Here is a 56,805-nt window from a genome sequence, read left to right on the forward strand (position 1 = left end):
GGAGATCGCCAAGGAGCTCGGCACCGAGCTGCTGCCGATCAGTGCCTACGACTTCGCCAACGGAGAGATCTACGTCCGTTCCTCGGAGTCAGTCCGCGGCAAGGACATCTTCTTGCTGCAGTCCCACCCGGCACCGATGAACAACTGGCTCATGGAGCAGCTGATCATGGTGGACTCCATGAAACGAGCCTCCGCCAAGCGGATCACCGTGGTCTCACCCTTCTACCCCTACGCCCGTCAGGACAAGAAGGGACGCGGCCGTGAGCCGATCTCGGCGCGCCTGGTCGCGGACCTCTATAAGGCCGCAGGCGCGGACCGGATCATGAGCGTGGACCTGCACACCGCGCAGATCCAGGGCTTCTTCAACGGCCCGGTGGACCACCTCTTCGCGGTCCCGCTGCTGGCCGATCACATCCGCGCCCGCGTCGCCGACGACGAGGTCACCGTGGTCTCCCCAGACACCGGTCGTGTCCGGGTGGCCGAACAGTGGGCCGAGCGTCTGGGCGGAGCGCCGCTGGCCTTCGTGCACAAGACCCGCGACGTCACCCAGCCCAATAAGGCGGTCTCCAAGCAGGTCGTGGGTCACATCGAGGGACGCACCTGCGTGCTCATCGACGACATGATCGACACCGGGGGGACCATCTCCGGCGCCGTGCAGGTGCTCAAGGACGCCGGCGCCAAGGACGTCATCATCGCGGCCACCCACGCGGTGTTCTCGGATCCCGCCGCCGAGCGGCTGGCCAACTGTGGTGCACGCGAGATCGTGGTCACCAACACGCTGCCGATCCCTGAGGACAAGCGCTTCGAGACCCTCACGGTGCTCTCCATCGCGCCGATCCTGGCCCGCGCGATCAAGGAGGTCTTCACCGACGGCTCGGTGACCTCACTGTTCGACGGTCACGCATAAGCTCCAGCCGCACCCCACCGTGACGTTGGGTGGGGTGCGGGCGGGGTCGGGGGTGGGGCTCAGCTCCGCTGCTGGGTCGCCCAGGCGACGACGACGTCTCCGATGAACTGCCGCATGTGTTCCTGGCGGGACTCGGTGGTGAAGTCCGGGTCGAAGAGGTGTCCGAAGGTGTAGCGGTTCGCCACCTGGAACACGCAGTAGGAGCTGATCAGCAGGTGCAGGTCCAGTGCGTTGACCGCCTCGCTGAAGGCTCCCTGCTTCTTGCCCTCGGCGATGATCGCGTCGAGGATGGTCACCGCCGGCTTGCCGAGGTCGCCCAGGGACTCAAGCTTCCGGATGTACTTGCCGCGGTGGATGTTCTCGATGGACACCAGCCGGATGAAGGCAGTGTTGCGCAGGTGGTGCTCGTAGGTGAGCTCCGCGAGCTCGCGCAGAGCATCGACCGGCTGCATCTCGTCGACGTGCAGGGACTGCTCGGCCTGACGGATCCCGCGGTAGGCGTTCTCCAGCACGGCGAGATAGAGCTTCTCCTTGCCGCCGAAGTAGTAGTAGATCATCCGCTTGGTGGTGCGGGTGCGGCGGGCGATCTCGTCGATGCGGGCCCCGGAGTATCCGTCGTCGGCGAAGGCCTCGGTGGCCACCGCGAGGACCTCGGCGCGGGTGCGCACGGCGTCTCGCTGTCGGGCGGGCGTCTGCGTCACAGTGTTCTCCTCTGGCTCAGCCGCGACAGTATCAGATGCCCGATGGTCACAGACTCGGCCGCTCATGCTCCTGTCAGCATCCGGCGCGGGTTCTCCACCATCACTCGGTGCTCCAGCGCGGGGTCCAGGCCCTGCGTGCGCAGCCGTGGCAGGATTCGTCGGTGCAGGTGATCCATCCGCCAGTGCGGGGCGTGCACCGCTCGCCAGGAGGGCGGAGTGATCCGGCTGAAGACCGCGGCATCATGAGAGAGCAGCAGCTGGTCCTCGAGCCCGAACTCCAGGAGCTTCAGCAGCATCGTGATCCGGTCCTCATCGGAGCCGGTGTGAGCCATCCCGAACCGGTCGAAGCCCAGGAAGGACCCGGCCTGCGCGAGTTCCTGCAGGTAGCCCAGCTCGGTGGAGTCACCGCTGTGCCCGATGACCACTCTGCCCAGATCCACGCCCAGGCTCCCGAGCAGCCGCTGCTGCTCCAGGCCCCCACGTGAGCTCGGGTCCGAGTGGGTGGTGATCGGCACCCCGGTGATCCGGTGTGCCTCAGCCGCCGCCGTGAAGACCTGGGCCACGTCCTCGGTGATTCCGGCATTGTCGGAGCAGACCTTGATCAGCGCAGCGCGCACCTTGGTGCCGGCGATGCCCTCCTGGATGTCACCCAGAAACAGCCGCAGCAATGGGTCCGGGCCCTGAACCAGCCGTCCCGGACCGTTGAGGTGGAAGAAGTGCGGCAGCACGGTGCTGGTGTACCAGCCGGTGGCGGCCAGGATCCGGACCGAGGTGCGGCGGGCCAGTTCAGCGACCCGCCGCACGTCTCGTCCGAGGCCGGGGACCGTGAGGTCCACGATGGTCTCTACGCCCAGCTCAGCCAGCCCCTGCAGCTGCCTCTCAGCCTCTGCCATGACTGCCTCGGAGTCCCACTCGGGGTGGGGCAGGTCCAGGTCCAGCTGGGGGTCGCCCACAAACAGGTGCTCGTGCACCAGCGTGGTGCCCAGCTGTGCCCCGGTCACCTCTCCGGTGAGCGTGGGGACCATGCTGGGGACCGGACTCGGGACCCTGCCAGGGTTCAGGCTGGACATAGAGGTGGGGTCACTCGCTCGCGGAACGGATGGACTCGAAGACCTCCAGGGACTCGCCCTCGAGAGCATCCTCGAGGTTGCTCACGGTCTGCTCCTGGAATGAGTCCACGTCGACATCCTCGATGACCTCCCATTCATCACCTGAGCGCCATTCCTCGAGCGTGGCCTCCTCATCCTCGACCACGCACTCGGTCACCTGGGTGACGGCGGAGTCCACGGCGGCGCTGAGCGCCTCCTGCTGCTCCTCGTCGAGGTTGTTCCACTCGTCGGACATGATCACCAGGTTGGTGTTGAGCTGGTGCGCGGAGAGGTTCAGGTAGTCCTGGACCTCGGCGAGGTTCTCCGACTCGATGTTGGTGATCGGGTTCTCCTGGCCGTCCACCGCGCCCTGCTGCAGCGAGAGGTAGAGCTCCTCATAGGCGACCTCCACCGCATCCGCGCCGAGTGCCCGGGCGTTCATCAGGAACTGCGGTGATCCGGGGAAGCGGATCTGCATGCCGGCGAGGTCCTCGGGGGTGCGGATCGGCTCGTTCGAGGTGAAGTGTCGGGCACCGGCGGACCATGCGCCCAGGGTCTGGATCCCGGCCTCCTCGGCGAAGGCCTCGGTCAGTGCTGCGCCGTCCTCGCTCTCCATGAACCGGGCCAGGTGATCGGCGTCGTCGAAGGCGTAGGCGGCGTCGAGCACGCTGACCGGCTCGTAGACCGCACCCAGGGCGGAGGCGCCCTGGATGTCGATGTCCACATCCCCGGAGGCCACCGAGGCGATCCGGTCGGCGTCGCCGCCGAGCTGGCTGGCGCCGTAGATCTCGATGCTCAGTCCGACGTCGGCGGCCTCCACCTCTTCCTTGATCACGTCGGCGCCGCAGCGGGCCTGGGGCTGGTCGTCGTTGTAGCTGTGCGCCAGGGTCAGCTCGGTGGTCTCTCCGTCGCCGCCGGCGTCTCCGCCGCCGCCGTTGCCGCCGCAGGCCGTCAGGGCCAGGATCGGAACGGCGGCGAGCACGGCTGCCTTGCTGAGGGTCTTCTTGGACGTGAACATTGTGGGTGTTCCTTTCATCGGTGCAGCGCTGCACCAGGGTGGGGTGATTCGGCGTCGATCAGGGCATTGAGGTCTTGGAGCATGGCGGAGCGGTCGGCGGTGTCTCCGGTGAAGATCTCAAAGGCGTCGGCGGCCTGGTGCATGGCCATGCCGAGGCCTGAGATGGTGAGGCAGCCGCGCTTCTGCGCCGCCTGGAGCAGGGCGGTGTCCACCGGACGGTAGACGACGTCGGCCACCCAGTGCCGGGGTTGCAGCAGCGCAGGGTCGAAGGGGGTGCCGGGGTGGTGCGCCATGCCGAAGGGGGTCGCGTTGACCACGCCCTCGGCGCGAGCAAGGAGCTCAGGCAGCTGGTCCGGGGTGGCCTGACCGATGCTGAACCCGTGGGCCGCCTGCACGCTGGCCGCCAGCGCGGAGCACTTCTGGGCGTCCACGTCGACCACCTGCAGGCTCTTGACCCCGCGCATCACCAGGGCGTGGGCGACGGCGGACCCGGCGCCTCCGGCTCCGACGAGCACCACGTGCCCGCACGGGGTCTGCGCGAGCGCGTCGTCGATGGAGGATTTGAAGCCGGTGACGTCGGTGTTGTGCCCGACGGCGGCGCCGTCCTCGTCGAAGAGCACGGTGTTCACCGCGCCGATCATCGCGGCCGAGGGTCCCAGTCGATCCAGCAGCGGCATGATGTCCTGCTTCGCCGGGAAGGTGATGTTGAGCCCGTTGAAGCCCAGCCGGCGGGCCATCTCCAGCAGCTGGCCCAGCTCGTCCAGCGAGTGCTCCCCGCCGGCGAACTCGATGCTGCGGTAGATATAGCGCATGCCGTGCCGGGAGCCTTCGAGTTCGTGCATCGGCGGGGTCAGCGAAGGCCCGACGCCGTGGCCGATCAGTCCGGCCAGGATGCTGCGTCCGGTGTCTGGTGCGCTCACAGTCCAAGCACCTCCGGGAAGAACATCAGCGCGTTGGGGAAGATGATCACCAGCAGCAGCACGATCACCGCAGGCATCGCGAAGGGCAGCGCGCCCTTGAAGACCTCGCCGACCCGGGTGTCCGAGACCGAGGCGGTCACGAACAGCGCGGTGCCCACCGGTGGGGTGAGCAGGCCGATCATCAGCGAGAGGATCAGCACCACGCCCAGCACGATCGGGTCGATCTGGTACTGCACAGCGATGGGCAGCAGGATCGGGACCACCAGCACCAGGATCGCGGTGGCGTCGATGACCGTGCCCAGGATCAGCATCAGCAGCGCGACCAGCAGCAGGAACACCAGCGGGCTCTCGGTGATGCCCAGCAGGGTCTCGGTGAGCAGCTGCGGCAGCCGCTCCACCGCCATGATGTGGCCCAGCAGCGCCGCGGAGGCCACGATCAGCATGATCGCTCCGGTGGTGATCACGGTCTCGCGGACGGCGGCCAGGAATCCGGTCCAGGACAGCGAGCGCTGGACCAGGGAGATCAGCAGCACCCAGAAGACGGCGACGGCGGCGGCCTCGGTGGGGGTGAACAGGCCGCCCAGGATGCCGCCCAGGATGATCACTGGAGTCACGGCCGGCAGCAGCACGCCCTTGGTGGAGGCCACCAGCTCCTGCCGGTCGAAACGCCCGGCGGTGAGGTTGGGGTTGCGCCGGACCAGGATCCAGACCACCACGCAGAGGCCCACCGCCATCAGCAGCGCGGGGACCACGGAGGCGGCGAAGAGCGCGCCGGTGGAGGCGGCGGCCAGGCCGGCGTAGATGACTGCCGGGATGCTGGGCGGCATCACCGGGGCGATGAGTGAGGAGGAGGCGGAGAGCCCGGTGGCGAAGCGGCGGGTGTAGCCGTTGCGCAGCATCGCCGGGATCTGCACCTTGCCCAGCGCGGCCGCGTCGGCCACCGCAGAGCCGCTCATCCAGGAGAATCCGACGCTGGCGCCCACGGTCACGTAGCCGAGGTTGCCGCGGATCTTGGCCAGTGCGGCCATCGCGAAGCGGAAGAGCCGGTCAGCGAGTCCCGCGTGGTTGGCCAGGGTGCCCAGGAAGACGAAGAGCGGCACGGCCAGCAGCGGGAAGCTCTGCACCGCGTTGGTGACCTGGCGCAGGCTGGTGCCGGAGGACTGGCCGTCGAGCAGCATGTAGACCAGGGAAGGTCCGAGGAAGGCGAAGGCGACCGGTACGCGGATAATCAGCAGTACGGCGATGGCCACGCCCAGCAGGAGGAGAGTCACGAGGGGTCCTTCAGGGTGGCGGGCGTCTGGTCGACGGTAGGCAGGATCGGGCCGTGCTTGGCGATCATGAACGCGGCGACCAGGGATCGGATGACGGTGCTGATCATCCCGGCGAGCACCGGGAGGTAGACCAGCGCCATGGACATGCCCAACACGGGGGAGCGCAGCGCCCCCTGGGTCTGGACCAGGCCCCAGGCCTCCAGGGTCAGACCGATGGCGATGACGGCGACGATGACCAGTGAGAACACCTGGACGGCGCGGATCAGCCGGGGAGCGGGCAGGGTGTCCACCACCTCCAGGGCGATGTGCCCGCGCAAGGTGATCAGCACCCCTGCCACGGAGAAGGTCATCCAGGCGAGCCCGAACCGGGAGATCTCACCGGTCCAGGCGATGCCTTCGAAGGGGGTGTAGCGCTGGGCGGCCTGGGTGAAGACGAGGACAAGGATCACGAGAAGCATCACGCCCGCGAAGCCGAGCTCGATGCGCGTGAGCGTGTCCACCACTCGGCGGCTCAGCGGTTTCCTGGTGTCGGTCACGGGGTTCCTTTGGTGAAGAAAAGTGGCGTGGGCCACATCGACTGGAATAAACGTACCGGTTCGTACATTAGGTGTCAAAGGTCACAGCAGCCGCTGGGCCGGGTCGCGATGAATAGAGCGCGAGGGTGCCGTGTTGACCCCTAAGACGAGGTGCAACGGCATCTGGCGAGGCCGAGCCCAGCAGCGCCCGGAGGGCGCTTCAGTCCACCCCAAGGAGCAGTCATGGAACCCCAGACAGAAACACCCGATCAGCACTCTCCAGCGGACGCGGTCTATGACCTGATCGTCATCGGGGGAGGGGCCGTGGGTGAGAACGCGGCTGATCGCGCCGTTCAGGGGGGCCTGAGGGTGGTGATCGTGGAGGCTGAACTGGTCGGCGGGGAGTGCTCCTACTGGGCCTGCATGCCCTCGAAGGCGCTGCTGCGCTCGGCCCAGGCGCTGCGGGCCGCCCGCGGAGTCTCCGGAGCCGCCCAGGCGGTGACCGGCGAGCTCGACGTCGAGGCGGTGCTCTCCCGCCGCGACTCCTTCACCAGTGGCTGGAAGGACGAAGGGCAGGTCAGCTGGCTCCAGGGTGCCGGCATCGAGCTGCTCCGCGGACATGCCCGGATCACGGGACCCCGGCAGGTCAGTGTCACTGAGGCCGACGGCGGCGTCACCTCGATCACTGCCCGGCACGCGGTGGTCCTGGCCACCGGCTCCGCCGCTGCGATCCCCGAGGTGCTTGGGCTGCATGAATCTCATCCCTGGACGAGCCGTGAGGGCACCAGCGCGCGGAGTGTGCCGAAGAGCCTCGCGATCATCGGCGGCGGTGTGGTGGCCGCGGAGCTGGCCACCGCTTATGCCGGCTTCGGCAGCAGAGTGACGGTCCTGGCGCGCAGCGGTCTGCTGAGAGGCATGGAGCCCTTCGCCGGTGAGCTGGTCGGGGAAGCGCTCGAGTCCCAAGGGGTGGAGCTGCGGCTGCACACCACCCCGGAACGGGTGACCCGCGTGGGGGAGGAGGTCCGCCTGGAGACCTCCGACGGTGAGACCCTGATGGTCCAGGAGGTGCTCGTCGCCACGGGGCGCACCCCGCGCACCGGGGACCTGGGTCTTGAGACCGTCGGCCTGGAGCCGGGCTCCTGGATCGAGACAGATGACACCATGCAGGTCCCGGGCTTCGACTGGCTCTACGCCGTCGGCGACGTGACCCATCGTGCCCTGCTCACCCACCAGGGCAAGTATCAGGCGCGGGCCGCCGGGGACGTGATCGTTGCTCGCGCCCGGGGTGCTCGAGTCGACGATGCCCCCTGGGGCGCCCATGTGGCCACAGCAGATCAGCGCGCGGTTCCGCAGGTCACCTTCACCGACCCCGAGGTGGCCTCTGTCGGGCTCACCGCTGCGGCGGCCCGCGAAGCAGGGTATGAGATCCGCGTGCTGGACTACGAGCTGGGCAACGTGGCAGGTGCGGCGCTGCACGCCGACGGATACGCAGGCAAGGCGCGCATGGTCGTCGATGAGCAGCGCCAGGTGATCCTGGGGGTGACCTTCGTCGGCCCCGATGTCAGCGAGCTGCTGCATGCCGCCACGATCGCGGTGACCGCCGAGGTGCCGCTGGCCCGGCTGTGGCACGCAGTGCCTGCCTACCCCACGATCAGCGAGATCTGGCTGCGGCTCCTGGAGAGCTACGGCCGCCCGCGCAGCTGAGTCCAGCTGCCGAGGGCCGGCGGCGCGGGAGCGCGGCTCGGCTCACTCCTGCTTGACCTTGGCCGCCTCCACCGACGGGTCCTTCCATCGGCCCGAGCGCACTCCCCGGAAGTAGATCCGGCCGACCACCAGGGAGCCGACGAACAACACGGCCATCGGGATCAGCACGATGTAGACATTGCCCGTGGCGACCATGATCGGGATCGCCAGGGCGGTGACCAGCCCACCACCGAAGAAGGGCTCGAAGAACAGCTGCTTATACCCGAAGGCCTCCAGCGCTGGGGACTCGTCATAGGGGTCGGCCACGCGCAGCAGGACCAGGCCGGTGGCGGTGACGCCCATGGACTGACCGAAGTCCGCGATGCCGCGCTCCAGCCAGAACTCCGGGATGATGCGCGGGGTGCACAGCAGCAAGATGGTGGTGCAGAACAGAATCCCGGCCACCGAGAGGATCAGGAAGGTCTCCCAGAAGTTCGCGATGACCTCCAGGGAGATGGTCGCCAGTGCGGCGACGATAAGGATGTCCAGGGCCAGGCCCTGGATCCGCTTCATCGTCTCGTGGTCGACGAGGTTGGTGTTGCCGGTGCGATCCAGGATCAGCTGGATGATCACTCCGCCGATCATCGCCAGAGGGAACAGCGGAACGTAGCCCAACAGGGTCAGGCCCTCCTCGGAGAAGACCGATCCCGGCTGGCCCCACAGCTGGTCCTCGACCCAGACCAGGCCTTCCAGGATGATCCACCCGATGATGATGGCCAGCCCCACGATGGCCACGTGCAGCGTCAGCGGTTCGATCGAGCTGGGACGAGCGGTCATCCGACCGGTGGAGACGTTCTCCTTCTTGCCGTAGAGCCCGCGCAGCTCCGCCTTGGACTGCTTGGACACGTTCTTGATCACTCGGGTTCGTCCGGTGCGCACGCCCCAGTTGATGACAGCGATGCCGATCAGGATGCCGAAGACGAGCCCGACCGTGGCGATGGCCAGAGCGAGGTCTGTCGCTTCGGGGATGCCCATGTCATCGAAGGCCGGCTGCATGCCGGCGGCGGTGCCATGACCGCCCTCAAAGGCGATCTCAAGCAAGGCACCGAAGATCGGATCCACTCCGAGCAGCGGAGAGAGCACCAGCAGTCCCAGCACGATTCCCACGACGTACTGACCGGAGCCGTAGGCCACACCGATCGAGAGCTGCGGACCCACCAGCTTGGCGGCCCGAACGGGGGAGGGAATCCTTGAGCCCAGGAACAAGGTGGCAAAGACCACCGAGATCAGCAGCCCCGGCAGTTCGGCCCAGACGTCGAAGATTCCAGTGGTCAGCAGTCCACCGTCCTCCAGCCATTCCCAGCCGAGGGGTTCCCCGAGGCGGCCCAGGACCTGGGGGCCGATGATGAGTCCGATGAAGCCGGCAATGATGGCGCTGGGCAGCAGCAACTTCTGGATGAAGGGCACCTTGACCCTGACGTACTTTCCCAACAGCATCACCGCTGCCAGCATGACGATCGCGAACCCGACGACCTCTGGACTCATCCGATACCCCTCTCCGAGATGGACCGCCCAGGACGGCCGCACGTGTGAAGAGAAGCACACCATAATTCAGGCCCGGTTGCGAGGACCTGAACGGGCCTGAATATCACGAGAAAAGTTCAGTCCTCGCTTCCTTCGGTGTTCCTCGGGTGTGGGGATCTCGAACAGGGGAAGGGTCAGGTGCACCAGTGGACCGATCAGCAGGACCACGGCGACCGTTCCCACTCCCACAGGACCGCCCAGGAGCCAGCCGAGGAGGAGGACCGTGCCCTCGATGCCGGTGCGAACGAACCAGATGGGCAGCCCGAAGCGACGATGCACCCCAGTCATGAGCCCGTCCCTGGGCCCGGGTCCGTACCGCGCTCCGATGTAGAGTCCGCTCGCCACCGCCAGCAGGACCAGCCCGCCTGCGAACAACAGGATGCGTGCCCATAGGGCATCAGGTTCCCCGAGAACCGCCAGGCCGACCTCCGCGCTGGGGCCCACCAGGAGGACGTTGAGGACGGTGCCGACGCCGGGCTTCTGCCGCAGCGGGATCCACAGCAGCAGCACGACGAGACCGATGATGTTGGTCATCACCCCGAAAGGGAGGCCCGTCTGCAGCGCCGAGCCTTGACCCAGAACATCCCACGGCGAGACGCCGAGGGTGGCTCTGATCATCATCGCGAGCGAGAACCCGTAGAGGAACAGTCCGATCAACAGTTGGGCGCCGCGCCACGCGTTCAGAAGACTCATAGGAGAAGTTCACCAGCAGATTGGCATTACAACAAGATGCCAATTGTGGCATGGTGGACTGATGATGGTTCTCACAGCGCGCCGGCTGACTGCTGAGCTCGGTGCCTGGCGCGCAGCCGGGCCCGCCTACGGCGCGCTCGCGGATCGCATCCGGCTCCTCGCCCTCGACGGACGGATCCCGCTGGACACGCGCCTGCCGGCCGAACGCGAGCTTGCCGCCGAGCTGGGAATCAGCCGCACGACCGTCACTGCGGCCTATGCGCGTCTCCGAGAGGCCGGATACCTGCACAGCACCCGAGGATCAGGCAGCGTGGTCGCGATTCCAGGGCGCGGCAGACCGGTCGAAGGCATCGAGGCGCGCACCACCACCACGTTGGACTTCAGCAAGGCGGCGCTCCCTGCGGCGCCCCAGGTGGCGCAGGCCGCACTGCGAGCCGCGCAGGCACTGCCCGCCTACCTCAGCGGCACTGGCTACGATCCCCTCGGACTTCCTCGCCTCCGTCAGGCGCTCGCCGATCGGTACACGGCCAAGGGTGTGCCGACCGACCCGAAGAACATCATGGTGACGCTCGGTGCCCAGCATGCGATCTCACTGATCACCAAGACGTTCCTGTCCCGCACAGACACCGCCCTTGTAGAGGCTCCGAGCTATCCCCACGCCTATGACGCCTTGAGGTTGAAGGCTCGCAGGCTCGTGACCGTCACGGTCGACCCCCGCCGGGGCTGGGACCACGACGGACTCCTCCAGGCGTTTCGTGGGGCGAGACCGGCTCTTGTCTATGTCATGCCTGACTTCCACAACCCCACCGGTGCTGTCATGTCGGTGAGTCAGCGCGAGCTGCTCATGGATCTCGCCACACGCCACGATTCATTGGTGATCGCCGATGAGACGACGGCGGACCTGCGTATCGATGGCGCGGCTGGGGCTCCGCTGGCGGCGTATGGTCCGGCGATCCTGGTGGGATCCATGGGGAAGACGGTGTGGGGAGGGCTGAGGATCGGGTGGATCCGCGCGCAGTCTGAGGAGATCAGTCGATTGGAGCAGGCCCGCTACGCCCAGGACCTGGGCACCCCGATCCTTGAACAGCTCATCGCTCTTGAGCTGCTCGCCGAGTACGACGAGATCCTGCGCTTCCGGAGAGTTCAGCTCACCGAGGGACGGTCTCATGTCGAGGCCCTGCTCCGAGCGAACTTCCCCACCTGGGACGTGCCCCACGTGGCGGGAGGACTGTGCACCTGGGTCAACATCGGGGAACCCGTGAGTTCCCGGCTCGCCCTGGCAGCGCGCGACGGCGGCCTCCCCATCGGCGCCGGCCCTCGGTTCGGACTCGGAGGAGCCTTCGAGCGCTTCCTGCGCTTGCCCTTGTGCTACCCCGCAGAGGAGACCAGCCTCGCCGTAGAGATCCTCGCCGACGCCTGGCGCCGCGTAGAGCCGAGTCGTGCGGTGGGAACAGAGTTCAAGCCGGCCCTGGTCTGAGGTGGGACCCCATCTGCGTACTATTGGATGGACATTCGCCACGGCGAGTGCTCGATCCTCGGCAGTGCTGAATGCCGAGTTCCGGACCTTCGCGAAACCCGCACAGTCGCCTCCGCGTCCGGAAGCACCCCTGCTGATTCGAGCTCTGAGAGGCAGCTATGAGCCAGGCCATCCCTTGGAACCAAGGCACCTGGACGAACGACCCGGTAGACGCAGCGTGTGGTGTCGAAGGTCTTCGAGTCACTGCGCGTGAAGGTAGTGACGCATGGCGCATCACCTCCTATGGGTTCGTCCACGCTTCAGAACACGCATTGCTGACTCGCTTCGAACCCGAATCCGGGATGGAGGTGCAGTTTCGTCTCAATTTCTCGCACCAGTTCGATCAGGCGGGCATTTTCGTCAAGAGTGACGAAGAGACCTGGGTCAAGGCTGGGGTTGAACTCAGTGATGGCGAAGAGAGCGTCGGGGCTGTCGTGACCCGGGGTTCCTCTGACTGGTCGCTGTCACCTGTTCCGGACTGGGCAGGACGACTCGTGACGATTCGTGCCAGTCGTTCCGGCAACGCACTCACTATCCGCGCGCGTGTCGACGCTGAACCCTGGAGGCTCGTTCGCGTTGCACCGTTGGACAGTGACGCCGAGGTCGAGGCTGGACCGTTCTGCTGTGCGCCCTCACGTGCCGACCTCACCGTCGAGTTCACATCCTGGCAAGCGACTCCGGCTGATGTCAGTCTGCACCCGGACACATGAACGGCAAGCTCGTGGGAATGCCTGGAATCCAGCGGTACTGACCTACGAATCCCGTAACGTGTGCCAGTTGACGATCCATTTCGAGCGTTGAGAGATCCTCAAGGTAAGGGAACCCTCAGCTGGTCTCATCCGCATGTTCGGGGGGCCACACCACGGAGAATCGCTCAAAGACGATCTCGTCCTTCTCCGACCAGTCCCGCCCCTGCGCGGCTGAGACGCGCATCCTGTATCGGCGGTGTTCTCGCCGCCAACTGCTCAGGCCCAGATCATCCTCGCCCTCAGCTGCCTCCACATCCGTGCACCTGCCCGGAAATCCGGGGGATCGACAGGATGAGACTCCATGGAGAGGACTCCTTCACAATGAGACGGGTCCGACGGTGCAGAATTCAGGACGCCTGGTTCGCGCAGGGCTTCGATCGACCTGAGCCTTGGTCACCGCTCCCGCTCCAAGGTCCTATCGCTCGCACGGCCGACGAGCATCGCAGTGGGGAAGGCGACCACCACGAAGAGAACGACCCCGACGATCGCCACGGTCTCATTCCGCTCGATGACGCCGGTGCTTTCTAGAATCCAGAAGCAGCCTAGAAAGACCAGCGCCACAAGGAGTACAGCTATTCTTGCCGCTCGGTTTCCGATAACACCTTTAGCCCAGTTCCCGGGCGTTCCTTGGCGACTCATGGGAAAAACCTACAAGAATCAATGAGTCGTCGCATGTCAGTGCCATATCAATGCCGGGACTCAGGCGGAAGTGAACGGCCCGTCGGCGGGCGGTGTTGTTGTCGATCTCCGGCTCAGAGCGAGGGCTGAGGCTGACGACGCTGGGCTGCCAGGCGGACCGGGGCGTTGGCCGCGCCGTAGCCGTCGTAGGTCCCTACGCGCTGGACCATCTCGAGGAAGAGCCCGCCGATCGTGGGGGTGTAGAAGTGGATGAACTCGCCGTCGGCGTCGCGGTCATAGAGCAGGTTCAGCGTCTTGAGCTGGGCCAGGTACTCCGGGTCCAGCCCGAAGCGAGCGTGGAGATCGGCGTAGTAGTTGTCCGGGACGCAGAGGAAGCGCAGACCACGTTCCTGCGCCCGGCTCGCCAGTCCGATGATGTCCGTGCAGGTCACCGCGATGTGGCGCGGGGGCAGCGGGGCAGTGGGCGGAGCGAGGTTCAGCGGCAGCCGCACGGTGGCATCGGCGGTGCGCATCACCTGGCTGCGCACCAGCCCCTGTGGGCTGGGCACGTTCTCCGGGGTCTGCGCTTGCAGCCCGAGCACGCTGTGGAAGAAGAGCACCGTCTCCTCAAACTCGTGCCAGCGGTAGGACAGGTTGATGTGATCCACCGCGTGGCTGGACTGCGCGGCAGCCTCGCCACCCTCGAACTCGGTGACCCAGGTGTCCTCGGCTGGTGCATCGTTGAAGTAGATGACCGTTCCGTCCGGGGCGCCCAGGGCTCGGAGCTCGTGGTCCCCGGCGTAGGTGCGACGGAAGACCACCGGGGCGCCCAGCGCGGCTCCGCGGGCGAGGGCCTGGCCGGCGTCGTCGACCAGCAGTCCGATCGCAGAGAGGTGCGGTGCCGGCTGCTGGCTCTGCTCATTGAGGATGATCCGGGTGGAGCCCAGGGTCCACAGGCGCACCTGCTTGGTGCGGTGTTTGCCGCGGAAGGTGAAGCCGAGCTGGTTCAGGGTCTCATCTGCGGCTTCGAGATCGGAGCCGGTGATCTCCACGAAGTCCACGCTGCGTGGGCTCTGCGCGGAGGCGAGCCGGTCGGTGCTCCACCCATTGGCCGCCGAGGCGCGGTCCGCCAACCAGGTCAGCGAGCGTCGTGCATGCGCCGCGGTGCTGGTGACATCGGTCTGCCGGAAGGTGTCGTTGAAGACCTCCAGCGAGAGCGGACCGGTGTACCCCGCCTTGAGCACGTGCGTCAGGAAGCCGCTCAGATCGAAGGAGCCCTCGCCGGGGAAGAGCCGGTGATGCCTGCTCCAGGAGAGCACGTCCATGTCGAGCTGCGGTGCGTCGGCGAGCTGGAGGAAGAAGATCTTCGCCCCGTCGATGCCCTCGATCCCCGACGGGTCGTGGCCGCGGGCGAGGATGTGGAAGCTGTCCAGGCAGGTGCCCAGATTCGGGCGGTCTGCGAGCTTCACCAGCCGCCAGGCGTGGCGGTAGTCGTTGACGTATCGGCCCCAGGCCAGCGCCTCGTAGGCGATCCTGATGCCGTAGCCGGCGGCAAGGTCGGCCAGCGCGGCCAGCTGCTCGGCGATCACTGCGTCGTCGTCGACGGTGGCCGTGCCGGCGTTGCTGCACACCAGGATGGTCTCGGCCCCGAGGCGGTTCATCAGCTGGAACTTCGCCTCGGCGCGGCGCAGGTTCTCCTTCAGCAGCTCCTCGCTGACGCCTTCGAAGTCCCGGAAGGGCTGAAACAGGTCGATGCGCAGCCCGAGGCGTTGGCACAGCGCGCGGATCTCCTCGGGGGACTCATAGGAGACTGTGAGGTCGGTGTCCATGATCTCGACGCCGTCGAATCCAGCGTCGGCACAGGCCTGGAGCTTGTCGGTGAGGCTTCCGGAGAGGCAGACAGAGGCGATGGAAGTGCGCATAGCGGCAATGTACCAAACATTACATTGTGCGGTCAGTGTTGAGGGGCGGATTCCGCGGGCATTCGGACCTCAGAGTCGCGTTAACTAGTCGCGGAATCCGCCCCTCAGCGAAGGAGGGGGAGGGGGTGGGCCACCGGTGGTGGATAGGATCACAGCATGGATCAGCAGAGCCCCGCCGAGCCCGGCGTCAATCGCAATGAGTTCGTGCGATCCCTCGCCACCGGCCTGCGCGTCCTGGAGGCCTTCTCGGCCACCGAACCGAAACTGACCCTCTCCGACGTCGCCCGTCGGGCTGGGGTCAGCCGAGCCACCGCCCGGCGGATGCTGCTCACCCTGGTCCATGAGGGGTACGCCCATACAGACGGCCGGTACTTCGAGCTGACTCCGAAGGTGCTGGGCCTGGGGCAGGGCTATTGGTCCGGACGCGGCTGGCACGAGCTGCTCCAGCCGTCGCTGGGGGAGCTCTCCAGAGCACTGGGTGAATCCTGCTCGGCCGCGCTGCTCTTCGGCGATGAGGTGATGTACGTCTGCCGAGTGCACACCCGGCGAATCATGCGGATCGACCTCGGACTGGGCACCAAGCTGCCCGCGTTTGCCACCTCGATGGGCCGGGTGCTGCTCTCCGGGCTCGAGGACGCGGTGCTCGAGGAACGCCTGCACAGCACCGAGCGGCGCGCCTTCACCTCCCGCACGGTCACCGACCCTGAGCGACTGCGCGAGATCATCGCGCAGGTGCGCGCCGAGGGCTGGGCGGTGGTGGATGAGGAGCTGGAACTGGGATTGCGCTCCGTGTCGGTCCCGGTCCGGGATCGCAGCGGGCGTGTGGTGCTCGCGCTGAACACCTCGCTCCCGGCCGGTCGAGAGTCCGTCCAGGAGTCGCTGGGTCGCACGCTGCCTCAGCTGCTGGACTGCGCCACGGCTGTGGAAGACCTGATCGGGTCCCTGGGTGAGGACGTCGACAGGCTCACCGTGCCCCAGGGCCTCTGACTCGCACACCTGAACGGCACCTCTGGCACGACCCGCCGTCGCCCACTATGCTGAGCTCTACATAGCGCACAGATGTTTGCATAGCGAACATCACGTGTTGATTCGCTCAGGACAGGGGAGCTCATATGCAGGATGTCTTCATCTACCAGGGTCTGCGCACCCCCTTCGGCAAGGTCGGCGGTGCCCTGTCCGGCCAACGTCCGGATGACCTCGCCGCGCTGGTGATATCCAAGCTCGTGGAACAGGCCCCGGGGCTGACCCCGGAGAATGCCGGGGAGATCGTGGGGGAGGTGATCTTCGGCAACGCCAACGGCGCCGGCGAGGAGAACCGCAACGTGGCGCGCATGGCCTGGCTGCTCGCACAGCTGCCGGTGACCGTGCCGGGTTCCACGATCAACCGACTCTGCGGCTCCTCCATGGACGCCGCGATCTCCGGAGCCCGGCAGATCGCGCTGGGGGAGACCGACGTCGTCCTCGCTGGCGGCGTGGAGTCCATGTCGCGCGCCCCCTGGGTGCTGCCCAAGACCGAACGCCCCTTCCCGATGGCCAACCTCGAGCTGGCCAACACCACGCTGGGCTGGCGGCTGATCAATGAGCGCATGCCCAGCCAGTGGATCGTCTCGCTCGGCGAGGCCATCGAACAGCTGCGTGAGCGTCACTGCATCGAGCGCGAACGCCAAGACGCCTTCGCCGCCCGTTCCCACGAACTCGCCGCCCGCGCCTGGTCAGAGGGGCACCTCAGCGATCTCACCGTGGCTGTGCCCGGCGTGGACCTGGACACCGATGAGACCATCCGGGCCGGGGTCACCGAAGAGAAGCTCGCCGGGCTGCGCACCGTCTTCCGCCGCGAGAACGGCACCGTCACCGCCGGCAACGCCTCCCCGATGAACGACGGCGCCTCCGCCGTCTGGCTCGGATCCGCGGCCGGCGGAGAGCAGCTGGGCCTGACCCCACAGGTCCGGATCGCCGGCTGGGCCGCGGCGGCGAACGAGCCGCAGTACTTCGGCTACGCCCCGGTCGAAGCCAGCAACAAGGCGCTGTCCCGTGCCGGGATCAGCTGGGCCGAGGTCGGCGCGGTGGAGCTCAACGAGGCGTTCGCCGCACAGTCCCTGGCCTGCCTCGACGCGTGGGAGGTCGACCCGGAGATCGTCAACGCCTGGGGCGGGGCGATCGCGATCGGTCACCCGCTCGGCGCCTCGGGCACCCGGGTGCTGGCTACCCTGGCGAAGCGGATGCAGCTGGGCGGCGAACGCTGGGGCGTGGCCACACTGTGCATCGGCGTGGGCCAGGGCCTCGCCGTCGTCCTCGAGAACGCCAGCAGCTGAGCCTTTCCAGGCCACCCACAGGGAGAGAGAAGAAACGATGACTGAATTCGTAGACACGGCCGCAGAGGCGGTGAGCAGCGTGCGCGACGGCGCCACCGTGCTGCTCGGCGGCTTCGGCAACGCCGGACAGCCCATGGAGCTCATCGACGCGCTCCTGGACTCAGGCACCACCGAGCTCACCGTGGTGAGCAACAACGCCGGGCAGGGCGACCGTGGGCTGGCGCTGCTGATCAAGGAGCGCCGGGTGCGCAAGGTGATCTGCTCCTTCCCGCGACAGTCAGACTCCTGGCACTTCGACGCGGCCTACCGCGCCGGGGAGATCGAGCTGGAGCTCGTCCCGCAGGGCAACCTCGCCGAGCGGCTGCGCGCCGCCGGTGCCGGGATCGGCGCCTTCTTCACCCCCACCGGATACGGCACCAGCCTCGCCGAGGGCAAGGAGACCCGCGAGATCGAGGGCCGGAACTACGTGTTGGAGCACCCGATCCGCGGCGACGTCGCGCTGATCAAGGCGCTGCAGGCCGACGACGCCGGCAACCTGGTCTACCGCAAGACCGCCCGGAACTTCGGCCCGGTCATGGCCGCCGCCGCCTCGCACACCGTGGTCCAGGTAGCGGAACTGGTCCCCAGCGGATCCCTCGATCCGGAGAACATCGTCACCCCCGGCATCTATGTGGACACGGTGACCGCCCTGACCCTGGGCTCCATCCAGAACCAGGAAGCGAAGGAAGCATGAGCACCCAGAACAGCACCGCCAGCCAGGCGGGTCAGCAGCCGCTCTCCCGAGAAGACCTCGCGAAGCTCGTCGCCGCGGACATCGCGCCGGGCTCCTATGTGAACTTGGGCATCGGACAGCCCACCAAGGTCTCGGACTACCTGTCGCCCGAGCAGCAGGTCACCCTGCACACCGAAAACGGGATGCTGGGCATGGGACCTGAGGCGCACGGAGAAGACATCGACGAAGAGCTGATCAACGCGGGCAAGATCCCGGTCACCGAACTCCCCGGAGCCAGCTACTTCCACCACGCCGACTCCTTCGCGATGATGCGCGGCGGCCACCTCGATGTCTGCGTCCTCGGCGCCTTCCAGGTCTCCGCCGGCGGGGACCTGGCAAACTGGTCCACCGGCGCACCCGATGCCATCCCCGCGGTGGGCGGCGCGATGGATCTGGCCATCGGCGCCAAGGAGGTCTTCGTGATGATGTCGCTCTTCGCGAAGGACGGCACGCCGAAGATCGTGCAAGAGTGCACCTACCCGGTCACCGGGCTGGGCTGCGTGAGCCGGGTCTACACCGACCACGGGGTCTTCCTGATCGAACAGGCAGCGGACGGGCCCCAGCTGGTGCTGCGCGAGGCCTACGGGATCGAAGCCGAGGAGCTGGTGCAGCGGTTCGATTTTCCGGTGGTGATCGCCGGCTAGCCAGCTGGTATAGTCATCAGCTGTGCCCAGGCGAGGGGGCGAGCGTCGCGGATCGGTTCCGCAGACCTCAGCCCCGTGATCGACGAGGCGAACTGACAGGAAACATCACCGCCGCTCATCGCGCGGAGAGCCTGAAATTCACTTGTCGTTGGTGCCTGGATCAATACGAATCCAACCAACGAAGGACAACACCATGGCTGACAAGATCGTCATTCCCGCCACCAAGCGCACCGAGTTCGGCAAGGGCGCTGCCCGCAAGGCCCGCCGCGAGGACCTGATCCCGGCAGTGGTCTACGGCCACGGCGAAGACCCCATCCACGTGGTGCTCCCCGGTCACCAGACCCACCTGGCAGTGCGTAACCCCAACGCGCTGATCACCCTGGACATCGAGGGCACCGAGCAGATGGTGATCCCCAAGGCCATCCAGCGCGACATCATCAAGCGCAGCATCGACCACATGGACCTGCTCACCGTGCGCCGCGGCGAGAAGGTCGTCGTCGACGTCTACGTCGAGGTCACCGGCGAGCCGGCCGTCGGCTTCGAGTGGATCCTGGAGCAGGCCACCGTCTCCGTCGAGGCCGAGGCCACCCACCTGCCCGAGCACGTCACCGTGGACATCACCGACCGTGACGAGAACGCCCTGCCGGAGCACATCGAGCTGCCCAAGGGTGTCACGCTGGCGATGACCGACCTGGAGTCCCCGGTCGTCTCCATCCACGAGCCCGTCGAGCAGGACCTGGGCGACGAGGAAGAGACCACCGAGGAAGAGGCCGCCGAGGGCGAGACCGCCGAAGGCGAGTCCGAGGAGAACGCCGAAGGCGAAGAGAGCTGAACCAGCTGAGGCTGGAACTCCACTAGGCTCGAAGCATGGCTTCAGAGACGTGGTTGATAGCGGGACTCGGGAACCCCGGGTCCCGCTATCGTCATACCCGGCACAATATCGGGCACATGGTGCTCGACGAACTCCTCGAGCGCATGGACGCGAAGTACACGCGGACCAAGTTCGGGGCCAAGGCCGTCACCGCCCGGCTGGGCGCCGGCGGGCCGAAGGTGGTCTTCGCGGTCTCTGAGGGCTATATGAACCTCTCCGGCAAGCCGGTGCGAGGGCTGATGGACTACTTCTCCGTGCCCACACAGAACCTGATCGTGGTCCACGACGAGCTCGATCTGGACTTCGGACGTGTGAAGCTCAAGCGCGGCGGATCCGAGGGCGGGCACAACGGGCTGAAGTCCATCACGTCCCACCTCGGCGGTGACCGGGACTACCTGCGGGTGCGCGCCGGGGTCGGCAGGCCCCCCGGCCGCATGGACAGCGCCGACTACGTGCTGCAGAAGTTCAGCGCCGCCGAACAGAAGGAGCTGGGCATCTTCATCTCCCGGCTCGCGGACGCCGTGGAGCTGCTGGTCTCCGAGGGGCTGCCCGCCGCTCAGAACGCGGTGCACTGAACTCTCTGGTGGATAGATCTCACCGCCGCCACAGAATCTCCTGCCGCACTGCACCTCCTCGGGGGTACCGACTCTTCGGGGCGCGCCTTCCGTGCGCCGCAGTCTGCTCCCGACGTGCCGTGCTGAACCGGCACTCAAAGGGGTTCCCTTTCCTGGACGAATGCCTAAAATGGGGTCAGTTCTTGCCGCGAGGATGGTTATGGATTCCGAGGAACTGCGTGTTGCTGACCTGCCGCCGTACGAGTTCAGATTCACCGGCGAGGTGGGGGAGTCCCTCGCGAGGACCCTCCGGGTGCTCAGCTCTCAGCGACGGCTCCAGACCCTGCTGGATGCCAGCAACGTGGTGGTCAGCGATCTGGACCTGGAGCGCGTGCTCCGAAGCATCGCCGAGGAGGCCCGGAGGGTGGCGGACGCGGAGTTCGCCGCATTGGGTGTCCTCTCCGCGGACGGGCGTCTTGAACGATTCATCCACGTGGGGGTGCCGACCCAGCAGGCCGCGAAGATCGGAGACCTGCCGCGCGGTCTCGGCGTCCTGGGCGCAGTCATCGAGGAACAGCAGCCGATCCGGCTGGATGACCTCACTGCCGACCCGCGGTCCGTAGGCTTCCCCGCTCACCATCCGCCGATGAGCAGCTTCTTGGGGGTCCCGGTCACGATCAGGGACGAGGCCTACGGCAACCTCTACCTCACCAACCGAGCCGATGGGCCGTTCACCGCGGAGGACGAGGAACTGGTCACCGCTCTGGCGGCAGCGGCCGCGACGGCCATCAGCAACGCCCGGCTCTACGAGGAGACCCGGCGCGCCCAGCAGCTCAGCGTGGTCCTGGGGGATCTCACCTCGGCGCTGCTGGCCTCCGAGACCATCGACGTCTTCGGGGTCCTGGCCCAAGGGGTCATGACACTGACCGAGGCAGATTTCGCGGGCATCGTGACCTCCCATGAGGCAGGGCAGGAGCTGCGCATCGACACAGCTCGTGGTTCCGGGGCCTCACGCATCGAAGGCGACGTCCTGCCCTGGGTGGACTGTGCGCTCTCCCGCGCCATGGAGGGTGAGGCGAGCATCTCACCTCCCGATGGCACCGGTGCCCCACCCTTCGGGGACCTCGTTCCGAGTTCCTCGGTGATCGCTGTCCCGCTGGTGGTCTCCGGCGACCGGATCGGGGCTCTCTGCGCCACCCGGGACGAGGCCCGCCCGGCATTCAGGGCTGCCGACCTTGCGCTGCTTGCCGACTTCGCGACCCAGGCAGGCCTCGCCGTCGCGCTCTCCTGGGCCCGGGTTGATCGGCAGCGGCTCAGCATGATCGAAGATCGCGCTCGCACAGCGCGCGACCTCCACGACCATGTGATCCAGCGGCTCTTCGCCACCGGACTCGGACTTCAGGCCTTCGCCTCAGCCCACCCGCATCATGCAGCGACCATCGACCGACACGTGGCGGAGATCGACGCCGCGATCGAGGACATCCGCAGCGCGATCTTCACGCTTCGCACCCGAGGGACCACCAGGACAGTTCAGCACCGGTTGCTCGACGTCGTCACGGAGCTCTCCACCGGGCTCGCTCAGGCTCCTCGGGTGAGCTTGGTCGGCCCGGTGGATGCCGCCATCACCGCAGACCTGGCTGATGACGTGATGGCGGTGCTGCGCGAATCCCTCGCCAACGTGACCCGCCACGCCAAGGCGACGAACATCGCGATCGAGATTCTCGCCGCAGCCCGGGAGGTCTCGGTCACGGTGGAGGACGACGGCGTGGGCCCCGGCCGCTGCGACGAGGCGGCCAGCGGAACCGCGAATCTCAGTGCCAGGGCGCGGGCTCGCGGCGGCGACTTCGAGCTCACACCGAGGCGGGGCGGCGGAACCCGGGCCCGGTGGCACGTCCCGATCCCATCCCAGGAGGATCGGTGAATCGGCGACCAGGACCGCTGGATCGGCTGCAGGACTCAGAAGGCACCCATATGGGGAGGCTCCGTCCCGGGCGGCTTCTCCACAATAGGGCCAGGTCTCTGGCGAGCCTGGGGCGTGTCTGATAGGACCTCTGGCCCTACACGGATGGTGGAGGTTCATGGAGGCTGAGTCCAGCCCGCGAGCCGCGAGAAGGGAATTCTGCTGTGATCATTGCTACACGCACCCGATCCGACACCAAGATCCATTCCTTGGTTCTTGCCGAACTCGAATGGACGCCGCAGGTTGATGCCTCGGAGATCCGAGTCGAGGTGGAGGCTGGAATCGTCACCCTTACCGGAGAGGTCCGGGATCACTTCGAGTACCTGGCCGCCGAGCGTGCCATGCGGCGGGTCCACGGCGTCGTGGCGGTGTTCAACCGCCTGGAGGTCACACCACGCTCAGCCAGGTGGGTCACCGACCCCGACATCGCTGGCGTCGCTGAGCGGATCCTGACCTGGTCTGCCAACATTCCAGGCTCGGTCCGTTGCCGGGTGGAGGCGGGATGCATCACGCTCACCGGTCAGGTGGACTGGCATTTCCAGCGTGAGGCGGCGGAACGGGCCGTGGAGAACATCCGCGGCGTGCACACCGTCCGCAACGAGATCACGCTGATTCCCCGTCCGGTGGCCGATGACGCGGCGGAGACGATCCGCAGCGCCTTGTTCCGCAATCCGCAGATCGATGCGAGCCGGATCAGCGTCTCGGTGCGGGGGAACACGGTCATCCTCACCGGGTATGTGAAGTCTCTGACGCAGCGGGCCCAGGCAGACGCGGTCACCTGGTCCTCTCCTGACGTCGTCGCGATCGAGAATCGACTCAACGTGCGCCCCTACTGAGGCGCATGCATCAGCCAGGGGGCATGATGTTTGACGGTCTCTATTTCTGGAACCTGATCTGGTCCTTCTTCACGCTGCTCTCACTGGTCTTCGTGCCAGTGCTCTTCGTGATGATCTACCTGAACACCAGGGGGCCCAGGGCCGGTCCCGGCCAGGCAGCAGGGCCGGCGGCCTCTGCCGGGGGAGCAGGGGCCGGAGCAGTCGAGGAGCATCCCGGGAAGCGGGCCGCATGAGCCCGGGGTCGCATCCCGCGGTCCATGCGGCCCCCTTCGTCGTCGAGCACTACGAGGTCCAGACCTCTGGGTCAGCCGCGGCGGGAGATCCAGGCGCTGACCTCGCGGGCCTGCAGGTCCACGAACTTGCGCATATAGGGCTCGGCGGCCGTCTTGATCTTCTTCCCGACGATGGGGATGTTCACATTCACCTCGCCGCGCACCGTGGAGAGCGTCTCCTCGGCCCCACGGACGTGCAGGTTCTGCGCCGCCTGGGCGGTCACAGGAGCCGAAGCGATCTTCACCGCGGTGTCCGCCCGGCGGGAGCCGGCAGCGTCCGGGGCGCCCCAGGAGTGGGTCACATGCACGGTGACCTCGCCCTTGATGACCTTCTTGGCGATGTCCGGAAGCTTCTCCGCGGACATGGACTGCTCGGTGACGATCTCGAACGGTCCGTCCAGCGGTCCGACGACCTCGAAGCTGCGCAGCGAGGCACCGACCTTCTTGGAGAGGTGCTCGTTGAAGTCGCGGTCCGCGTAGGCCTCGATGATGTCCTGCGCGCTGTGCGGAATCACGAGCTCTGATTCAAGTGCCACTGGATGGTCTCCTCGTTGACGTCGTGGTGAAGGCGTTCTGCGACGGCGGTCACGGAACCTACCCATTGTAGAGTTGCACCAGTGACCATCATGACTCTTCTCCTGCTCCTCGGCGGTTTCCTGCTGCTCGTCGGCGGCGGTGAGGCCCTGGTTCGGGGCGCCGCGTCGCTGGGTCGCACGCTCGGCCTGTCCTCGCTGATCATCGGGCTCACCGTGGTGTCCTCGGCGACATCGGCTCCGGAGCTTGCGGTGAGCACCGGAGCGGCGCTGAGCGGCTCGCCTGGCCTGGCGCTGGGCAACGTGGTCGGCAGCAACATCGCGAACATCCTCTTCGTGCTCGGGCTGACCGCCATCTTCGGGGCCCTGGTGGTCAAGGTCCAGCTGATCAAGGCCGATATCCCGATCATGATCGGGTTCTCCGTGATCGCCCTGCTGATGGCCCTTGACGGGGGCATCAGCACCCTCGAGGGTGCCGTGCTGGTGGGCATGCTGGTGCTCTACCTGGTGGTCACCGTGGTGCTCGCCCGCCGCCAGACTCGGGGCGAGAAGTCCGACGCTCAGGAAGCGACAAAGGCTGAGACTGGGGCGCAGGCTGGCGCAGACCGGGCAGACGGCGCAGTCCGCGCAGACCCGCTGGACGTGGACCGGGCGGTCGGCGGCGGTTCGGTGAAGCTGACCAAGAGCCTGCGCACCACCAAGCTGCGCTCGGTCATGGTGGACCTGGTGCTGCTCGCGGTCGGCATCGCGCTGCTCGTGGTCGGCGCCCAGATGCTGGTCTCCGCCGCGAGCACCATCGCGCTCTCCCTGGGGGTGAGCGACCTGATCATCGGGCTGACCATCGTGGCCATCGGCACCTCGCTGCCGGAGCTCGCCACCAGCGTCATCGCGGCGCTGCGCGGCGAGCGCGATATGGCGGTGGGCAACCTGGTGGGCAGCAACATCTTCAACATCGGAGCCGTGCTCGGGCTGACCGCGATCATCTCTCCCGACGGCGTGGAGGTCGCCGCCGCTGCCGTGAACTTCGACCTGCCGGTGATGATCGCCGCCGCCCTGGTGCTGCTGCCGCTGGCGTTCACCGCGGCCTCCATCGGCCGCCTGGAAGGTCTGGTCCTGGTGGCGCTCTACAGCGCCTACGTCGTCTACCTGGTGCTCTACGCCGCCGGACACGACGCGCTGCAGCCCTTCAGCGCCGCGATGCTCTGGTTCGTGCTGCCGATCACCGCGCTGTGGATCACGGCGCTGGTCGGATACGAGGTGGGGGTGCTGCGCACTCGCCGAGCCGCCCGAGCCGAGAGCCCCGGAGGCTCCTCGGGCCCCGCGGAGGCCGCCGAGGAGCCGGGCCGGACCGGGGCATCATGACCGTCGCACCGAGTATCCTGTGTGAGGCCTGAACTGAAGAATCTCAGCACTCGCCGAGACCCCGCCCGCGGAGCCCCGGCACCGATCTGCCTGTGAAACTGTCTGCGAAACTGTCTGCGAAACGAGGCGTCACTCTCCCATGGCTCTGTCAGGTCTGCGCACCGCGCTCACGGCGAACCCGTCCTTCAAGCGTGTCGCCTCCGCCGCCGCGCACCCTGCCCGGGAGCGCACCGAAGAGCTGCAGATCGCCTCCACCACCGGGCTGCGCCCCGCGCTGATCGCGGAGATCGCCGCCAAGCTGCGCGGCACCAGTGCGACCGGCACGTTGCTGGCCGTCACGGCCACCGACCGGGAAGCCGATGAGCTGGCCACCTCGCTCGCCGCCTACGCCCCGGACGCGGCCGTGGCGCACTTCCCGTCCTGGGAGACGCTGCCCCATGAGCGGCTCTCCCCGCGCTCGGACACCGTGGGCCGCCGGCTCGGGGTGCTGCGCCGGCTCGCGCACCCGGATGAGGCCGGGGGAGTCCTCGACGTCGTCGTCGCCCCGGTCCGCGCGGTGGTCCAGCCACTGGTCACCGGGCTCGGAGACCTCGCCCCGGTGCGGCTTGAGGTCGGGGAGTTCGCGGACTTCGATCAGACCGTCGCCCAGCTCGCCGATGCCGCCTATTCCCGGGTCGACATGGTCACCCGGCGCGGCGAGTTCGCGGTGCGCGGCGGGATCCTCGACGTGTTCCCGCCCACCGAGCCGCATCCGATCCGCATCGAGTTCTTCGGCGACGAGGTCGAGCAGATGCGCTGGTTCGCCGTGGCGGATCAGCGCTCACTGGACACCGAGTCCACCGAACACCCCCAGGTGCTCGACGCCGCGCCCTGCCGCGAACTGCTGATCACCGAGGCCGTGCAGGCCCGCGCGAAGGAGCTCATCGCGCAGATGCCGCACGCCGCGGATCTGCTCACCAAGCTCGCCGAAGGAATCGCCGCCGAGGGCATGGAATCCCTGGCCCCGGTGCTGGTGCCCGAGATGGTGCCCTTCGTGGAGCAGCTGCCCGCCGGCTCGCTGACCGTGGTGATCGAACCCGAGAAGACCCGGGGACGCGCCCATGACCTCGCCGCCACCAACGAGGAGTTCCTCGCCGCCGCCTGGTCCGCGGCCCCCGACGGTGCGGCCGCCCCGCTGGACCTCAGCGGGGCCCAGATCGGCAGCGAGCAGCAGGGCCTGGCCACCGGAGGGTTCGCGAGTCTGGCCGAGACCCGGGAAGCCTCGATCGCCCACGGCGCGGGCTGGTGGTCGATGACCTCGCTGGGCCTGGACGAGGAGCTGGAGCAGGACGCCGACATCGTCTCCCTGGACTCCCGGGAGCCGATCGGCTACCGCGGCAGCGTCGAGGACGTGATGACCTTCCTGGGCGAGCGGGCCAAGGCGAACTGGACCGTGGTGGTGACCACCGCCGCGGCAGGCTCCGCGCAGCGGGTCCATGAGCTGCTCACCGAACACGAAGTCCCCTGCGTCCGGGTGGACTCCCTGGACCAGCCACCGGCGCCGGGGACCATCACGATCTCCACCGCGAACGTCTCCGAGGGCTTCGCCGTGGACCCGCTGCAGCTGGCGCTGCTCACCGAGTCCGAGATGCTCGGGCGCTCCATCCGGCAGGACTCCGGCTCCGCACGCAAGGTGCCTGCGCGGCGTCGTCGTCATGTGGTGGACCCGCTGGCGCTGAAGCCCGGGGACTACGTGGTCCACGAACAGCACGGGATCGGCCAGTTTGTCGAGCTGATCCAGCGCAAGGTCGGCTCCCCGCAGGCGATCAAGGCGGGCACCGCCGGGATCCGGGAGTACCTGGTGCTGGAGTACGCCGCCTCCAAGCGCGGCGGCGCCAAGGACCGGCTGATGGTCCCCACCGACCAGCTCGACCAGGTCTCGCAGTATGTGGGCGGTGAGGCGCCCTCGCTGTCCAAGATGGGCGGCAGCGACTGGTCGCAGACCAAGCGCAAGGCGAAGAAGGCGGTCAAGGAGATCGCCGGCGAGCTGATCAGGCTCTACGCGGCACGCATGGCCTCCCGCGGGCACGCCTTCGGCCCTGACACGCCCTGGCAGTCGGAGCTGGAGGACGCCTTCCCCTATGCCGAGACCCCGGACCAGCTCACCGCCAGCGACGAGGTCAAGGCGGACATGCAGCGCGAGATCCCGATGGATCGGCTGATCTCCGGCGACGTGGGCTACGGCAAGACCGAGATCGCGATCCGTGCCGCCTTCAAGGCGGTCCAGGACGGCAAGCAGGTCGCCGTTCTGGTGCCCACCACGCTGCTGGTCTCCCAGCACTACGAGACCTTCACCGAGCGCTACGCCGGCTTCCCGGTCCGGGTGGCCCCGCTCTCGCGGTTCCAGACCGCCAAGGAGTCCAAGGAGACGATGCTCGGTCTTCGGGAAGGCAGCGTGGACATCGTGATCGGCACCCACCGGCTGCTCTCCAAAGAGGTGGAGTTCCACGACCTGGGCCTGGTGATCATCGACGAGGAGCAGCGCTTCGGGGTCGAGCACAAGGAACAGCTGAAGAAGATGCGCACCAACGTGGATGTCCTCGCCATGTCCGCCACCCCGATCCCGCGCACCCTGGAGATGTCCATGGCCGGGATCCGGGAGACCTCCACCCTGGCGACCCCGCCGGAGGAGCGCCACCCGGTGCTCACCTATGTGGGGCCCTATACCGATAAGCAGGTCTCCGCCGCGATCCGGCGCGAGCTGATGCGCGAGGGTCAGGTGTTCTTCGTGCACAACCGGGTCTCCTCGATCGACGCCACCGCAGCCAGGGTCCGCGAGCTGGTCCCGGAGGCGCGGGTGGAGGTCGCCCACGGTCAGATGAGCGAGTCCCGGCTGGAGCAGATCATCCAGGACTTCTGGGAGAAGCGCTTCGACGTGCTGGTCTCCACCACGATCATCGAGACCGGCCTGGACATCTCCAACGCGAACACCCTGATCGTGGACCGCGCCTCCACCTACGGGCTCTCCCAGCTGCACCAGCTGCGCGGCCGGGTGGGGCGCTCCCGGGAGCGCGCCTACGCGTATTTCCTCTACCCGGCGGAGAAGCCGCTGGGCGAGGTCGCTCTGGAGCGGCTGCGTGCCGTGGCGGCGAACAACGAACTCGGCGCCGGCCTGCAGCTGGCGATGAAGGACCTGGAGATCCGCGGCGCCGGGAACATGCTCGGCGGCGAGCAGTCCGGGCATATCGCCGGGGTCGGCTTCGACCTCTATCTGCGTCTGGTCGGGGAGGCGGTGGCCGACTACCGCGGCGATGAGGAGGAGACCTTCACCGAGGTCAAGATCGAACTCCCGATCAACGCCCACCTGCCCCACGACTACGTGCCCGGCGAGCGGCTGCGCCTGGAGGGCTACCGCAAGCTCGCCGCGGCAGACACCGAGGAGAAGATCGCCGAGGTCATCACCGAATGGCAGGACCGCTACGGGGACCTGCCGGACCCGGTGACCAACCTGATCGAGGTGGCGAGGTTCCGCAATCGCGCCCGGGCCGCGGGCATCCACGACGTCGGCACCCAGGGCAAGTTCATCCGCTTCGGCCCGGTGGCGGAGCTGGCCGAGTCCAAGACCATGCGCATGGAACGGATGTATCCGGGCAGCCAGCACAAGGTCTCGATGAAGCAGGTGTTGATCCCCAAGCCCAAGACCAGCGGGATCACCGGGGTGGAGCTCACCGACGGAGAGCTGCTGGCCTGGCTGAATCAGGTCTTCGAGGCGATCTTCCCGCCGGTGTGATCCGCCCTCCGGCGGCGCAGCGCGGACCGCGGCAGCCCGTTCAGCGGGCCTGAGAGCGGGGTGCGGTTGACCAGGATTCCCAGGCCCCAGCAGATGATCAGCGCGATCACGGTGCGCAGCACCGGGTTCTCCAGCTCGAAGAGCCGCAGCAGCAGGTAGAGCACCATCGCGTGGGCGAAGACCACGAAGGTGGCGGTCTGCACCAGCTCGGAGATGACGACGCCGAGGACCCGCCCGCGTGGCGACTCGGTGCTGCGGTGGGTGGCAGCCGCGTCTGGGCCGGCTTCGGCCGGCCGGGGCCCGCCGAGCAGCGCGTTGACCGTGGTGGAGAACAGCAGCACCAGCCCGATGCTGATCAGCACGGAGACCGCGGGGGAGAGCAGGAAGGTGCCGAAGCCGGACCATTTGATATTCATGGTCCCCGCGCCTGCGGCTAGGGCGCCGAAGCCGATGCCCAGGCAGAGCAGCCCGATCCAGGGCTTGCCCGGCAGGCTCAGTCCGCGCGGGGAGCGCATGAACCGGCCGAACCAGTGACCGGCGAGCATGAAGGCCATGCAGGCGGGGACCAGTCCGACGCCCAGTGGGGTGTAGGCCATGGCGGAGTCCGGCAGCTGGGCCAGGGTGAGACCCGCCAGGCCCACCGCCGCGCCGGCCCACCAGGGCAGGGCGAGCACCGCGCGCAGCAGCAGCGCGGCGAAGAAGAGCACCGAGATGAACCAGAACGCCAGGAACGGCATATCGGTGCGGGCACCACCGATCAGCGCCCCGCGGATGGTGCCAGGCTCGAACGGCCAGGGGGTCTGCGTCATCGCCAGCACGCCGGCACTGAGCAGCAGGAGCCACACCGCGTAGGGGACCGCGAGGCTGCGGGTGCGTGCCTGCAGCTCCCCACGCAGGGTCCTGGAGGTGGAGAAGAAGAAGCCCGCCAGGAAGAAGAACAGCGGCATCCGCCAGATCTGCAGATAGTCCGCCCCCGGCATCCCCGCCCAGGCGTGCCCGATGACCACAGCGGCCACCGAGATCACCCGCAGCAGGTCGATGCCGAGATTCCGGGAGCTCACGGGCCGCGGCGCCGGGGTGGTCATGGCAGTTCTTCGTGCGGGGTCAGCTGACGCGAGGGTCAGCGGACGTGCGGCTCCGCAGCCGATTCGCGGGAGGAGGCGGCCCGGGAGGCCATGGCGTCCAGCGGTTCACCATGCTCGCCGTGGAGGTCCTGCTGCTCCAGCGAGTCCGAGCGGCCGATGACCTCCTTGGCCACCAGGAACGACCCGGTGTAGAGCACGATGAAGATCAGGCCGGGAAGCCACACCTGGTCCAGATCCCAGAAGTTCAGCGCGACGATCGAACCGACGAGCATCAGGAAGACCACGGAGAACGCGGCGAAGTTTCCTACGAAGTTGCCCTGGCCCGAATAGGCCTTGACCTTACCGTTGCTGATCATGTGCTCCCCTTAGGATGCGGTGCGGTCTGCTGGAAGCCTGACTCAGTAGTCTCCGGCAGCACCGGATGTGCTGGAATCTCTGTGCTCCACGATATCAAGAGAGGAGCTTGCGCCGATGCGTGTGGCGCCGGCGGAGACCATGGCCACGGCGTCGTCGTAGCTGCGGACCCCGCCGGAGGCCTTGATGCCCAGCCGGCCGCCGACCAGCGAGTGCATCAAGGTGATGTCGGTCAGGGTGGCCCCGCCTCCGGCGAACCCGGTGGAGGTCTTCACGAAGTCGGCACCGGCGGCCTCTGCGGCCTGGCAGACCAGCGTCTTGGCGGACTCGCTGAGCAGTGCGGTCTCCAGGATCACCTTCAGGATCGCGCCGCCGGCGTGGGCGGCATCCGCCAGCGCCCGGATCTGTGCCTCCACATAGCTGTGGTCACCGGCGTTGGCCGCGGCGATGTCCACCACCATGTCCACCTCCTGGGCACCGAGCTGGACCGCTTCCACGGTCTCGGCGAGCTTGGCCGCGGTGGTGGAGGCCCCCAGCGGGAAGCCGACCACGGTGCAGGTCTTGACCGGGCTGCCGGCGAGCTCGGCGGCCACCAGGGTCACCCAGCGCGGGTTGATGCAGACCGCGGCGAAGGAATGCGTCAGCGCCTCGGTCACGACCCGGCGCACGGTGGCCTCATCGGTGTCCGGCTTCAGGGCGGTGTGGTCGATCAGCGGCGCCATCTCTGCGGGGGTGGGGGTGTGGGTCATCAGGGGTCCTCAAGTCGGTGACATCAGTGGTGGTGGGGTGGGGTGAGGCTCAGCTGAGCATGGTCTCCATCGAGCTGCGCAGCTGCTCCAGACGCTCGGCGGCCTGCGCCCGGGCGGCACTGATCGCCTCGGGGGCGGCATCGACCCCGGGTGTGTCCGCGACCGCTTCCAGGTAGCACTTGACCTTCGGCTCGGTCCCGGAGGGCCGCACGATCACCCGGTCCCCGGCCTCGGTGAGGTAGATCAGCGCATCGGTCTTGGTCGCTTCGCTGAGCTCCGTGCCAGGCAGCGGGTCCTGGGTGAGGTCCAGGGACTCGACGACGGCGGAGCCTGCGATCTCCGCAGGCGGCTGGGCGCGCAGCGCCGCGGTGACCTTGCCCAGTTCGGAGAGGTCACCCACCCTGATGGTGACCTGCCCGGTGACGAAGACTCCTGCCTCGGCGGCGATCTCGTCCAGGGCGGCGACCAGGCTGGTCTCGCGGGCCTTCAGCGAGGCGGTCATCTCGGCGAAGATCAGCGCGGCCGAGACGCCGTCCTTGTCCTTGACATGCTCGGGGTCGACATTGAAGCCGATGGCCTCCTCGTAGCCGAAGCTCATGTGCTGGACCCGAGCCAGCCACTTGAAGCCGGTCAGCGTGGCGGCGTGCCCGACCCCGCGGACCTGGCAAAGCCGCTGAAGCAGCCGGGAGGAGACGATCGAATTGGCCAGCACCGGAGCCCCGCCGTCGGCCTGGGGGCGCAGCGGCCCGCGCTCGAGCAGATGCCGGCCCAGCAGAGCCCCGATCTCATCTCCGGAGAGCTGCCGCCAGGCCCCGGCGACCTCGTCATAGACCGCGGCGGAGAGCCGGTCGGCGTCCGGGTCGTTGGCCAGCACCAGGTCGGCGTTGTGCGCCTCGGCGGCCTTCAGTGCCAGGTCCAGGGCGCCTGGCTCCTCCGGGTTGGGGAAGTCGGCGGTGGGGAAGTCCGGGTCCGGTTCGAACTGCTCAGCCACCGGGGTCACCGTGAACCCGCCGGCGCGCAGCAGCGAGGTCACCATCTCCCCGCCCACGCCGTGCATCGCGGTGTAGACCACGTGCAGCTCACGCTCGGGGTAGTTCTGCGGGTCCAACAGCTCCAGGGCCTCGCGCTCGTAGCTGCGGCGGGCCTCCTCGGTGACCGGGTGAGTGGTGGCAGCGCCGGCCGGTGCATCAGCGTCGGCCGCAGCGCCGGCCTCGGGGGAATCGGCTGCGGCCTCGACGAGCTCGGCGATCCGGGCGGCGATGTCCTGATCCACCGGGGCCACGATCTGGGCGCCGACGCCACGCCCGTGCGGTTCCAGGAAGCGGGAGAGCTCTCCGCCGAGGTAGACCTTGTACCCGTTGTCCTGGGGCGGGTTGTGACTGGCGGTGACCATCACCCCGATCTCGGCGTCGAGGACCAGCACCTGGCGGGCCAGCAGCGGGGTCGGTCCGGGGCGGGTGAAGAGATGGACCTCCCAGCCGGCGGCGGAGAAGATCTCGGCGGTGTCGGCGGCGAACTCATCGGACTGGTGCCTCGCGTCGAAGCCGATCACGATCTTGCGCGCCCCGCCGCTGAGCAGGTCCTGCGGGTTATCCGCCTTGGTGCGGGCCTCGGTGAGCTGTTCCTCGGCGTAGCTGAGCATCCCGGCCGCGGTCTGACGCACCACCAGACGGTTCATCCGCAGCGGGCCTGGGCCCAGCTCGGCGCGAAGCCCCGCGGTGCCGAAGGCGAGCCGACCGGCGAAGAGCCGCTCCAGCTCGGGGGTCGCTGCGGTGTCGGAGGACTCCGCACGCTGGACCAGCTCCTGGAGCGCTGACCTGGTTCTGGGGTCCGGGTCCTGCTCGATCCAGCGGCGGACGGTGCCGATCAGCTTCTCGGTCATGGCGGTCTGCTCCCTCATTCGGGTCGGAGTATCGGGTCTGGGTTCACGGCTCGGGGTTCACGGCGTCCGGCTCAGGGGGCGAGGATGCGCCCGATCACCGTGGCCAGCAGCGCAGAGATCCGGGGGGCGGCCTCCCGCCCGGCGTCGAGGACCTCGGTGTGGCTCAGCGGCTCCGGGGAGATCCCGGCCGCCTGGTTGGTCACCAGGGAGATGCCGAAGACCTCCATCCCGGCGGCCCGGGCCGCGATCGCTTCCAGCGCCGTGGACATGCCCACCAGGTCGGCACCGAGGACCCCGGCCATCCTGACCTCGGCGGGGGTCTCATAGTGCGGCCCGGGGAACTGGGCGTAGACGCCTTCGGGCAGATCCGGGTCGACCTCACGGGCGAGATCGCGCAGCCGGGGGGAGTAGAGGTCGGTCATGTCCACGAAGTGCGCCCCGCGCAGCGAGGAGGTGCCGGTGAGGTTGAGGTGATCCGAGATCAGCACCGGGGTGCCCGGCTTCCACTGCGGGTTCAGGCCGCCGCAGCCGTTGGTGAGCACCATGGTGCGGGCCCCTGCCGCAGCGGCGGTGCGCACCCCATGGGCGACGGCGTCCACGCCGCGCCCCTCGTAATAGTGGGTGCGGGCGCCGATCACCAGCACGTGCTCCCCGGAGCCGGTGCGGATGACCTTGAGCGTTCCGCTGTGCCCGGAGACCCCGGAGGAGTGGAAGCCGGGCACCTGCTCGGCGTCGATCTCCGCGACGATCTCACCGAGCTGCGCGGCGGCCTCACCCCAGCCCGAGCCCAGGGTGCAAGCCAGGTCGATGGAGTCGACCCCGGCCTGCTCGCGCAGCGCGCGCGCCGCAGCCTCCGCGCGCTGGTTCGCCGGGGCCGTGGGGTCATTGGTAGGAGTCAGCTCCGGCTGGGCGACCACATGGTCGTCGAGGCGGTCGCTGGTCGGGGCACTGGGCTGGGTCTGGACTCTGTCGTGGCTCACACAGCCCAATCTACCGTCTGAGTCAGACACAGCGGCAGGCAGACGCGGCCGTGCGCGCCGCCGCAGCCTCGCCCAGGGTCTACCACCCTCGTGCGGCGGGCCTGGGGGCGAGCAGACAAGGGCCCCGAAGCCGTCACATCCTCGCCCGGCGTATGACATTGCCCCGGCAACTGGGCAGAATGGGGCTGTGACTCCAACTAACGCGCGCCGACGCTTCGCCCCTGACCGCATCGCCATCCTCGGGGGCGGCCCTGGAGGGTACGAGGCGGCCATGGTCGCCGCCGACGCCGGCGCTGAGGTCACCATCGTCGAGGAGAAGGGCCTCGGCGGCTCCGCGGTGCTCACCGACGTGGTGCCCTCCAAGACCCTGATCGCCACCGCGGACGCGATGCGCCGGGTCAACATCTCCACCGCCTTCGGCGTGCGCTTCGGCGAGCGTAGGGGAGAGCGTGGCAACGGGTCCCAGGCCGAGTCCGCCGTGGAGGCGGAGGCCTGGGCCGACTTCTCCAAGGTCAACGAACGACTGCTCAAACTCGCGCACAGCCAGTCCCGGGACATCCACGCCACCTTGGAGTCCTACGGGGTGCGGGTGATCATCGGACGCGGCGCGCTGGTGCCCCCGCACAGCATCGAGGTCACCTCCGGCGCCCACGCCGGGGAGCAGATCGACGCCGACGCCGTCATCGTGGCCACCGGGGCACACCCCCGCGAACTGGCCTCCGCCAAGCCCGATGGGGAGCGGATCCTGAACTGGACCCAGGCCTATAACCTCACCGAGGTCCCGGAGCACATGATCGTCGTCGGCTCCGGGGTCACCGGCGCCGAGTTCGCCTCGGCCTACCGCCGACTCGGCGCGGAGGTCACCCTGGTCTCCTCCCGGGACCAGGTGCTGCCCGGGGAGGACTCCGACGCCGCCACGGTGCTGGAGAACTCCTTCGAACGCGTCGGGGTCCACGTCGCCTCGCTGACCCGGGCGGAGTCGGTGCAGCGCACCGAGAACGGCGTCGAGGTCCGGCTGACCAACGGCGAGGTGCTCCAGGGCTCGCACTGCCTGATGGCTGTGGGCGGGATCCCCAACACCGCCGGGATCGGGCTCGAGGAGGCCGGGGTGGAGATCTCAGAGTCCGGTCACGTGCAGGTGGACACCGTCTCGCGGACCACCGCGAACAACATCTACGCCGCCGGGGACTGCACCGGGGTGATGCCGCTGGCCTCGGTCGCGGCGATGCAGGGCCGCGTGGCGGTGGCGCATATGCAGGGGGAGAGCGTGAAGCCGCTGAAGCTGCACCAGGTCGCCTCCAACGTGTTCACCTCCCCGGAGATCGCCACCGTAGGGGTCACCCAGGAACAGGTCGACTCCGGGAAGTACCAGGCCGATGTGATCAAGCTGGATCTGGCCACCAACGCCCGGGCCAAGATGATGAACATCCGCGAGGGCTTCGTGAAGATCTTCTCGCGCAAGGGCTCCGGCACGGTGATCGGCGCCGTCGTCGTGGCTCCGCGCGCCTCCGAGCTGATCTTCCCGCTGGCTCTGGCGGTCACGCATAAGCTCCACGTCGACGACGTCGCGACGACCTTCACGGTCTATCCCTCGCTGACCGGGTCGATCTCCGAGGCCGCCCGCCGGCTCCACCTGCACGTCACCGACCCCGAGGACTGACCCCGCATGAGCTCGAACACCCCTGGATCCAGCAGCGGACGCGCACCCACCGAGGTGGACGCCTTCGCCGAGGACTACTTCGAGCGGATGCTCGCGCTGAACCCGGAGGAGGCCACGGTGCTGGGCCGTCCGGGGGTCGAGACGGAGTACGCCGACTACTCCCCGGCCGGCCGCGAGGAGGTCGCGCAGCTGCAGCGCGAGACGCTGACCCGGCTGGCCCAGCTGCAGCCCGCGGACCCGGTCGATGAGGTGACGCTGCATGCGATGGCCGAGCGCATCGGACTCGATGTGGCGCTGCACGACTCCGGGCGCACCGAGCTGAACAACCTCGCCTCCGCGCCGCAGGGAGTGCGGATGGTCCTGGAGCTGATGCCCGCCCAGACCGAGCAGGACTTCCGCCACATCGCCGGGCGGCTGCACCACCTGCCCGGCGCGCTCGAGGGCTACTGGGCCTCCCTGGTGCACTCCGCTGAACGCGGCCAGGTGCCGGCCCGCCGCCAGGTCCAGGCCGTGGCGCAGCAGTGCCGCAGCTACGCCACCGAGGACGGCGCGCTCGCCGGCTACCTGCACAGCGGTCAGCAGGCGCAGATCAGCTCCGCCACCGAGCAGGAGCTGGCCGCCGGCACCAACGCCGCGCAGCAGGCCTACCGGGTGCTCGCGGAGCGGCTGGAGCACGAGCTGCTGCCGAAGGCTCCAGAGACCGACGCCGTGGGCCGCGAGGCCTACCGGCTGCACAGCCAGTACTTCACCGGCACCGCCCTGGACCTGGAGGAGACCTACCAGTGGGGACTCGCCGAGCTCGCCCGGCTGGTCGCCGCCCAGGAGGAGGTCGCCGAGCAGATCAAGCCCGGGGCCTCAGTGGCCGAGGCCAAGGCGATCCTGGATGCCGACCCCGCCCGGCAGCTCTCCGGCACCGCGGAGCTGCAGGCATGGATGCAGCGACTCTCCGATGAGGCGCTGGCCGCGTTGAAGGACGTGCACTTCGACATCCCGGCCCCGATGGATGTCCTGGAGTGCATGATCGCACCGACCCAGGACGGCGGGGTCTACTACACCGGACCCAGCGACGACTTCTCCCGGCCCGGCCGGATGTGGTGGTCGGTGCCGCCGCAGGACGAGAGCTTCACCACCTGGACCGAGACCACCACCGTCTATCACGAAGGTGTTCCCGGGCATCACCTGCAGATCGCCACCGCCACCCTGGTGAAGGACCGGCTGAACTCCTGGCGCCGGCACGGCAGCTTCGTCTCCGGCTTCGCGGAGGGGTGGGCGCTCTACGCCGAGCAGCTCATGGCAGAGCTCGGATTCCTCACCGACCCCGGGGACCTGATGGGGATGTATGACATGCAGCGGATGCGCGCCGCGCGGGTGGTCTTCGACATCGGGGTGCACTGCGGCTTCGACGCCCCCGCCGAGCACGGCGGCGGGACCTGGACCCCGGAACAGGGCAAGGAGTTCCTGCGGACCCACCTGCCGATCTCTCCCGCCCAGCTGAACTTCGAGTTCACCCGCTACCTGGGATGGCCGGGCCAGGCGCCGTCGTACAAGGTCGGGCAGCGAGTCTTCGAGCAGATCCGCGCGGACCGTGAGGCGTCTGCCCAGCAGGCCGGTGAGAGCTTCGACCTGAGGGCCTTCCACACCGAGCTGCTCGGCCTGGGCATGATCGGGTTGGACACGCTGCGCTTCGCCATGCGGCGATGAGGCTGCTTCCCGGTCGGTCCCGAGACTGGCCGGTCAGCCCTGCCGGGCAGATCCCGGCGGGCCGGGTGGAGCTTCGCCCGCTGGGACTCCACGATGAGCACCGGTTCATGGCGCTGCGCCTGCTCAACGCGGCCTGGCTGCAGCCCTGGGACGCCACCACCCCGGAGAACCCAGACCCCCGCGACTCCGCGGGCAGCTTCCGCCAGATGGCCCGGGCGCTGAACCGCAGCGCCCGCGCCGGAAGCCATCTGCCCTGGCTGATCTGGTTCACCCCGGCCGGTGAGCACCCTCGACTGGTCGGGCAGCTGACCGTGGGACCGGTGATCGGGGGCTCCGCCCGGACCACCTCCCTGGGCTACTGGCTCGATGAGGGACACGCCGGGCAGGGCATCACCCCGATGGCGGTGGCGCTCGCGGTGGACCATCTCTTCTTCCACCGAGGGCTGCACCGGGTGGAGATCGCGGTGCGTCCGGAGAACGCGCCGAGCCTGCGAGTCGTGGAGAAGCTGGGGTTCCGCGAGGAGGGCCTGCGGTTGCGCTTCCTGCACATCCACGGCGCCTGGCGGGACCACCGCTGCTTCGCACTGACCCGGGAGGAGATCGGCGCGGGTCTTGTGGCGCGTTGCCGCGGATAACAATCCGGTGTCAGATAGGCTCACCCTGTACTTCATGAAGGGCGGGGGCCAGAGATGCTGGGCATGGAACACACCGAGAGCGCTTTCCTCTCCGCTGTCCAGAGCCTGCCCATTCCCTCCTCCGCGCTCATCGCGCTGATCGCCGTGCTCTTCCTGGGGACCCTGGTCCTGCGCGGGCAGCGGCAGGCCAGCCACATAGAGGCGATGCCGTCGAGCAGCGCCACCGCCCACCCCGACACCGACCGAGGGGCGACCATGTCTTCCACCCACGATTCATCCCGCACCGGCTCGATCCCCGCCAGCACCGGGAGAACTGATGCCGCGAAGGCCCGCGCCACCGGCGCTGAGACCTCCCCGGCCGAGCCCGGGCGGCCCGCGCAGCCTGAGTCGGGCGAATTCCACCTGCACTGGGGGCGCACCCTGGTGGCCCTGGTGGGCGTGCTCGCTGTGCTGACTGCCCTGGTCACCGGTGTCCTGGCCCCGCTGACCGCTATCCCGGCCGGTCTGCCGCTGGGCGCCGCGGGGGTCTTCCTGCTCAGCCTCATCGGGCTGCGCACCATGGCGGTGCTGCGCCGACGCAGCCGACGTCGGGCGCGCGTGCAGTCCGCCATCGAGGAGGCCATGAACCCGATGCAGTCCCAGCCCTGGCAGCATCGTCCCGACGCCGGTCTCTTCGACGCGCTCAGCGCCGACCGGCGCGGCGCCGGCGGACCGAACTCGCTGCAGCAGACCGACGAAGACGGACTGCCGGTGGGGCTGGAACGCACCTTCGGCGCCGAGGTGCAGACCTCAGGCCCGGTGCTGGGCGAGGCCGGAGAGCCCGTCGAGCCCTGGCAGCCTCGCTCGGTTCCGCGCCCGAAGTACCTGGACCTGGACAAGGCGCAGCGGCAGGCACCGGAGGCGCTCGAGGTGCAGACCCCGGCTCCGAGCAGCGAGGTCAAGCTCACCCAGCAGCGTTTCCTGGACCCGCAGCCCCCTGTCGAGGAGCCCGCCGCTGCACAGCCGCTGAGCGCGCCGAAGCAAGATTCCATGGACCTCGACGAAGTGCTCAAGCGCCGGCGCGCCTGATGTCCAGAGGCATGACTCCAGCAGAGCTGGAGGCCCGGCAGCTGGCGTTCATGGAGTCCTACGACGCCCATCCGCCGATCGCGGAAGCCATCCAGCACACCGGGGTCTACGCCACCAGCGTGCACCTGGAATCCCTGCAGCACCGTCCCGGCGCCGGAGTCACCGGGGTCTACCGGGTGGCGACCGGGCGACCGGTGATGCCGCGCGGCGGGCCTGCGGGGGTCTACACCGAGACCTCCGATCATGTGGATGAGCTCTACGTCGGGATGACCACGGAGCAGGTGCCCTCCGACGCCGAAGGATTGATCCAGTCGCACAGCCCCTATGGCCGGCTCTCCATCTGGCAGCATCCGTTGGACCCCGCGCTGCCCGGGCTGCGCATCGCCACCGACCCAGACTCGGTCCGCAGCGTCTGGGGTGCCGGACGTGACCTGGTCAGCCTGGAGACCATCAGCTACCGGCCGCTGCGTCGGGCCGTGATCGCCGCGGAGTTCGACGACGGCACGCGGCTGTTCCTGAAGGTGCTGCGAACCCGCCGGGCGCAGCAGCTGCACACCCGGCACCAGCTGCTGCTCGACGCCGGTGTCCCGGCCGCGGTGCCGGTGCGCGAGCCGGTGCTCGACGTCGTCGCGCTGCGCGAGGGCCCGGGAGAGTCCCTGGCGGAGTATTTCCTCGCCGACGGCGGCACCGCCTCGGCCCCCGGGCTGTTCATCGACCTGCTCGACAAGCTTCCGGCGGAGGTCATGGCGCTGCCGGCCCGGGAGGCCTGGACCGATCGGCTCACCGCCTACGCCTCGGCCGCCGCCTCGGCGCTGCCGGAGGCGGCAGGTCGGATCCACACCTTGGTGGAGCACATCAGCGCGGTGCTGCCCAGGACGGATCGTGGGCCGGTGGTGCCCACCCACGGCGACTTCTACGAGGCCAACCTGCTGATGCGCGCCGGAGAGGTCTCCGCGCTCTTGGACGTGGACTCGCTGGGGCCGGGGCACCGGGTGGATGATCTCGCCTGCTTCCTGGGCCACCTTGCGGTGCTGCCGGCCGTGGATGCACGCTACGTGCACGTCCCGGCCGCCTTCCAGCGCTTCGCCGCCGGGTTCGCCGCCACCGTGGACGGTGCGGGTCTGCGCGTGCGCACCGCGTCGGTGGCGCTGTCACTGGTGGCTGGTGCCCGGGACACGCGCCGGAGTCAATGGAAGGCTCAGGCGGAGCACCGACTCAGCTGCGCGGAAGCCGTGGTGGGCCTGGGGTCCCCGGATCCAGGGCTGCCGCAGTGGCCGGGGATCTAGGGCCGGCGCGGGTCAACTGCGCATCCGGCGCTTGAGCCGGGTGAGCTTTCGGCGCAGGTCCGCCGCGGCCTCGGCCTTGCCCTGACGCATGAGCGCCTCGATCTGGCCCTCCAGCGCCTCGGCCATCAGCGCAGGGCTGGCCTCACGCTCATCGGTGGACATCCGGAAGATGGTCTCGGCCTCGTCGGCCCGTCCCATCTCCAGGAGCACCTTCGCGGCGAAGACCTCGGCGTCCCCGGCGCCGTCCTCATCTCCGGCCTCGGTGAAGAGGTCAGCGGCCTCCAGACCGGCGGCCACCGCCTTGGTCCCCTCACCCAGCGCCGTCCATCCGCGGGCCAGCGAGTCGGTGATATCGGCGCGCTGCCAGGTGGTCCCGTGCTCGCGGGCCAGCGCGAGCGCCCGGTTCAGGTGGTCGATCCCGGTGTGATCCTCGGTGCGGGTGAGCAGGTGGCCCAAAGAATGCAGCGCCTGCAGCAGCACCTGGGGGTCCAGGTCCTCGCTGTGCTCCACCAGCTTCAGACCTCGTTCATAATGTCTGCGCGCCACGTCGAGGCGTTCCAGCGACGCCGCCAGGGCGCCGGCGGCGAGATGGGCACGGGCGGCCTCGTCGGTCTCCGCGATCTCCTCGAAGAGCTCAGCGGCCTCGTTCCAGTGTGCCATCGCCTCCAGGGGACGGTTCATGTGGGTCACGGCGTGACCGAGTCCCATCAGCGCACGGGCTCGGGTGGACCGGTCCTCCTCGGATCCGCCCAGGCGGACCGAGAGGGCATCGAGGACCTTCTCGGCCTCGGGATAGTCATCGAGCTCCAGGAGCTGCTGGCCCAGCGCCAGGCTCAACAGTCTGGACTCGCGGAACTCGCCGAGCTCAGCCTGCGCCACCGCGACCCGCCAGGCCAGCACCGAGGCCTCGCCGTCGTCCTCTTCCCCGGTCAGCCCCGCCAGCAGCGCGGCCGCCGAGGCCGCCCCCTTGCGCACCCGGGCTGCGGCGTAGAGCTCCACGGAGCGCAGCGCGGACTCGATGGCCTCACGGTTGCGGTCCTCGTGGTGGTGGATCGTGGCCTGCAGCATCGCCATGGCTCCATGCACGGCACGATTCGCCGGGGCGGCGAGGACCAGTTCGGCGGTGCTCAGCGCCTGGTCGGTCTCGCCGGTGAGCAGCAGGGTGTGCGCCAGGAACATCCTGGCCCCGGCCAGCGCCTCCGGCCGGTCCAGGGTGGTCAGGATGGTGCAGGCCTCCTGCACCAGCGGCAGCGTGGGCTCCGGTCCCGCATCCTGAAGTCGTCGCACCGCGAGGGAGGAGAGCACATCGGCCAGCTCCACGGTGACCCGGCCCGCGGAGCGATCCTCCGCGCGCAGGTCCTCGGCGACCCGGGAGAGGATCTCACCCTCCACCCGGTCCGGCTCGCGCAGCAGCATCGCCCCGAGGTCGTCCTCCACCCGGGCCTGACGGAACCGGCCCAGCTCGCGCAGCAGACTCAGCCGCTGGGCGATGTAGCCAGCCGCCGCGGCAGAGTCACCACGCATCTCATGGACACCGGCCAGGATCCGCAGCAGCATCAGACGATTCTCCGGGTCCTCGCCGCCGGGGGAGCGCAGTCCCGCCTCGGCGGCCTCGGCGGCTGAGCGGTACCGTTCCCCGTAGGCGCCTTCGTAGGCGAGGTCCAGCCAGCCTTCGGCATCAACAGCGGGCACAGTCGTGCCGCCGGCGGCCTCGAGGAGTGCCGACAGACGCGGAATCAGCGGACTCGTCATCTGCACCAGAGTAACGCCGAACCGCTGCCGTCGTAGAATGAGGCCCATGACTTTTCCCCCCTCGACGCCTCGGCGTGTCCGCGGCGTCGCGGGGTCCGCGGCGGTCGCGATCGCCGCCGCCATCGCCGTGACCAGCTGTTCCCCACCGCCACCGGCCGAGGAACCTACCGGGAGCGCCGCGGAGCGGGCCTGGACGATCGCGGTGGGCGAGCATCCGCTGGATCAGACCATCGCCAATGTCTACGCCCTGGCGCTGAACTCCCGTGACACCCTTGCGGTGGTGCAGACCTCGGAGCGCCGGCCCGCGGAGGCGATCACCGAGGGGGGCGGCGACATGTTCATCGGGCGGTCCATGGCGCTGGCCCGGCAGGTCGACCCGGAAGGCTTCGCCGAGCTGGAGCAGCCGAGCTCCTCGCAGCTGCTGGGCGTGATCGAGGACGGTCTCGATGAGCAGGCCACGCTGTTGGAACCGAGTGCCGCCGTGCTCGGGAGCTCGCTGGTGATCACCTCGGTCACCGCCGAGCTCAACGACATCGCCACCGAGGGGGAGGTGGATGACCCTGCCTTCGCCGAGGCCTGCGACGAGCTGCGCATCGGTGTGCGCCCGAACCTGCCCGAGCCGGAGCCCCTGCTGGCCGAGGTCTATGACTGCGAGCCCGCCGAGATCGTCGTCGCCGGAGAGGCTGAGCTGCTTGAGGGTGTGATCACTGCCGAGCTCGACGCCGCCATCCTCACCACCTCCCACCCCGGGATCCAGGAGCAGGCGCTGATCGCGCTGACCGACGCCGAGCGGGCCTTCCCGCAGGAGCAGTTCGTCCCGGTGGTCTCCGCGGAGATCGCCGAGGAGGTCCCACCGGTGGCGACGGAGCTGGCGCAGGCGCTGAATGAGGAGGCGCTGGTGACGCTGCGCCGGCTCACCGACGGCGAGCAGGGGCTCAGCCCGCAGGAGGCCGCAGAGTACTGGCTGGTCCAGGAAGGATTTGTCGCGGAGCCCGAGGACTGGGGCTGAGCCGTCGGTGTACCGGGCGCGTGGTTGGCGTCGCGCCGCGGGTGCGAAGCCGTCGTCGTACCGGGCGCGGCAACGCGCCGAGACAGATCCGAGACCGTAACGTCCCGGCGCAGCGTGTTGCATGAGGCACAATCTGTTCATGGAGGAATTCGAGGACTTCACCCAGGCTCAGAAGCTCCGCAATGTCCGGTATGACGTGCGCGGACCCATCGCGGTGGAAGCCGCTCGGCTCGAGCGCGCCGGACATCGGATCACCAAGCTGAACATCGGCAATATGGCGCCCTTCGGCTTCGACGCCCCGGACTCGATCCTGGTGGACATGATCAAGAACCTGCCCACCTCGCAGGGATACTCCGAGTCCCAGGGCATCTACTCCGCGCGCACCGCGGTGGCTCAGTACTACCAGTCCCGGGGCATGCGCGAGGCCGAGGTCTCCGACGTGATCCTGGGCAACGGGGTCTCTGAGCTGATCACCATGGTGCTCCAGGCGCTGATCAATCCGGGCGACGAGGTGCTGATCCCCGCCCCGGACTACCCGCTGTGGACCGGGATCACCACCTTGTGCAGCGGGCGGGCGGTGCACTATCTCTGCGACGAGGCGAACCGCTGGTGGCCGGACCCGGAAGAGGTCGAGTCCAAGGTGACCGATCGGACCAAGGCGCTGGTGCTGATCAACCCGAACAACCCGACCGGGGCGGTCTACCCGCGGGAGATCCTCGAGGCGATGGTGGACATCGCCCGGCGGCATAATCTGATGCTGCTCTCGGATGAGATCTACGAGAAGATCACCTTCGACGACGCCGAGATGATCAACGCGTGCACGCTGGCCGATGACGTCTTCACGATCACCTTCTCCGGGCTCTCCAAGACCTGGCGGGTGGCCGGGTTCCGCTCCGGCTGGCTCTACATGTCAGGTCCCAAGCATCGGGCCAAGAACTACATCGAGGGCCTGAACCTGATGTCGAACCTGCGCATGTGCCCCAATGTGCCGGCCCAGCACGCGATCCAGACGGCGCTGGGCGGCTACCAGTCCGTGGAGGAGTTCATCCGTCCCGGGGGCAGGCTCTACGAGCAGCGCAATGTGGCGCATAAGCTGCTCTCCGAGATCGAAGGCGTAGACGTGCATCAGGCCGACGGCGCGCTCTACCTCTTCCCGCGGCTGGACCCTGAGATCTACCCGATCCAGAACGATGAGGCCTTCGTGATGGAGCTGCTGCGTCAGCAGAAGATCCTGGTCTCCCATGGGCGGGCGTTCAACTGGATCGACGACAACCACTTCCGGCTGGTCTCCCTGCCGCCGGTGGAGGAGCTCGAAGAGGCGATCGCCGGGATCGCGGACTTCCTCGCGTCCTACCGGGACGCGTTCGCCCGAGCCTGACCGCCGGGGACGTGCGCAGCGGCCGAAGAGCTGCCGCGCGCCCAGCATGTGAAACGACAGGGGTACCAACACCTCGAAAGGTGCAGGATAGGACAGTGCGTAACTCCAGGATGCAGGAATTCGAAGACTTCACCCAGTCCCCCAAGCTTCAGGACGTCCGGTATGACGTGCGCGGCCCGATCGCGCAGGAGGCGGCCCGGCTTGAGCGCGAAGGGCACGCCATTACCCGGCTGAACATCGGGAACCCCGCGCCGTTCGGCTTCGAGGCCCCGGACTCGATCCGGATGGCGATGATCAGCAACCTCCATGACGCGCAGGGCTACTCCGACTCGCAGGGGATCTACTCGGCCCGGATCGCGGTGGCGCAGTATTACCAGGCGCGCGGGATGACCGAGGCCGATCCCTCAGACATCTACCTGGGCAACGGGGTCTCCGAGCTGATCTCCATGGTGCTCCAGGCGCTGCTGGCCCCCGGTGATGAGGTCCTGATCCCCGCCCCGGACTACCCGCTGTGGACCGGGGCGACCACCCTGGCCGGGGGACGAGCCGTGCACTACATCTGCGACGAGGACAACAGCTGGTGGCCGGACCCGGAGGAGATCGAGTCGAAGGTGACCGATCGGACCAAGGCGCTGGTGATCATCAACCCCAACAACCCCACGGGTGCGGTCTACCCGCGGGAGATCCTCGAGGCGATGGTGGACATCGCGCGGCGGCACAACCTGATGCTGCTCTCCGATGAGATCTACGAGAACATCACGTTCGACGACGCCGAGATGATCAACGTCTGCACGCTGGCCGATGACGTCTTCACGATCACCTTCTCCGGGCTCTCGAAGACCTGGCGGGTCGCCGGGTTCCGTTCCGGCTGGATCTACGTCTCCGGACCGACCCACCGTGCGAAGAACTATATGGAGGGACTCACCCTCCTGATGAACATGCGCATGTGCGCCAACGTCCCCGCTCAGCACGCGATCCAGGCGGCACTGGGCGGACACCAGTCCATCAAGGACCTGATCGACCCCGGTGGACGGCTCTTCGAACAGCGCGAGACCGCCTACCGGCTGCTCCGGGAGATCGAAGGCGTGGACGTGCATCAGGCCGACGGCGCGCTCTACCTCTTCCCGCGGCTGGACCCTGAGATCTACCCGATCGAGAATGACGAGAAGTTCGTGATCGAGCTGCTGCGCCAGCAGAAGATCCTGGTCTCCCACGGGAGGGCGTTCAACTGGATCGACGACAACCACTTCCGGCTGGTGACCCTGCCCGGGGTCGAGGATCTCGAGCATGCCATCGCCGGGATCGCGGAGTTCCTCGCGGACTACCGCGACGCCGCGCTCCGGGCCTGAACCCGGGTTCTCCCAGCTGCGCGCTGGGCGTTGACTTGGAGCCCGAGGTTGTGGTCTGGAACACTCGTGCGTCATGGAGACCATCGAGGCCAGAACCGAGCGATCACCCCTGCTGAGCCGAAGACGCGTAGGACTGGTGCTGGGCCCGGCGCTCTTCGCCGTCTTCTACTTCGTCCCGGCGATCACCGGTCTCGAGGACGCCCCCAGGGCGGTGCTCGCCGTCACGCTGTGGGTCGCCGCCTGGTGGATCACCGAGGCGCTGCCCATCCCGGCGACCTCGCTGCTTCCGATCTTCCTGCTCCCGCTCACCGGTGGCACCGACGAAGAGACCGCCGCGATGGCCTACGCGAATCCGATCGTGTTCATGTACATGGGCGGCTTCACCATCGCCTTGGCCATCCAGAAGTGGAACCTGCACAAGCGGATCGCCATGAGCATCATCCGGATGGTGGGTACCAAGGGCAACCGCCTGATGCTCGGGGTGATCCTGGCAACGGCCGGGCTCTCGATGTGGATCTCCAATGCGGCCACCGCGCTGATGATGCTGCCGATCGGCCTGGCGCTGATCGAAGAGGTCAAGGAGAAGCGATTCTTCGATGAGGAAGGCCTGAAGAAGTTCGCCAAGGGTCTGCTGCTGGCGATCGCCTACGCCGCCTCGATCGGCGGCCTGGCGACGCTGATCGGCTCGGTGCCGAATGCGGTGTTCGCCGCCCAGGCCTCCCTGCACTTCGACATCACCGTGAGCTTCGCGCAGTGGTTCGTCTTCGCGGCACCGCTGACCGTGATCCTGCTGGTGCTGCTCTACTTCTACCTCTCCAAGGTCCAGTTCCGACTCGTCGCGCAGGCCGAGATCTCACCGGACTTCGCCCAGGAGCAGCTCCGCGAGCTCGGGCCCATGTCCTATGAGGAGAAGATGGTCCTGACGATCTTCGGCTTCGTCGGAGCCATGTGGATGACCATCGGGTTCCTCCCGGAGGAGTGGGGGATCCCGCTCACAGATACGACGGTCTCGATGATCGGCGCCACCGCGATGTTCCTGCTGCGAGCCCGGCAGACCGATGAGGACGGCAGGCGCGGGGGAATCCTGGTCTGGAAGGACATGCAGGCACTGCCCTGGGGCATCCTGCTGCTCTTCGGCGGCGGACTCTCACTGGCGGCCGCCTTCGACGACTCCGACCTGACCCCATGGTTCGGGGAGATCCTCGGCGGTCTCGACGTGCTGCCCTATGTCATCATCGTCGTCGTGCTCGGAGCGATCGTGCTGTTCATGACTGAGGTGATGTCGAACACCGCGGTGTCGAACATGCTGATCCCGGTCAGCGTCGGGCTGGCCCTGGGCATGGGGGTGGACCCCTTCGCGATCATGGCGCTGGTCGCCCTGACCTCCAGCTGCGCGTTCATGCTTCCGATCTCGACCCCGCCGAACGCGGCGGTGTTCTCCTCGGAGTACCTGGAGATGGATGACATGGTCAAGGCCGGGTTCTGGATGAACGTCATCGCGCTGAGCCTGATCTCGGTCTTCATCCTGGTGTGGCAGCCTGTCGTGCTCGCCAGCGGCGTATGAGGATGCTGCGGGTCTAGCGGTCCTCGGTGAGCTCCTCGCGGACCTCCTCCAACCGGGTCCGCGCTCCGTCGAGCCAGCGTTCGCAGCGGTCGGCCAGCGCCTCGCCGCGCTGCCACAGGGCCAGTGACTCCTCCAGCGGGGCGCCGCCGTTCTCGAGCTTGGTCACCACCGAGACGAGCTCCTCGCGGGCGCGCTCATAGCTCATGGTCTCGATGTCCTCGGTCTGCGCGGTGCTGAACTCGGTGGACTTCGAGGCCGAAGCCTGCGGGGTGCTTGCGTCGTCGGTCATCGGGCTGCCTCTCGGTTCTGGGTGTCTGGGGTCTTCGCGGCAGGTTCGGCCTGCGCCGAGGTCGCCGCGTGGGCGGCCGTGCGGTCCTCGGGGTAGATCTGTTCGGCACGAGCGGTCAGCTCGCCGGAGGCGACCATGACGCTCAGCTCGTCTCCAGGGCTGACGGTGCCGGCGTCGCGCAGCACGTCCCAGCCGGCGGCGCCGCGGGTCTGGACCACCGCGTAGCCGCGGTCCAGGGTGGACTGCGGGGAGAGTGACCTGACTCGCGCCCGGGTCTGCGCGATCCAGTCGGTGCCGCGGCGCACCGCGGTCTCCATGCCGAAGAGCGAGCGACGCCGCAGCATCACCAGCTCCTGGGCGCGTCCGGTGATCATGTCCTGCGGCTGGGCGAGCACCGGCCGGGAACGCAGCGTCGCCAACCATTCAGACTCGCGCCCGATGAGCCGCTCGACCCCGGCTGACATGCGGGCCCGGGCGATGGTGAGCGCCTCGCGCTCCTGGGCCTCATCGAGCACCAGCAGCTTCGCAGCCCCGGTGGGGGTGGAGGCGCGCATATCGGCGACCTCGTCGAGCAGGGGACGGTCGGCCTCGTGTCCGATGGCGGAGACCACCGGGGTCTGCGCCGCAGCCACCGCGCGGATCAGGCGTTCATCGGAGAAGGGCAGCACCACCTCTTCCAGGGCCCCGCCGCCGCGGGCGATCACGATGACCTCCACTGCGGGGTCGGCGTCGAGCTGCGCCAGGGCCGCGGCGACCTCCTGCGGTGCGCTGGGTCCCTGGGTCGCGACCTCACGGATCTCGAACTGCGCCGCTGCCCAGCGGGCGTGGGTGTTGCGCAGGATGTCCTTCTTGGCGTCGGAGTTCCGTCCGGTGATCAGCCCGATCCGGCCCGGCAGCACCGGCAGCGGCTGCTTCCGGTCCGCCCGGAACAGGCCCTCGGCGGCCAGGCGCTGTTTGAGCTGTTCGATCCGCGCCAGCAGATCCCCCAGCCCCACGGGCTTCATCTGGTGCGCCACCAGGGAGAGCCGCCCGGACTTCTCATAGAGGTTCGGTCGGACCAGCGCCACCACCCGGGAGCCGGGCTGGACGGTGCCGTTGAGGCTGCCCGCCACGTTCCGCCAGGCGACGGTGGAGAAGGAGACCTCCTGTTCCAGGTCCCGCAGGGTCATCCAGGCGTTGCCGTTGCGCAGGTTGAACTCCACCAGCTGGCCCTCCACCCAGGTGGGCGGCGCGGCCTCGATGTGGGCCTTGAGCTTGCCGGAGTAGGTGCTCAGCGGCCACGGGGTCTCAGCCGAGGTGTCCTGCGCCTGTGCCGGCTCGCTCATGTCCTGCCTTCGATCATCGACGGTCTCCCCGGAAGGTTCGCTATGGTGCTTACAGCCTATGCCACCGTCCTGACATGGTTGAAGGAGTTATCCACATGCGCCAGGTGCTCAGTGTCCTCTCGCTGCTGCTGGCTGCGCTCCTGGCCGCCGCGGCGCTGGCCGGGTTCCAGACCAATCAGCTGCTGCGCGAGGAGGAGCCGATCCGGCAGATCGCGGGGGAGCTGCCCCAGCAGGAAGGCTTCAGCGAGCTGGTCTCCGAGACGCTGCTCACGCGCCTGGAGTCCGAGCTGCCCGGCGCCCTGACCAGCCTGCTCGGAGACCGGGCAGACTCCGTGGTGGACTCGATCGTGGCCTCCATGTTGGAGAATGAGCAGGTCGACGAGGCCTGGGATCAGACCCTGCAGGACACCCGGTCGGGGTACACGGCGCAGCTGGAGACCCTGTTTGACGAGGGCACCACCGGTGAGGCCAGCGATCTTGATCTCGCTGTGGACCTGAGCCCGATGGCTGAGGCGATGACCGGACCGCTGCGCGAAGGGCTGGACTCCGCCCTGGGCTGGCTGCCGTTCCTGGACACCTCAAGCTTCGAATTTCTCGCCCCCGAGGTCGTGGTGGACGTCGAGGCCACCATCGCCGAGGGCGCCGACCCCTATACCTGGGCGCTGCTTGCCGAGGTGAGCAAGCACTGGCTGGTCCTCGCCGGGCTCGCCGGGGTGCTGGCCGCGGTGGGGCTGCTGCTGGGACCGGGTCGCAGCCGCTGGGTGGCGCTGACCCTCGGCGGACTCCTTGGTGTGGGCCTGGGACTCTGGATCGCGCTCACGGTGGCCGCCCCGGAGTTCGGCCCGGTGGCGGATCAGGCCGCCGCGCCGCTGGTCGAACAGCTGCAGCTGCGCTTCACGGAATGGGCCCAGCCGGCCTGGTGGATCTTCAGCGCAGCGGCGGGCGCCATCGTCGTCGTGGGGCTGCTGGGCAGCGTGGCCGCGCGGAGCAGGCCGGCGGTGACCCCGGCGTCAACCAGGGACACGGTGTGACGGTGCCGCGCCCCCGCCGGTAGACTCGGGGCCATGACTTCCACTGCCACCGCCCCCGCAGCTCCGGCCCGGCGACAGCACATCGCGGTCCCCGTGCCGATGGTGCCCCGCAGGCGCCGCAGCCCCGAGGAAGTGGCCGCCGAGTCCACCTTCACCGGTCCTCGAAAGGTGCTGCTCGCAGCTCCGCGCGGCTATTGCGCCGGCGTGGACCGCGCCGTGATCGCAGTGGAGAAGGCGCTGGAGACTTATGGTGCCCCGGTCTACGTGCGCAAGGAGATCGTGCACAACCGCCACGTGGTGGAGACGCTGCAGGAGAAGGGCGTGATCTTCGTCGAGGAGGCCGATCAGGTGCCCGAGGGCGCGCTGGTGGTCTTCTCCGCCCACGGCGTGTCCCCGGCGGTGAAGCAGATGGCCGAGGACCGGAACCTGCAGACCATCGACGCCACCTGCCCGCTGGTGACCAAGGTCCACCGCGAAGCCGTGCGCTTCGCCCGGGATGACTACGAGATCCTGCTGATCGGGCACGAGGGCCACGAAGAGGTCGAGGGCACCTATGGCGAGGCCCCGGAGAACACCACGATCGTCAACGGCCCCTGGGAGGTCGAGGATCTTCAGGTCCGGAACCCGGACCAGCTGATCTGGCTCTCACAGACCACGCTGTCGGTGGACGAGACCATGGAGACCGTGCAGAAGCTGCGCGAGCGCTTCCCCAAGCTGCAGGATCCGCCCTCGGATGACATCTGCTACGCCACCTCCAACCGGCAGGCGGCGATCAAGAAGGTCGCCCCGCAGTCGGACCTGGTGATCGTGGTGGGCTCGGAGAACTCCTCGAACTCCGTGCGCCTGAAAGAGGTCGCCAAGGAATACGGCGCCGCCCGCGCCGAGCGGGTGGACTACGCCAACCAGGTCGATGAGGCCTGGTTCCAGGACGCGGCCACCATCGGGGTCACCTCCGGCGCCTCGGTGCCCGAGGTCCTGGTCGACGACGTCCTGCGGCTGCTCGCGGAGTACGGCTACGGCGAGGTCGAAGAGATCGTCACCGCCGAGGAGGACATCGTCTTCTCGCTGCCCAAGGAGATCCGCAAGGCGCTCACCCAGGCAGGACACGACGACGTCGGCCGCGGCGGCCGCAAGTCCAGCCCCTGCTCCACCTCCTGAGCGTCTGCCGCCCCGCGTTGCCGCGCCGCCCCCGCCTCAGTTTGTCGCATCCCTTTGCCATGTCCCATGGTTATTTCCCGCCAAAACGATGGGACTTGGCATAGCGATGCGACGTTTGCGCGCAGCGGTTGCTGACCCGGGGACGCGCGCCGGATTCGGGCATGACCTGGGCTGACATACGATGAGTCCATGACGGTGCTGGGCATGACTGCGGTGATCGCGGCCGCGGTGTTGATCGGCACGATCCTGCAGAGGGTCACCGGCACCGGCGTCGGGCTGGTGGTCGCCCCCGTACTCTCGCTGCTGCTGGGCCCCGCCTTCGGGGTGCTGGTCACCAATATGACCACCTTCGTCTCGGGCTGCCTGATCATGATCGCGGTGTGGTCCCATGTCAGCTGGCGGCGCTTCTGGCTGATCATGCCCGCCTCGGTGCTGGGAGCCATTCCCGGTGCCTGGGTCGTCGGGCAGCTCAGTGCCGGCTGGCTCTCCATCATCGTGGGCGCGATCGTGGTGTTCGCGCTGGCAGTCACCGTGGCGCTGCCGCGGCTGCCGCACCTGCCCGGCCGGTCAGCCGGTCTCACGGCGGGTCTGATCGGGGGATTCTTCAACACCACCTCCGGGGTGGCGGCACCGGTGATGGTCATCTACTCCCGGGTCTCCCGCTGGGACCAGCGCAGCTTCGCCGCCACGCTGCAGCCGATCTTCATGACCATGGGCGCCGTCTCAGTGATCGCGAAGCTGGCGATGGGCTCGGTGGAGGTCAACGGCCAGGCCGGGCCGCCGCTGGGCTGGTTGTTCCCGGTGATCGTGGTGACCGTGATCGCCGGCATCCTGCTGGGCACCCAGCTGGCCAAGCGGGTGCCGATCCCCACCGCGAGGGCGCTGGCGATGACCCTGGCCGGGCTCGGCGGAGCCGGGGCGATCATCCGCGGCACCCTGGACGTCATGGCATGACCGCGCAGAGCGCTCACAGCCGCCGGCTGCTCATCGCCCTGTTCTTCATCGGCGTGGCGACCTTCGCTCAGCTCTACTCGCCCCAAGGCCTGCTGCCGCTGATCGCGGCGGAGCAGGACGTCTCCGCGGACCGGGCGGCTCTGATGATCTCGACCGCCACGCTGGGACTCGCGCTGGGCGTGATCCCCTGGTCCTATATCGGCGACGCCTACGGGCGGAAGAAGGCGATGATCGCCGCAATCAGCCTCGCCTGCTGCTTCGGGCTCCTGGCGGTGCTCATGCCCGCGGTGTTCGCCACCCACGGCTTCGAGCTCGCCCTGGTGATGCGCTTCATCGAAGGCTTCATGCTCGGCGGGGTGCCGGCGTTGGCGGTGGCCTACCTCAACGAGGAGGTCAGCCCGAAGATCGCGGTGGCCGCGGCCGGCACCTACATCTCGGGCACCTCTCTGGGTGGACTGACCGGGCGGATCGTCGCGGCACCGGTGGGCGAGCAGCTGGGCTGGAAGATCGGCATGCTCACCGTGACCATCCTCGCGGTGGCCTGTGTGGTGGTGTTCCTCCGGCTGGCGCCGACCGCAGAGAACTTCACCCCGCGCCGGGTCCAGGTGCGCGAGATCCTGCCCGCGCTGACCGGGAATCTGCGCTCACCCACCCTGTGGACCCTCTACCTGCAGGGGTTCCTGACCATGGGCGGGTTCGTGGCCATGTATAACTTCCTCGGCTTCCACCTCTCCGCTGCGCCGTATTCGATCCCGCTGGGGATCGCCTCCTTCGTGTTCCTGGCCTACCTGGCGGGCACCTGGTCCTCACCGCGCGCCGGGCGGCTGGCGGCGCGGTATTCGCGCAAGCCGGTGCTGCTGGCCGGAAATCTGATCATGATCCTGGGCGTGGGGCTGACCCTGGTGCCGCATCTGGCGGTGATCATCCTGGGCACTGTGGTGCTCACCGCGGGCTTCTTCGCCGCCCACGCGGTGGCCTCTGGCTGGGTGGGCGCAGCGGCGACCGCCGGCCGCGCCCAGTCCGCCTCGCTGTACAACCTGGGCTACTACGGCGGCTCCTCGATCTTCGGCTACCTCGGCGGCACCGCGCTGCACCTGGCGGGCTGGTCCGGAACCGTGCTGATGGTCCTCGGGCTGGCCGGCCTGGCGACCCTGCTGGCCGCCATCGTCCTGCCCAAGGACTGAAGCCCGACGACGGCGCAGGGGTCTCCGGCATTTCGGTTCAAGGTGGCAACTTCTTCACCGGCCCCGTAGACTCTGTGAGCCCTATCACGAGATAGCGCGCCATCCCATACCCCACCAGCAGGAGTACCGGCAATGACGCCTCCGCGTTCCCGTGTTTCAGGTGATCACCTGAAGAAGTATGACCCCCGAACACAGTCGGAGGCGGAGGCCGAAGAGCTCTCGGTCGGTGCCCGCGCGGAGGGCCTGGAGCGTCCCGCGCTGCTACGCCGGATGATCGGACTCGCCGGTGGCGTGGGGCTGGGACTTCTGGTGTACCTGGTGATGCCCGGGGACATGGAGGTCTGGCCCCGGCTGACAGCGGCCACCGCCGTGCTGATGGCTGTGTGGTGGATGACCGAGGCGATCCCGATCCCGGCGACCGCTCTGCTGCCGCTGATCATCTTCCCGCTGCTGGTCCCCGCAGGTGACTTCGGCAGCGCCGAGGAGGCCGTGGGCGGAGTCTCGGTCGATGACGTGGGCGCCAGCTATGGCAACAACATCATCTTCTTGTTCATGGGCGGGTTCATGCTGGCCCTGGCGATGCAGCGTTGGAACCTGCACCGCCGGATCGCGCTGCTGACCCTGCGCGCCATGGGTTCCAAGCCGGTGAACCTGATCGCCGGATTCATGATCGCCACCGGGTTCCTCTCGATGTGGGTCTCGAACACCGCCACCGCCGTGATGATGCTTCCGATCGGCGTCTCGGTGCTGATGCTGGTGAGCAAGATCGTCAAGGGTGAGGACCCCGCGACGGCAGCACAGGCCGGCGAGGACGAGACCAACAACGCGCTGAAGTCCAACTTCGGCACCGCGCTGATGCTCGGCATCGCCTACGCCGCCTCGATCGGTTCACTGGGCACCATCATCGGCACCCCGCCGAACGCGCTGCTGGTGGGCCATATGGCCGAGACCCACGATCTGACCATCGGCTTCGGCCAGTGGATGCTGGTGGGCGTCCCGATCTCGATCATCATGCTGGTCATCGCCTGGGTCCTGCTCACCCGGGTGCTGTTCAAGCCCGAGATCGACGACATCCCCGGCGGCGGCGACCTGATCCGCGGCGAGCTGAGCAAGCTCGGTCCGATGTCCTCCGCCGAGCTGCGCGTGCTGATCATCTTCATCCTCGCCGCACTCTCCTGGGTCTCCATCCCGCTGATCTCCACCAATCTCCTGGACATGGATGACCCGTTCATCTCCGACGCCGGCATCGCTATGGTCGTCGGCCTGCTGCTGTTCCTGCTGCCCGGTGGCGCCGCCAAGGGTGTGCGCCTGCTGGACTGGGAGTACGCCGCGAAGCTGCCCTGGGGAGTGCTGCTGCTCTTCGGCGGCGGACTGGCACTGTCCTCGCAGTTCAGCTCCTCCGGACTCTCCACCTGGCTCGGCACCCAGGTCGAGGGCCTGGCAGGGATCCCGGTGTGGGTCCTGGTGCTGGTCGCGGCCGTCGGGATCCTGCTGCTGACCGAGATGACCTCGAACACCGCGACGGCGGCCACCTTCCTCCCGGTGGCCTCCGGTGTGGCCATGGGCACCGGGGTGGACCCGCTGATCCTTGCCGCTCCCGTGGCGCTCGCCGCGACCTGCGCCTTCATGCTCCCGGTGGCCACGCCGCCGAACGCGATCGCCTACGGCTCCGGCTACGTCACCATCGGACAGATGATCCGGGGCGGGGTGTGGCTGAACATCGCAGGCGTCGTGATCATCACCGCGGTCTGCATGACCATCCTGGTCTGGGTCTTCGGGCTGACCCTCTAGCAGCGCCGCGCACGCCACACGCCGCACACGCCACACGCCGCACACGCCGCACGCCGGCCGTGGAGGGGCTTGGTTGAAGGGCAGTGAGTCATCGGTGACGCCGAGGCTCACTGCCCTTCAGCGTGTCCGGGCTCGACTCGCCGCGCCCGGGCGGTTCTGCCTTCAGCGCTTCTAGCTTCAGCGTTCCGCCTCAGCGCGTCTGGCCTCAGCGCTCCGCCTCGGCGCGGCCTGCCTCCAGCCGGGGGCCCAGCGGGTTGACCTCGGTGGTCACCGTGGTGGTGCTCAGGGTCTCGCCGAGATCCTCGAGAAGCCCTTCGGTGGAGGCCGCGGTGGGCTCGCCGACCTCCAGCCGACTCATCGCCTCCACCTTGGGCAGCACCTGCCGTTCGATGTTGCCGATCAGCGAGTTATACGAGGTCACCGCCTGCCGCAGGCGCTCCCCGGTGCGCGAGAGATGTTCGCTCATCTTCGCCAGACGCCGGTAGAGGTCCCGGGAATGATCCACGACCTCGCGGATGTTCTGCGCCAGCCGCTCCTGCCGCCAGGCAGCAGAGACCGCCTTCAGCGACGCCAGCAGGGAGGCCGGGGAGACCAGCGTGACCCCCTTGGAGAGCGCGTCGTCGAGCAGCATCGGGTCCGCCTCCATCGCCGCGGAGAGCAGCGACTCGGCCGGGACAAAGCAGAAGACCACATCGGGGGAGAGCTCCACGGCCTCCCAGTAGCGCTTCTTCGCCAGCTCATCCACCCGGGAACGCAGCGCCTTGGCCTGCGCCATCGGGTCGGTGGGGTTCAGCGGGGCCTTAGCATCGAGGACCAGCTGGCGGCCGCCGGGCAGGTGCACCACCATGTCCGGGATCAGCAGCTGCCCATCAGCCCCGCGTCCGCTGAACTGTTCGGTGAAGTCCACGTGGGGCAGCATCCCGGCGGATTCCACCACCCGCCGCAGCTGGACCTCGCCCCAGTGTCCGCGCGCCGAGCTCGAGTGCAGACTCCCCAGCAGCGCCTGGGTGGACTCGATGATCCGGGCATCGGTCTCCGCCGCCGAGCTCAGCTGCTGAGAGAGCCGGGAATGCTGGGCGGCACGCTCGGTCTCCAGCTCCTGGACCCGGCGGTGCATCTCGGTCACCCCTTGGCGCACCGGGTGCAGCATCTCCACCAGGGTCTCCCGCTCCCGGGCCGCCTCGGAGTCCTCCTCCCGGCGGCGCTCCAGCTCCCAGAGCCGACCCTCCGCGCCAGCCAGCTCCTGCTGCACGGACACGAGCCGCTGCTGCGAATCGGCCAGGTCAGACCGGGCCCGCTGCAGCTGGTCCCGCAGCGCGGCAGGATCCTCGGTGCCCCGGCGCAACAGGTGGAGCACCAGCCAGTTGCCCAGAACGCCGAGCAGGACACCGAGGAGAACCGCGAGGACGAAGTACAGAATGGTCATGCCACCCAGCATGCCACCGGGCACTGACATGGTCAGGGACATGGACTGGGACATGGTCACGGACACGGACGGCGACAGGGACACGGAGCGTGACCCGGAGGGTGAGATCCAGGCTGAGCTGGCGG

Annotated in this window: 50 protein-coding genes and 1 pseudogene (2 of these 51 only partly in view); 30 read left to right on the forward strand and 21 right to left on the reverse strand. The window is 68.4% G+C overall.

The window, feature by feature from the left end; translation table 11 throughout:
* Positions 1-907: the 3' portion of a ribose-phosphate diphosphokinase gene (locus HNR24_RS00795; protein ID WP_058887268.1), read on the forward strand. 74 nt of this gene lie to the left of the window's left edge; 907 of the gene's 981 nt are visible here — the last part of the coding sequence; its start codon lies beyond the left edge, outside the window; it ends in the stop codon at positions 905-907.
* Positions 908-966: 59 nt separating this feature from the next.
* Here HNR24_RS00795 and HNR24_RS00800 read toward each other — a convergent pair whose 3' ends face one another.
* The 6 genes from HNR24_RS00800 to HNR24_RS00825 form a co-directional block, all read right to left on the reverse strand.
* Positions 967-1,608, reverse strand: coding sequence for a TetR/AcrR family transcriptional regulator (locus tag HNR24_RS00800; RefSeq protein WP_058887267.1), 642 nt, complete (start codon positions 1,606-1,608; stop codon positions 967-969).
* Positions 1,609-1,670: 62 nt separating this feature from the next.
* The gene (locus HNR24_RS00805; RefSeq protein WP_182494716.1) at positions 1,671-2,633 is read right to left on the reverse strand and encodes a phosphotriesterase family protein; all 963 of its coding nucleotides are present in this window, start codon (positions 2,631-2,633) and stop codon (positions 1,671-1,673) included.
* Between the two features lie 55 nt (positions 2,634-2,688).
* Entirely contained in the window at positions 2,689-3,714 is a 1,026-nt protein-coding gene (locus HNR24_RS00810) for a DctP family TRAP transporter solute-binding subunit (RefSeq protein WP_182494717.1), read from the reverse strand.
* A 14-nt stretch (positions 3,715-3,728) separates the two neighbouring features.
* The gene (locus HNR24_RS00815; RefSeq protein ID WP_182494718.1) at positions 3,729-4,634 is read right to left on the reverse strand and encodes a shikimate dehydrogenase; all 906 of its coding nucleotides are present in this window, start codon (positions 4,632-4,634) and stop codon (positions 3,729-3,731) included.
* Positions 4,631-5,905: a TRAP transporter large permease gene (locus tag HNR24_RS00820; protein WP_182494719.1), complete on the reverse strand. Its 1,275-nt coding sequence runs from the start codon at positions 5,903-5,905 to the stop codon at positions 4,631-4,633. The genes HNR24_RS00815 and HNR24_RS00820 overlap by 4 nt, the downstream gene beginning before the upstream one ends.
* Positions 5,902-6,441, reverse strand: a complete 540-nt coding sequence (locus HNR24_RS00825; protein ID WP_182494720.1) for a TRAP transporter small permease — start codon at positions 6,439-6,441, stop codon at positions 5,902-5,904. The genes HNR24_RS00820 and HNR24_RS00825 overlap by 4 nt, the downstream gene beginning before the upstream one ends.
* A 222-nt stretch (positions 6,442-6,663) precedes the next feature.
* Here HNR24_RS00825 and HNR24_RS00830 point away from each other — a divergent pair, with 222 nt between their 5' ends.
* Positions 6,664-8,124, forward strand: a complete 1,461-nt coding sequence (locus HNR24_RS00830) for a dihydrolipoyl dehydrogenase family protein (protein WP_182494721.1) — start codon at positions 6,664-6,666, stop codon at positions 8,122-8,124.
* Positions 8,125-8,166: 42 nt separating this feature from the next.
* Here the strand turns inward: HNR24_RS00830 and HNR24_RS00835 are convergent, their stop codons facing one another.
* Together HNR24_RS00835 and yczE are read right to left on the reverse strand one after the other, a co-directional pair.
* On the reverse strand, positions 8,167-9,648 hold the full coding sequence (locus HNR24_RS00835; RefSeq protein WP_182494722.1) for a sodium/glutamate symporter: 1,482 nt from the start codon (positions 9,646-9,648) through the stop codon (positions 8,167-8,169).
* 66 nt (positions 9,649-9,714) lie between these two features.
* Positions 9,715-10,380, reverse strand: a complete 666-nt coding sequence (gene yczE / locus HNR24_RS00840) for a membrane protein YczE (protein WP_259392380.1) — start codon at positions 10,378-10,380, stop codon at positions 9,715-9,717.
* A 61-nt stretch (positions 10,381-10,441) separates the two neighbouring features.
* On the opposite strand from yczE, the gene yczR reads away from it, so the two are divergent.
* Together yczR and HNR24_RS00850 are read left to right on the forward strand one after the other, a co-directional pair.
* Positions 10,442-11,857 carry a MocR-like transcription factor YczR gene (gene yczR / locus HNR24_RS00845; RefSeq protein WP_259392381.1) on the forward strand — a complete coding sequence of 472 codons (1,416 nt, stop codon included), beginning with the start codon at positions 10,442-10,444 and terminating at the stop codon, positions 11,855-11,857.
* A gap of 158 nt (positions 11,858-12,015) precedes the next feature.
* Positions 12,016-12,606, forward strand: a complete 591-nt coding sequence (locus HNR24_RS00850; protein WP_182494723.1) for a DUF1349 domain-containing protein — start codon at positions 12,016-12,018, stop codon at positions 12,604-12,606.
* 115 nt (positions 12,607-12,721) lie between these two features.
* Here the strand turns inward: HNR24_RS00850 and HNR24_RS13880 are convergent.
* The 3 genes and pseudogenes from HNR24_RS13880 to HNR24_RS00860 all read right to left on the reverse strand — a co-directional run.
* Positions 12,722-12,886: pseudogene (locus HNR24_RS13880) on the reverse strand (ASCH domain-containing protein); the annotation flags it as partial.
* A 152-nt stretch (positions 12,887-13,038) separates the two neighbouring features.
* Positions 13,039-13,284 carry a hypothetical protein gene (locus HNR24_RS00855; protein WP_157075300.1) on the reverse strand — a complete coding sequence of 82 codons (246 nt, stop codon included), beginning with the start codon at positions 13,282-13,284 and terminating at the stop codon, positions 13,039-13,041.
* Positions 13,285-13,397: 113 nt separating this feature from the next.
* Positions 13,398-15,185, reverse strand: a complete 1,788-nt coding sequence (locus tag HNR24_RS00860; RefSeq protein WP_058887256.1) for a bifunctional sugar phosphate isomerase/epimerase/4-hydroxyphenylpyruvate dioxygenase family protein — start codon at positions 15,183-15,185, stop codon at positions 13,398-13,400.
* Between the two features lie 156 nt (positions 15,186-15,341).
* On the opposite strand from HNR24_RS00860, the gene HNR24_RS00865 reads away from it, so the two are divergent.
* From HNR24_RS00865 to HNR24_RS00905, 9 genes are all read left to right on the forward strand, one after another.
* Positions 15,342-16,172, forward strand: coding sequence for an IclR family transcriptional regulator domain-containing protein (locus tag HNR24_RS00865; protein ID WP_182494724.1), 831 nt, complete (start codon positions 15,342-15,344; stop codon positions 16,170-16,172).
* Positions 16,173-16,297: 125 nt separating this feature from the next.
* Positions 16,298-17,497: a thiolase family protein gene (locus tag HNR24_RS00870; RefSeq protein WP_182494725.1), complete on the forward strand. Its 1,200-nt coding sequence runs from the start codon at positions 16,298-16,300 to the stop codon at positions 17,495-17,497.
* A gap of 37 nt (positions 17,498-17,534) precedes the next feature.
* Complete coding sequence (locus tag HNR24_RS00875; protein WP_058887253.1) at positions 17,535-18,230, forward strand: 3-oxoacid CoA-transferase subunit A; 696 nt, start codon at positions 17,535-17,537, stop codon at positions 18,228-18,230.
* Positions 18,227-18,913, forward strand: a complete 687-nt coding sequence (locus tag HNR24_RS00880) for a 3-oxoacid CoA-transferase subunit B (RefSeq protein ID WP_058887252.1) — start codon at positions 18,227-18,229, stop codon at positions 18,911-18,913. Before HNR24_RS00875 ends, HNR24_RS00880 begins: the two co-directional genes overlap by 4 nt.
* Positions 18,914-19,106: 193 nt before the next feature.
* Positions 19,107-19,745 (forward strand): 50S ribosomal protein L25/general stress protein Ctc, encoded by a 639-nt coding sequence (locus HNR24_RS00885; protein WP_058887251.1) that lies wholly within the window; start codon positions 19,107-19,109, stop codon positions 19,743-19,745.
* Positions 19,746-19,780: 35 nt separating this feature from the next.
* Positions 19,781-20,359 carry an aminoacyl-tRNA hydrolase gene (gene pth / locus HNR24_RS00890; RefSeq protein ID WP_058887250.1) on the forward strand — a complete coding sequence of 193 codons (579 nt, stop codon included), beginning with the start codon at positions 19,781-19,783 and terminating at the stop codon, positions 20,357-20,359.
* A 199-nt stretch (positions 20,360-20,558) separates the two neighbouring features.
* A complete protein-coding gene (locus tag HNR24_RS00895; RefSeq protein ID WP_182494726.1) occupies positions 20,559-22,259 on the forward strand; it encodes a sensor histidine kinase in 1,701 nt (566 codons plus the stop codon).
* Between the two features lie 203 nt (positions 22,260-22,462).
* Positions 22,463-23,134, forward strand: a complete 672-nt coding sequence (locus HNR24_RS00900) for a BON domain-containing protein (protein WP_058887248.1) — start codon at positions 22,463-22,465, stop codon at positions 23,132-23,134.
* A 23-nt stretch (positions 23,135-23,157) separates the two neighbouring features.
* Entirely contained in the window at positions 23,158-23,367 is a 210-nt protein-coding gene (locus HNR24_RS00905; RefSeq protein ID WP_182494727.1) for a hypothetical protein, read from the forward strand.
* A 71-nt stretch (positions 23,368-23,438) separates the two neighbouring features.
* Here HNR24_RS00905 and HNR24_RS00910 read toward each other — a convergent pair whose 3' ends face one another.
* Positions 23,439-23,942: a DUF2505 domain-containing protein gene (locus HNR24_RS00910; protein WP_058887246.1), complete on the reverse strand. Its 504-nt coding sequence runs from the start codon at positions 23,940-23,942 to the stop codon at positions 23,439-23,441.
* Between the two features lie 90 nt (positions 23,943-24,032).
* Here HNR24_RS00910 and HNR24_RS00915 point away from each other — a divergent pair, with 90 nt between their 5' ends.
* Together HNR24_RS00915 and mfd are read left to right on the forward strand one after the other, a co-directional pair.
* Positions 24,033-25,301 carry a calcium/sodium antiporter gene (locus tag HNR24_RS00915; RefSeq protein ID WP_220477256.1) on the forward strand — a complete coding sequence of 423 codons (1,269 nt, stop codon included), beginning with the start codon at positions 24,033-24,035 and terminating at the stop codon, positions 25,299-25,301.
* Between the two features lie 139 nt (positions 25,302-25,440).
* Complete coding sequence (mfd, locus tag HNR24_RS00920) at positions 25,441-29,070, forward strand: transcription-repair coupling factor (RefSeq protein WP_182494729.1); 3,630 nt, start codon at positions 25,441-25,443, stop codon at positions 29,068-29,070.
* Here mfd and HNR24_RS00925 read toward each other — a convergent pair.
* The 5 genes from HNR24_RS00925 to HNR24_RS00945 form a co-directional block, all read right to left on the reverse strand.
* Positions 29,037-30,155 (reverse strand): acyltransferase family protein, encoded by a 1,119-nt coding sequence (locus tag HNR24_RS00925; protein ID WP_182494730.1) that lies wholly within the window; start codon positions 30,153-30,155, stop codon positions 29,037-29,039. The genes mfd and HNR24_RS00925 overlap by 34 nt on opposite strands.
* A gap of 35 nt (positions 30,156-30,190) precedes the next feature.
* A complete protein-coding gene (locus HNR24_RS00930; protein ID WP_179440626.1) occupies positions 30,191-30,511 on the reverse strand; it encodes a hypothetical protein in 321 nt (106 codons plus the stop codon).
* A gap of 42 nt (positions 30,512-30,553) precedes the next feature.
* Positions 30,554-31,258 (reverse strand): deoxyribose-phosphate aldolase, encoded by a 705-nt coding sequence (deoC, locus tag HNR24_RS00935; RefSeq protein ID WP_182494731.1) that lies wholly within the window; start codon positions 31,256-31,258, stop codon positions 30,554-30,556.
* A gap of 49 nt (positions 31,259-31,307) precedes the next feature.
* Positions 31,308-33,140, reverse strand: coding sequence for a phospho-sugar mutase (locus HNR24_RS00940; protein WP_182494732.1), 1,833 nt, complete (start codon positions 33,138-33,140; stop codon positions 31,308-31,310).
* Between the two features lie 71 nt (positions 33,141-33,211).
* Positions 33,212-34,039, reverse strand: a complete 828-nt coding sequence (locus HNR24_RS00945; RefSeq protein WP_058887681.1) for a purine-nucleoside phosphorylase — start codon at positions 34,037-34,039, stop codon at positions 33,212-33,214.
* Positions 34,040-34,391: 352 nt separating this feature from the next.
* Between HNR24_RS00945 and HNR24_RS00950 the strand changes: the two genes are divergently transcribed.
* From HNR24_RS00950 to HNR24_RS00970, 5 genes are all read left to right on the forward strand, one after another.
* Positions 34,392-35,780, forward strand: a complete 1,389-nt coding sequence (locus tag HNR24_RS00950; RefSeq protein WP_375139284.1) for an NAD(P)H-quinone dehydrogenase — start codon at positions 34,392-34,394, stop codon at positions 35,778-35,780.
* A 6-nt stretch (positions 35,781-35,786) separates the two neighbouring features.
* Positions 35,787-37,481 carry a DUF885 domain-containing protein gene (locus HNR24_RS00955; RefSeq protein ID WP_182494733.1) on the forward strand — a complete coding sequence of 565 codons (1,695 nt, stop codon included), beginning with the start codon at positions 35,787-35,789 and terminating at the stop codon, positions 37,479-37,481.
* Positions 37,478-38,116, forward strand: coding sequence for a GNAT family N-acetyltransferase (locus HNR24_RS00960; protein ID WP_058887237.1), 639 nt, complete (start codon positions 37,478-37,480; stop codon positions 38,114-38,116). Before HNR24_RS00955 ends, HNR24_RS00960 begins: the two co-directional genes overlap by 4 nt.
* Before the next feature lie 63 nt (positions 38,117-38,179).
* Positions 38,180-39,184 (forward strand): hypothetical protein, encoded by a 1,005-nt coding sequence (locus HNR24_RS00965; protein WP_182494734.1) that lies wholly within the window; start codon positions 38,180-38,182, stop codon positions 39,182-39,184.
* Between the two features lie 11 nt (positions 39,185-39,195).
* Complete coding sequence (locus HNR24_RS00970) at positions 39,196-40,470, forward strand: phosphotransferase (protein ID WP_157075298.1); 1,275 nt, start codon at positions 39,196-39,198, stop codon at positions 40,468-40,470.
* Between the two features lie 12 nt (positions 40,471-40,482).
* On the opposite strand, the gene HNR24_RS00975 is transcribed toward HNR24_RS00970, so the two are convergent.
* Positions 40,483-42,222: a tetratricopeptide repeat protein gene (locus HNR24_RS00975; protein WP_182494735.1), complete on the reverse strand. Its 1,740-nt coding sequence runs from the start codon at positions 42,220-42,222 to the stop codon at positions 40,483-40,485.
* Positions 42,223-42,268: 46 nt separating this feature from the next.
* Between HNR24_RS00975 and HNR24_RS00980 the strand changes: the two genes are divergently transcribed.
* The 4 genes from HNR24_RS00980 to HNR24_RS00995 all read left to right on the forward strand — a co-directional run bounded on the left by HNR24_RS00980 (position 42,269) and on the right by HNR24_RS00995 (position 47,522).
* A complete protein-coding gene (locus HNR24_RS00980; RefSeq protein ID WP_182494736.1) occupies positions 42,269-43,231 on the forward strand; it encodes a glycine betaine ABC transporter substrate-binding protein in 963 nt (320 codons plus the stop codon).
* A gap of 139 nt (positions 43,232-43,370) precedes the next feature.
* A complete protein-coding gene (locus HNR24_RS00985) occupies positions 43,371-44,609 on the forward strand; it encodes a pyridoxal phosphate-dependent aminotransferase (RefSeq protein ID WP_058887680.1) in 1,239 nt (412 codons plus the stop codon).
* A 110-nt stretch (positions 44,610-44,719) separates the two neighbouring features.
* Positions 44,720-45,958, forward strand: coding sequence for a pyridoxal phosphate-dependent aminotransferase (locus HNR24_RS00990; protein ID WP_058887232.1), 1,239 nt, complete (start codon positions 44,720-44,722; stop codon positions 45,956-45,958).
* Between the two features lie 73 nt (positions 45,959-46,031).
* Complete coding sequence (locus HNR24_RS00995) at positions 46,032-47,522, forward strand: SLC13 family permease (protein WP_182494737.1); 1,491 nt, start codon at positions 46,032-46,034, stop codon at positions 47,520-47,522.
* A gap of 13 nt (positions 47,523-47,535) precedes the next feature.
* Here HNR24_RS00995 and HNR24_RS01000 read toward each other — a convergent pair whose 3' ends face one another.
* Both HNR24_RS01000 and xseA read right to left on the reverse strand, forming a co-directional pair.
* On the reverse strand, positions 47,536-47,811 hold the full coding sequence (locus HNR24_RS01000) for an exodeoxyribonuclease VII small subunit (RefSeq protein WP_058887230.1): 276 nt from the start codon (positions 47,809-47,811) through the stop codon (positions 47,536-47,538).
* Positions 47,808-49,136 carry an exodeoxyribonuclease VII large subunit gene (xseA, locus tag HNR24_RS01005; RefSeq protein WP_182494738.1) on the reverse strand — a complete coding sequence of 443 codons (1,329 nt, stop codon included), beginning with the start codon at positions 49,134-49,136 and terminating at the stop codon, positions 47,808-47,810. Before xseA ends, HNR24_RS01000 begins: the two co-directional genes overlap by 4 nt.
* A 74-nt stretch (positions 49,137-49,210) precedes the next feature.
* Between xseA and HNR24_RS01010 the strand changes: the two genes are divergently transcribed.
* From HNR24_RS01010 to HNR24_RS01030, 5 genes are all read left to right on the forward strand, one after another.
* Positions 49,211-50,167 carry a hypothetical protein gene (locus tag HNR24_RS01010; protein WP_182494739.1) on the forward strand — a complete coding sequence of 319 codons (957 nt, stop codon included), beginning with the start codon at positions 49,211-49,213 and terminating at the stop codon, positions 50,165-50,167.
* 33 nt (positions 50,168-50,200) lie between these two features.
* Positions 50,201-51,325, forward strand: a complete 1,125-nt coding sequence (locus HNR24_RS01015) for a 4-hydroxy-3-methylbut-2-enyl diphosphate reductase (RefSeq protein WP_259392382.1) — start codon at positions 50,201-50,203, stop codon at positions 51,323-51,325.
* Between the two features lie 189 nt (positions 51,326-51,514).
* The gene (locus tag HNR24_RS01020; protein ID WP_058887227.1) at positions 51,515-52,279 is read left to right on the forward strand and encodes a sulfite exporter TauE/SafE family protein; all 765 of its coding nucleotides are present in this window, start codon (positions 51,515-51,517) and stop codon (positions 52,277-52,279) included.
* Positions 52,276-53,463, forward strand: a complete 1,188-nt coding sequence (locus HNR24_RS01025) for an MFS transporter (protein ID WP_182494740.1) — start codon at positions 52,276-52,278, stop codon at positions 53,461-53,463. The genes HNR24_RS01020 and HNR24_RS01025 overlap by 4 nt, the downstream gene beginning before the upstream one ends.
* Positions 53,464-53,595: 132 nt before the next feature.
* Positions 53,596-55,254, forward strand: coding sequence for an SLC13 family permease (locus HNR24_RS01030; RefSeq protein WP_182494741.1), 1,659 nt, complete (start codon positions 53,596-53,598; stop codon positions 55,252-55,254).
* Between the two features lie 205 nt (positions 55,255-55,459).
* Here HNR24_RS01030 and HNR24_RS01035 read toward each other — a convergent pair whose 3' ends face one another.
* Positions 55,460-56,680, reverse strand: coding sequence for a DNA recombination protein RmuC (locus HNR24_RS01035; protein ID WP_058887224.1), 1,221 nt, complete (start codon positions 56,678-56,680; stop codon positions 55,460-55,462).
* On the opposite strand from HNR24_RS01035, the gene HNR24_RS01040 reads away from it, so the two are divergent.
* Positions 56,679-56,805, forward strand: partial view of a hypothetical protein gene (locus HNR24_RS01040; RefSeq protein ID WP_182494742.1) — the 5' portion only. 80 nt of this gene lie beyond the right edge of the window; 127 of the gene's 207 nt are visible here — the first part of the coding sequence; it begins with the start codon at positions 56,679-56,681; the stop codon falls past the right edge of the window. The genes HNR24_RS01035 and HNR24_RS01040 overlap by 2 nt on opposite strands.

The organism is Nesterenkonia sandarakina (genome assembly GCF_014138825.1).
GTDB classification, from domain to species: domain Bacteria; phylum Actinomycetota; class Actinomycetes; order Actinomycetales; family Micrococcaceae; genus Nesterenkonia; species Nesterenkonia sandarakina.

Bases quoted from the DNA above. Each gene is read 5' to 3' on its own strand.
- HNR24_RS00940 (WP_182494732.1), bottom strand. From the start codon at position 33,140: ATGACCGAGAAGCTGATCGGCACCGTCCGCCGCTGGATCGAGCAGGAC.
- HNR24_RS01010 (WP_182494739.1), top strand. From the start codon at position 49,211: ATGGTTGAAGGAGTTATCCACATGCGCCAGGTGCTCAGTGTCCTCTCG.
- HNR24_RS00875 (WP_058887253.1), top strand. From the start codon at position 17,535: ATGACTGAATTCGTAGACACGGCCGCAGAGGCGGTGAGCAGCGTGCGC.
- HNR24_RS01025 (WP_182494740.1), top strand. From the start codon at position 52,276: ATGACCGCGCAGAGCGCTCACAGCCGCCGGCTGCTCATCGCCCTGTTC.
- HNR24_RS00860 (WP_058887256.1), bottom strand. From the start codon at position 15,185: ATGCGCACTTCCATCGCCTCTGTCTGCCTCTCCGGAAGCCTCACCGAC.
- HNR24_RS01000 (WP_058887230.1), bottom strand. From the start codon at position 47,811: ATGACCGACGACGCAAGCACCCCGCAGGCTTCGGCCTCGAAGTCCACC.
- HNR24_RS00955 (WP_182494733.1), top strand. From the start codon at position 35,787: ATGAGCTCGAACACCCCTGGATCCAGCAGCGGACGCGCACCCACCGAG.
- HNR24_RS00975 (WP_182494735.1), bottom strand. From the start codon at position 42,222: ATGACGAGTCCGCTGATTCCGCGTCTGTCGGCACTCCTCGAGGCCGCC.
- HNR24_RS00905 (WP_182494727.1), top strand. From the start codon at position 23,158: ATGATGTTTGACGGTCTCTATTTCTGGAACCTGATCTGGTCCTTCTTC.
- HNR24_RS00925 (WP_182494730.1), bottom strand. From the start codon at position 30,155: ATGACCACCCCGGCGCCGCGGCCCGTGAGCTCCCGGAATCTCGGCATC.
- yczE (WP_259392380.1), bottom strand. From the start codon at position 10,380: ATGAGTCTTCTGAACGCGTGGCGCGGCGCCCAACTGTTGATCGGACTG.
- HNR24_RS00830 (WP_182494721.1), top strand. From the start codon at position 6,664: ATGGAACCCCAGACAGAAACACCCGATCAGCACTCTCCAGCGGACGCG.
- HNR24_RS01035 (WP_058887224.1), bottom strand. From the start codon at position 56,680: ATGACCATTCTGTACTTCGTCCTCGCGGTTCTCCTCGGTGTCCTGCTC.
- HNR24_RS00810 (WP_182494717.1), bottom strand. From the start codon at position 3,714: ATGTTCACGTCCAAGAAGACCCTCAGCAAGGCAGCCGTGCTCGCCGCC.
- HNR24_RS00855 (WP_157075300.1), bottom strand. From the start codon at position 13,284: ATGAGTCGCCAAGGAACGCCCGGGAACTGGGCTAAAGGTGTTATCGGA.
- HNR24_RS00995 (WP_182494737.1), top strand. From the start codon at position 46,032: ATGGAGACCATCGAGGCCAGAACCGAGCGATCACCCCTGCTGAGCCGA.
- pth (WP_058887250.1), top strand. From the start codon at position 19,781: ATGGCTTCAGAGACGTGGTTGATAGCGGGACTCGGGAACCCCGGGTCC.
- HNR24_RS00960 (WP_058887237.1), top strand. From the start codon at position 37,478: ATGAGGCTGCTTCCCGGTCGGTCCCGAGACTGGCCGGTCAGCCCTGCC.
- HNR24_RS00850 (WP_182494723.1), top strand. From the start codon at position 12,016: ATGAGCCAGGCCATCCCTTGGAACCAAGGCACCTGGACGAACGACCCG.
- HNR24_RS00895 (WP_182494726.1), top strand. From the start codon at position 20,559: ATGGATTCCGAGGAACTGCGTGTTGCTGACCTGCCGCCGTACGAGTTC.
- HNR24_RS00985 (WP_058887680.1), top strand. From the start codon at position 43,371: ATGGAGGAATTCGAGGACTTCACCCAGGCTCAGAAGCTCCGCAATGTC.
- HNR24_RS00865 (WP_182494724.1), top strand. From the start codon at position 15,342: ATGGATCAGCAGAGCCCCGCCGAGCCCGGCGTCAATCGCAATGAGTTC.
- HNR24_RS00990 (WP_058887232.1), top strand. From the start codon at position 44,720: ATGCAGGAATTCGAAGACTTCACCCAGTCCCCCAAGCTTCAGGACGTC.
- HNR24_RS00950 (WP_375139284.1), top strand. From the start codon at position 34,392: ATGGTCGCCGCCGACGCCGGCGCTGAGGTCACCATCGTCGAGGAGAAG.
- HNR24_RS00965 (WP_182494734.1), top strand. From the start codon at position 38,180: ATGGAACACACCGAGAGCGCTTTCCTCTCCGCTGTCCAGAGCCTGCCC.
- HNR24_RS00980 (WP_182494736.1), top strand. From the start codon at position 42,269: ATGACTTTTCCCCCCTCGACGCCTCGGCGTGTCCGCGGCGTCGCGGGG.
- xseA (WP_182494738.1), bottom strand. From the start codon at position 49,136: ATGAGCGAGCCGGCACAGGCGCAGGACACCTCGGCTGAGACCCCGTGG.
- HNR24_RS00805 (WP_182494716.1), bottom strand. From the start codon at position 2,633: ATGGTCCCCACGCTCACCGGAGAGGTGACCGGGGCACAGCTGGGCACC.
- HNR24_RS01015 (WP_259392382.1), top strand. From the start codon at position 50,201: ATGACTTCCACTGCCACCGCCCCCGCAGCTCCGGCCCGGCGACAGCAC.
- HNR24_RS00835 (WP_182494722.1), bottom strand. From the start codon at position 9,648: ATGAGTCCAGAGGTCGTCGGGTTCGCGATCGTCATGCTGGCAGCGGTG.
- HNR24_RS00885 (WP_058887251.1), top strand. From the start codon at position 19,107: ATGGCTGACAAGATCGTCATTCCCGCCACCAAGCGCACCGAGTTCGGC.
- HNR24_RS00880 (WP_058887252.1), top strand. From the start codon at position 18,227: ATGAGCACCCAGAACAGCACCGCCAGCCAGGCGGGTCAGCAGCCGCTC.
- HNR24_RS00870 (WP_182494725.1), top strand. From the start codon at position 16,298: ATGCAGGATGTCTTCATCTACCAGGGTCTGCGCACCCCCTTCGGCAAG.
- deoC (WP_182494731.1), bottom strand. From the start codon at position 31,258: ATGACCCACACCCCCACCCCCGCAGAGATGGCGCCGCTGATCGACCAC.
- yczR (WP_259392381.1), top strand. From the start codon at position 10,442: ATGATGGTTCTCACAGCGCGCCGGCTGACTGCTGAGCTCGGTGCCTGG.
- HNR24_RS01020 (WP_058887227.1), top strand. From the start codon at position 51,515: ATGACGGTGCTGGGCATGACTGCGGTGATCGCGGCCGCGGTGTTGATC.
- HNR24_RS00930 (WP_179440626.1), bottom strand. From the start codon at position 30,511: ATGATCAGCAACGGTAAGGTCAAGGCCTATTCGGGCCAGGGCAACTTC.
- HNR24_RS01030 (WP_182494741.1), top strand. From the start codon at position 53,596: ATGACGCCTCCGCGTTCCCGTGTTTCAGGTGATCACCTGAAGAAGTAT.
- HNR24_RS00970 (WP_157075298.1), top strand. From the start codon at position 39,196: ATGACTCCAGCAGAGCTGGAGGCCCGGCAGCTGGCGTTCATGGAGTCC.
- HNR24_RS00915 (WP_220477256.1), top strand. From the start codon at position 24,033: ATGACTCTTCTCCTGCTCCTCGGCGGTTTCCTGCTGCTCGTCGGCGGC.
- mfd (WP_182494729.1), top strand. From the start codon at position 25,441: ATGGCTCTGTCAGGTCTGCGCACCGCGCTCACGGCGAACCCGTCCTTC.